Source organism: Eubacterium ramulus ATCC 29099 (genome assembly GCF_000469345.1).
GTDB classification, from domain to species: Bacteria; Bacillota; Clostridia; order Lachnospirales; family Lachnospiraceae; genus Eubacterium_I; species Eubacterium_I ramulus.
The window spans coordinates 57,303-103,697 of the sequence record NZ_KI271108.1 but is presented as its reverse complement, the minus strand read 5'-3'; the positions used below and the strand labels follow the sequence as shown (position 1 = coordinate 103,697).

37 protein-coding genes are annotated in these 46,395 nt (G+C 44.6%); 7 read left to right on the top strand and 30 right to left on the bottom strand.

Annotated elements, in window-relative coordinates:
• Positions 1 to 41: 41 nt before the first annotated feature.
• The 5 genes from aspS to HMPREF0373_RS05140 all read right to left on the bottom strand — a co-directional run bounded on the left by aspS (position 42) and on the right by HMPREF0373_RS05140 (position 8,075).
• Complete coding sequence (gene aspS / locus HMPREF0373_RS05160; RefSeq protein WP_021738571.1) at positions 42 to 1,847, bottom strand: aspartate--tRNA ligase; 1,806 nt, start codon at positions 1,845 to 1,847, stop codon at positions 42 to 44.
• 79 nt (positions 1,848 to 1,926) lie between these two features.
• A complete protein-coding gene (gene hisS, locus HMPREF0373_RS05155; RefSeq protein ID WP_021738570.1) occupies positions 1,927 to 3,174 on the bottom strand; it encodes a histidine--tRNA ligase in 1,248 nt (415 codons plus the stop codon).
• Between the two features lie 169 nt (positions 3,175 to 3,343).
• Complete coding sequence (gene hemZ / locus HMPREF0373_RS05150) at positions 3,344 to 5,041, bottom strand: coproporphyrinogen dehydrogenase HemZ (protein ID WP_021738568.1); 1,698 nt, start codon at positions 5,039 to 5,041, stop codon at positions 3,344 to 3,346.
• Between the two features lie 60 nt (positions 5,042 to 5,101).
• Entirely contained in the window at positions 5,102 to 5,734 is a 633-nt protein-coding gene (locus HMPREF0373_RS05145; protein WP_022036188.1) for an MBL fold metallo-hydrolase, read from the bottom strand.
• 25 nt (positions 5,735 to 5,759) lie between these two features.
• Positions 5,760 to 8,075: a RelA/SpoT family protein gene (locus tag HMPREF0373_RS05140; protein WP_044963074.1), complete on the bottom strand. Its 2,316-nt coding sequence runs from the start codon at positions 8,073 to 8,075 to the stop codon at positions 5,760 to 5,762.
• A 311-nt stretch (positions 8,076 to 8,386) separates the two neighbouring features.
• Here HMPREF0373_RS05140 and HMPREF0373_RS05135 point away from each other — a divergent pair, with 311 nt between their 5' ends.
• A complete protein-coding gene (locus HMPREF0373_RS05135) occupies positions 8,387 to 8,908 on the top strand; it encodes a peptidylprolyl isomerase (RefSeq protein WP_021738565.1) in 522 nt (173 codons plus the stop codon).
• A gap of 138 nt (positions 8,909 to 9,046) precedes the next feature.
• On the opposite strand, the gene HMPREF0373_RS05130 is transcribed toward HMPREF0373_RS05135, so the two are convergent.
• From HMPREF0373_RS05130 to HMPREF0373_RS05090, 9 genes are all read right to left on the bottom strand, one after another.
• Positions 9,047 to 9,619: a phosphatase PAP2 family protein gene (locus tag HMPREF0373_RS05130; RefSeq protein WP_021738564.1), complete on the bottom strand. Its 573-nt coding sequence runs from the start codon at positions 9,617 to 9,619 to the stop codon at positions 9,047 to 9,049.
• Positions 9,620 to 9,747: 128 nt separating this feature from the next.
• Complete coding sequence (gene glgB / locus HMPREF0373_RS05125) at positions 9,748 to 11,649, bottom strand: 1,4-alpha-glucan branching protein GlgB (protein ID WP_044962993.1); 1,902 nt, start codon at positions 11,647 to 11,649, stop codon at positions 9,748 to 9,750.
• 39 nt (positions 11,650 to 11,688) lie between these two features.
• Positions 11,689 to 14,508, bottom strand: a complete 2,820-nt coding sequence (locus HMPREF0373_RS05120; protein ID WP_021738562.1) for a hypothetical protein — start codon at positions 14,506 to 14,508, stop codon at positions 11,689 to 11,691.
• A gap of 42 nt (positions 14,509 to 14,550) precedes the next feature.
• Entirely contained in the window at positions 14,551 to 15,921 is a 1,371-nt protein-coding gene (locus tag HMPREF0373_RS05115) for an AI-2E family transporter (protein WP_021738561.1), read from the bottom strand.
• A gap of 274 nt (positions 15,922 to 16,195) precedes the next feature.
• Positions 16,196 to 18,481 carry a hydratase gene (locus tag HMPREF0373_RS05110; protein ID WP_021738559.1) on the bottom strand — a complete coding sequence of 762 codons (2,286 nt, stop codon included), beginning with the start codon at positions 18,479 to 18,481 and terminating at the stop codon, positions 16,196 to 16,198.
• Positions 18,482 to 18,634: 153 nt separating this feature from the next.
• Positions 18,635 to 20,662: a sensor histidine kinase gene (locus tag HMPREF0373_RS15980; protein ID WP_021738558.1), complete on the bottom strand. Its 2,028-nt coding sequence runs from the start codon at positions 20,660 to 20,662 to the stop codon at positions 18,635 to 18,637.
• A 3-nt stretch (positions 20,663 to 20,665) separates the two neighbouring features.
• Complete coding sequence (locus HMPREF0373_RS05100) at positions 20,666 to 21,364, bottom strand: response regulator transcription factor (protein ID WP_022036193.1); 699 nt, start codon at positions 21,362 to 21,364, stop codon at positions 20,666 to 20,668.
• A gap of 11 nt (positions 21,365 to 21,375) precedes the next feature.
• Entirely contained in the window at positions 21,376 to 22,311 is a 936-nt protein-coding gene (locus HMPREF0373_RS15975) for a hypothetical protein (protein ID WP_021738556.1), read from the bottom strand.
• A gap of 41 nt (positions 22,312 to 22,352) precedes the next feature.
• A complete protein-coding gene (locus HMPREF0373_RS05090; protein WP_021738555.1) occupies positions 22,353 to 23,492 on the bottom strand; it encodes a DUF362 domain-containing protein in 1,140 nt (379 codons plus the stop codon).
• Positions 23,493 to 23,825: 333 nt separating this feature from the next.
• Between HMPREF0373_RS05090 and HMPREF0373_RS05085 the strand changes: the two genes are divergently transcribed.
• Positions 23,826 to 25,100 (top strand): 2-hydroxyacyl-CoA dehydratase family protein, encoded by a 1,275-nt coding sequence (locus HMPREF0373_RS05085; protein ID WP_021738554.1) that lies wholly within the window; start codon positions 23,826 to 23,828, stop codon positions 25,098 to 25,100.
• Complete coding sequence (locus tag HMPREF0373_RS05080; RefSeq protein WP_021738553.1) at positions 25,100 to 26,962, top strand: acyl-CoA dehydratase activase; 1,863 nt, start codon at positions 25,100 to 25,102, stop codon at positions 26,960 to 26,962. The genes HMPREF0373_RS05085 and HMPREF0373_RS05080 overlap by 1 nt, the downstream gene beginning before the upstream one ends.
• 212 nt (positions 26,963 to 27,174) lie before the next feature.
• Here the strand turns inward: HMPREF0373_RS05080 and HMPREF0373_RS05075 are convergent, their stop codons facing one another.
• The 5 genes from HMPREF0373_RS05075 to HMPREF0373_RS05055 all read right to left on the bottom strand — a co-directional run bounded on the left by HMPREF0373_RS05075 (position 27,175) and on the right by HMPREF0373_RS05055 (position 30,580).
• Positions 27,175 to 27,489 carry a type II toxin-antitoxin system RelE/ParE family toxin gene (locus HMPREF0373_RS05075; RefSeq protein WP_021738552.1) on the bottom strand — a complete coding sequence of 105 codons (315 nt, stop codon included), beginning with the start codon at positions 27,487 to 27,489 and terminating at the stop codon, positions 27,175 to 27,177.
• Entirely contained in the window at positions 27,479 to 27,772 is a 294-nt protein-coding gene (locus HMPREF0373_RS05070; RefSeq protein ID WP_021738551.1) for a type II toxin-antitoxin system RelB/DinJ family antitoxin, read from the bottom strand. The genes HMPREF0373_RS05075 and HMPREF0373_RS05070 overlap by 11 nt, the downstream gene beginning before the upstream one ends.
• 204 nt (positions 27,773 to 27,976) lie before the next feature.
• A complete protein-coding gene (locus HMPREF0373_RS17140) occupies positions 27,977 to 28,816 on the bottom strand; it encodes an HNH endonuclease (protein WP_021738550.1) in 840 nt (279 codons plus the stop codon).
• A gap of 24 nt (positions 28,817 to 28,840) precedes the next feature.
• Positions 28,841 to 29,305, bottom strand: coding sequence for an arsenate reductase/protein-tyrosine-phosphatase family protein (locus tag HMPREF0373_RS05060; RefSeq protein ID WP_021738549.1), 465 nt, complete (start codon positions 29,303 to 29,305; stop codon positions 28,841 to 28,843).
• Positions 29,306 to 29,497: 192 nt separating this feature from the next.
• Positions 29,498 to 30,580, bottom strand: coding sequence for an L-threonylcarbamoyladenylate synthase (locus HMPREF0373_RS05055; RefSeq protein ID WP_021738548.1), 1,083 nt, complete (start codon positions 30,578 to 30,580; stop codon positions 29,498 to 29,500).
• Between the two features lie 134 nt (positions 30,581 to 30,714).
• On the opposite strand from HMPREF0373_RS05055, the gene HMPREF0373_RS05050 reads away from it, so the two are divergent.
• The 3 genes from HMPREF0373_RS05050 to HMPREF0373_RS05040 are packed head-to-tail and all read left to right on the top strand — an operon-like array spanning position 30,715 to position 34,302.
• Positions 30,715 to 31,764: an aldose epimerase family protein gene (locus tag HMPREF0373_RS05050; RefSeq protein WP_021738547.1), complete on the top strand. Its 1,050-nt coding sequence runs from the start codon at positions 30,715 to 30,717 to the stop codon at positions 31,762 to 31,764.
• A gap of 13 nt (positions 31,765 to 31,777) precedes the next feature.
• Positions 31,778 to 33,715 carry a BMP family ABC transporter substrate-binding protein gene (locus tag HMPREF0373_RS05045; protein ID WP_022036195.1) on the top strand — a complete coding sequence of 646 codons (1,938 nt, stop codon included), beginning with the start codon at positions 31,778 to 31,780 and terminating at the stop codon, positions 33,713 to 33,715.
• Positions 33,712 to 34,302, top strand: a complete 591-nt coding sequence (locus tag HMPREF0373_RS05040; RefSeq protein ID WP_021738545.1) for a metallophosphoesterase family protein — start codon at positions 33,712 to 33,714, stop codon at positions 34,300 to 34,302. Before HMPREF0373_RS05045 ends, HMPREF0373_RS05040 begins: the two co-directional genes overlap by 4 nt.
• A gap of 88 nt (positions 34,303 to 34,390) precedes the next feature.
• Here the strand turns inward: HMPREF0373_RS05040 and HMPREF0373_RS05035 are convergent, their stop codons facing one another.
• The 4 genes from HMPREF0373_RS05035 to HMPREF0373_RS05020 form a co-directional block, all read right to left on the bottom strand.
• Complete coding sequence (locus HMPREF0373_RS05035; protein ID WP_021738544.1) at positions 34,391 to 35,080, bottom strand: N-acetylmuramoyl-L-alanine amidase family protein; 690 nt, start codon at positions 35,078 to 35,080, stop codon at positions 34,391 to 34,393.
• A 104-nt stretch (positions 35,081 to 35,184) separates the two neighbouring features.
• Positions 35,185 to 36,951, bottom strand: a complete 1,767-nt coding sequence (locus HMPREF0373_RS05030) for a glycosyl hydrolase family 18 protein (protein ID WP_021738543.1) — start codon at positions 36,949 to 36,951, stop codon at positions 35,185 to 35,187.
• A gap of 440 nt (positions 36,952 to 37,391) precedes the next feature.
• Positions 37,392 to 37,610, bottom strand: a complete 219-nt coding sequence (locus HMPREF0373_RS05025; protein ID WP_021738541.1) for a hypothetical protein — start codon at positions 37,608 to 37,610, stop codon at positions 37,392 to 37,394.
• A gap of 65 nt (positions 37,611 to 37,675) precedes the next feature.
• Positions 37,676 to 37,858 (bottom strand): hypothetical protein, encoded by a 183-nt coding sequence (locus HMPREF0373_RS05020; RefSeq protein ID WP_021738540.1) that lies wholly within the window; start codon positions 37,856 to 37,858, stop codon positions 37,676 to 37,678.
• Positions 37,859 to 38,476: 618 nt separating this feature from the next.
• On the opposite strand from HMPREF0373_RS05020, the gene HMPREF0373_RS05015 reads away from it, so the two are divergent.
• Positions 38,477 to 39,247: an adaptor protein MecA gene (locus HMPREF0373_RS05015; RefSeq protein ID WP_021738538.1), complete on the top strand. Its 771-nt coding sequence runs from the start codon at positions 38,477 to 38,479 to the stop codon at positions 39,245 to 39,247.
• 120 nt (positions 39,248 to 39,367) lie between these two features.
• Here the strand turns inward: HMPREF0373_RS05015 and HMPREF0373_RS05010 are convergent, their stop codons facing one another.
• The 7 genes from HMPREF0373_RS05010 to HMPREF0373_RS04980 all read right to left on the bottom strand — a co-directional run.
• Complete coding sequence (locus HMPREF0373_RS05010) at positions 39,368 to 39,574, bottom strand: DUF1858 domain-containing protein (RefSeq protein WP_021738537.1); 207 nt, start codon at positions 39,572 to 39,574, stop codon at positions 39,368 to 39,370.
• Between the two features lie 68 nt (positions 39,575 to 39,642).
• On the bottom strand, positions 39,643 to 40,638 hold the full coding sequence (gene moaA / locus HMPREF0373_RS05005; protein WP_242831187.1) for a GTP 3',8-cyclase MoaA: 996 nt from the start codon (positions 40,636 to 40,638) through the stop codon (positions 39,643 to 39,645).
• 53 nt (positions 40,639 to 40,691) lie between these two features.
• Positions 40,692 to 42,128, bottom strand: coding sequence for a hypothetical protein (locus HMPREF0373_RS05000; protein WP_021738535.1), 1,437 nt, complete (start codon positions 42,126 to 42,128; stop codon positions 40,692 to 40,694).
• 105 nt (positions 42,129 to 42,233) lie between these two features.
• Positions 42,234 to 42,911 (bottom strand): RluA family pseudouridine synthase, encoded by a 678-nt coding sequence (locus HMPREF0373_RS04995; protein ID WP_044963055.1) that lies wholly within the window; start codon positions 42,909 to 42,911, stop codon positions 42,234 to 42,236.
• 93 nt (positions 42,912 to 43,004) lie between these two features.
• Positions 43,005 to 43,694 (bottom strand): response regulator transcription factor, encoded by a 690-nt coding sequence (locus tag HMPREF0373_RS04990; RefSeq protein WP_021738533.1) that lies wholly within the window; start codon positions 43,692 to 43,694, stop codon positions 43,005 to 43,007.
• Entirely contained in the window at positions 43,687 to 45,192 is a 1,506-nt protein-coding gene (locus HMPREF0373_RS04985) for a sensor histidine kinase (RefSeq protein ID WP_021738532.1), read from the bottom strand. The genes HMPREF0373_RS04990 and HMPREF0373_RS04985 overlap by 8 nt, the downstream gene beginning before the upstream one ends.
• A gap of 261 nt (positions 45,193 to 45,453) precedes the next feature.
• Positions 45,454 to 46,395, bottom strand: a 942-nt coding sequence (locus tag HMPREF0373_RS04980) for a CAP domain-containing protein (RefSeq protein ID WP_021738531.1), incomplete at its 5' end; no start/stop codon positions are given.

The following is a 46,395-nucleotide window of genomic DNA, read 5'->3' as shown; positions in this document are numbered from 1 at the left end:
ATTGTTCCGTACTTCGTACTCCCACAATTCTATCTTTATAATTATTCCTCTTCGGTTGTCTCTTCCGGAAGGTTGATGGCAAGTCCAAGTTCTTCTAACTGTTTCTCATCTACAGTGCCCGGTGCCTCTGTCATCAGACAGGAAGCATCTTTTACCTTCGGAAATGCAATGACATCACGGATGGAATCTGCATGTACCATATGCATTACCATACGGTCTAAACCGTAAGCCAGCCCTGCGTGTGGCGGTACACCATACTTGAATGCAGAAAGCAGGAAACCGAACTGATCCCATGCACGCTCTTTTGTAAATCCAAGTACCTCAAACATTTTCTCCTGAATATCATCCTGATGGATACGGACAGAACCACCGCCAAGCTCAGTACCATTTAACACGATATCGTATGCTTTTGCACGGACAGCGCCCGGTTCAGAATCAATCTTATCCCAATCCTCTTCCATTGGCATAGTAAACGGATGATGCATTGCCATATAGCGATTCTCTTCGTCAGACCACTCAAGTAACGGGAACTCTGTTACCCAAAGGAAATTATATTGATTCGGATCAAGCAGGTTCAGCTCTTTTGCCATATGAAGTCTCAATGCACCAAGAACTGCCCATACGACTTTATTTTTATCTGCAGCAAATAACAGCAGATCACCCGGTTTTCCTTCCATAGCTTCTACTAATGCTGCCAGTTCTTCCTCTGTCATGAATTTTGCAAAAGAAGATTTGTATGTGCCATCTTCATTTACGCACAGGTAAGCCAGACCCTTTGCTCCATATGTTTTTGCCAGATCAACCAGTTTGTCGATCTGTTTACGTCCCATGGACGCTTTGCCCGGAACAGCGATACCTCGTACGCTGCCGCCGTTCTCCAATGCACCGGTAAATACACCGAATCCACAGTCTTTTACAACCTCAGATACATCGTGTAATTCCATGCCGAAACGGGTATCCGGTTTGTCGGAACCGTAACGGTTCATCGCATCCTGCCATGTCATACGCGGAAGCGGGATCTGCACATCCACACCGATTGCCTCTTTGAATACATATTTTAACAGACGCTCATTTACGTCTAATACATCATCTACATCTACGAAAGATAACTCCATATCCGCCTGTGTAAACTCCGGTTGACGGTCAGCACGTAAGTCCTCATCACGGAAACATTTGGTAATCTGGAAATAACGGTCATATCCGGAGCACATCAGCAGCTGTTTGAACAGCTGTGGAGACTGCGGAAGTGCATAAAAGCTTCCCGGATGTACACGGCTCGGTACCAGGTAATCTCTTGCTCCCTCTGGAGTAGATTTTGTCAGAACCGGTGTCTCAATCTCGATAAATCCTTCTTTTGCCATAAAATCACGCATCAGATAAGCCACTTTGCTTCTGAGCATCAGGTTACGCTGTAAATCCGGACGACGCAGATCCAGGTAACGGTATTTCAGACGGATCTCATCTTTTGTCTGGGAATTCTCCTCGATATGGAACGGCGGTGTATCGGACTCAGAAAGGATACGAAGACTCTCTGCGATCACTTCAATATCACCGGTTTTTAAGTTTTCATTTACTGCTGCAGAACGTTTCTGGATCTTACCAACAACTGCGATAACATACTCACTTCTGAGTGTCTCTGCTTTTGCAAATCCGTCGCTTCCTACACTGTTTTCATCAAATACGATCTGAAGCAGACCGGAACGGTCTCTCAAATCAATAAAGATCAGGCTGCCCAGATTTCTTCTTCTCTGTACCCATCCCATAACGGTAACGGTACTTCCGATATCTGCGCTGGATACCTCTGTACATCTATGGGATCTTTTCAATCCACGCATGGACTCTGCCATAATTTATTCCTCCTGTAATCACTCATGCACGATGCATTTCTGTTTTTCAAAAATCTGCATCTTACATCAGTTTCATTTCTTATTTAAAAAATTCTACAAAATCCTCATAACCTTCTTTTGAAAGCTGCTCTTTCTGGAATTTTTTATTTTTATTCATGCGGACAACCAGTACCTGCTCGCCGTTTGCACGGGCCTGCTGTGCCTGTCCGATCACTTCGCTGAGTTTGTCTCCCGGATATCCTTTTTCAATCAGATATGCCGTCTTCTTCGGCTGCTCCGGAATCTGAAATCCGTTTTCCATCAGAAGCAGAATAATACGCTCAAATCCGATGGAAAATCCGCAGGCCGGAACATCTTTTCCGGTGAAGTTTCCAACCATCTTGTCGTAACGTCCGCCGCCGCCGCAGCTTCCGCCAAACTCCGGAATCGCAATTTCAAAAATAGTTCCTGTATAGTAAGACATGCCTCGTACCAGAGTCGGGTCAAATACCAGTTCAAAGGATGCTGTTTTTGTCGCATTTACTGCAGATGCGATTTCTTTCATGTTCTGAACGATCTCTGCATCCAGATAGTCACCTAAAGTATCTGCCAGATAGCTGATGCCATCCTCTGCCTGCTCCACACCGGTGAACAGAGACAGATATTTGTCGATTGCTTCCTGTGCGTAGCCTTCTTTTGCAAGTTCCTCTGCAACGCCTTCCAGACCAATCTTGTCCATCTTGTCCAGAATGATAAATACGGTATCGAACTCTTCCTCTGCAAATCCGCTGTAAGCCGCCATTGCTTTTAAGATACGACGCTCGTTGATACGGATTTCAAAATTTTTGAATCCAAGTTTGCCAAGTGTGGTAGTCGTAGCAAGAATCAGCTCGATCTCTGCCAGGTTGGACGGCTCGCCAAGAATATCAATATCGCACTGCATAAACTGACGATAACGACCTCTCTGCGGACGGTCTGCACGCCATACATTTCCCATCTGAAGTGCCTTAAACGGGGACGGCAGATCATTTGCATGGTTCGCATAGTAACGGCAAAGCGGTACGGTCAGATCATATCTCATACCGAAATCAACCAGATCTGCCTCACTCTGTGCTGTCTCTAATTTCAGTTTCTCACCACGTTTCAATACTTTGAAAATCAGTTTCTCATTTTCTCCGCCCTGCTTATTGCTCAGGTTTGCAATGTCTTCCATACACGGAGTCTCAATCGGAGTAAATCCGAATGCACGATACGTCTCCTTGATTACGCTCTGCACATAATCACGGATCTGCATCTCATCCGGCATAATATCTTTCATACCGTTTACCGGTTTTTTCTTTAAAGCCACTGTATATCCTCCATTCCATACAGATTGCTCTGTATTTTATATTACCTTATAAAACAGATTCCGATATCTGCTTTCGTATCCATTGCCAGACACAGACGTCTTTTCCAGTTTCTGTGTTCACATACATAGTTTATTATACGTTTGTGTGTTTGATATAGCAAGTGTTTTATCAGAGCTGACCACAGTTTTTCAGCAATTCCCGCTTCCGCTCTACCATCTCATCCACACGATCCAGGTAATTTATAATATCTTTTACATTTCCCACACGCTCGATACGCTTGCCATCTTCAAAAACAACTTTTGTGGTGGCACCTGCGCCAAGTGCCATAATGGTCTGTTTCTCTTCCATGATCAGAATGTTGTACACACCGGCTTTTCCCGGTTTTGCGTAGCCGACATTTTCAAAATTACCTGCCATGTTTTTCTGACGATACAGATAATATGGCTCCAGTCCCATCTCGTGGCAGCACCCAGCGGTCAGATCAATAGTCTGCGCAGTATTTTCAATGTGCAGGTTCTCATACTGCTCTTTCTGCATCCGCAGTCTGGCCGCACGTTTGATGGCCAGAGAATGAACTGTGATATTATCCGGATCCAGTTCTTCCAGCTGTCGCATCGTCTCACGCACATCCTCGATGGTTTCCTCCGGAAGTCCCACGATCAGATCCATATTGATATTGTCAAAACCAACCTCCCGTGCAAGTTTGAAACTGTCGATGGTCTGCTGCACCGTATGCTGGCGGCCGATGAGACGTAATGTTTCTTCTTTCATCGTCTGAGGATTGATAGAAATTCTGGAAATATTGTGTCTGTGGATGACTTCCAGTTTTTCTCTTGTGATACTGTCCGGTCTGCCGGCTTCTACCGTAAATTCCAGAAGCTGCGTCTGTTTCCGCGCTTTTTCCATTTTATTGTCGGCATCTGTTAAAGCATTTTCAGTTCCAGCTCCATCCATAGGATTCTGCGCTTCATCTATCACATCTATTTCATTCACATGTTCATCTGCATAGATCATTCTGCCCTGCTCATCCGCAATGTCAAAATAGCTTCCGATCATAGTCAGCAGGCGGTCCATCTGCTCTGCGGAAAGTGTTGTCGGTGTACCTCCGCCGATATAAACAGAATTCAATACTTTATGCTTGCATACCTCTGCCGTGAAGGCAATTTCTTTTTCCAGTGCATCCAGATATTCATCCATGCGGTTCGCCCATTTTGCCAGCGGATAGGAGGTAAAAGAGCAATACAGACAGGTGCTCGGACAAAACGGAATGCCCACATACAGACTGTATCCGTTCTCATAATCAATACGGCTCAGCAGTTCCAGCTCCCGCTTTGCAACTGACAGACTCAGATCGATCTTTTCATCAGAAGCAAGATATGTTTCCTTCATATAAGAACGAATCTCATCTTCGCTTTTTCCCTCCTCCAGAAGTTCCATCGGAATCTTCGTCGGGCGGATACCGGTCAGAGTTCCCCACGGAAGTGTCTTTCCTGCATACACAGTCAGCAGGTAATACAATTGCTGCTTTAACTCGTTTTTCGTCTTTTTCCGATCTTCAAAATCAACCTGAACACTACCGTCCAGTGCTATTTTTTCTTTCATTGCACGATTCTCATGATCCTGTGCAACGGTTTCTTCTTTTGCTACATCATCCTCTTCCTGAGTTTCTTTCTGATTATGTTCAAAAAACTTAAAATCAATCATGTGGTTTTTCCGGTCATAATTCACCACAAGATGAAATACACTTTCCGGAAACTCCTCCCGCGGCATGGCTTTTACAAGCACATCATGCTGTGGATAAAATGCTTTTACCAGAGAATGAATATCATATTCAAAATTTGGTTCATTTAATTGTACTGTGATCATCTTTATACCCTTTCGTGATAAAAGGAATTTTCATAATTATGAAAATTCCTTTTAAAATCATTATGCTAAGTACATATTATACTGTTTCTCGTATCCAATCGTAGTACGTGCCTCATGTCCCGGAAGGACAGCCGTATCATTTGGAAGTAAAAACAGTTTTTCTTTCACGGAACGCACCAGTTCCGACATGCTGCCACCTTTGAAATCCGTTCTGCCGACGGAGCCGCAAAACAGCGTATCTCCGCTTGCCAGCACTTTGTTTCCATCAAAATAATAGCAACATCCACCCTCGGTATGCCCCGGTGTAGAAATCACTTTGATCTTAAATCCTGCCAGATCAAGTACATCACCGTCTTTTGCATACACATCAGCATCATATGTCTCCGGGTTGCCAAACATTGCAGATACATTTTTCTGAATGTCGTGCATGGTAGCTTCTTCTTTCTCGCTTGCATACACCGGAACGCCAAAGGCATCTGCCACCATCCGTGCATGATGTGCGTGATCATAATGTCCATGTGTCAGCAATACTGCCTGCAGTTTCAACCCGCGCTCTTTGATGCGGCGGATCAGGTCTGCACCGTCTCCACCCGGATCAATGATCACCATCTCTTTTGTATCTGCGTTTACGATAAAGTAACAGTTTGTTCCGATATCGCCAACATTATATTCTTCAATTCTTAAATCTGCCATATACACTCCTATTTCATTGTATTTATCAGCCTGTGGTACGTTCAATCTCAAATACACTTTCAATCTGGCGCAGCTTTTCGCTCAGCATACTCAGCTCATCTTTTCCTTTGGTATAGAAGGAAACCACGATCGTTGCAATTCCTTTCTTACTGGTCCGTGAATTGATCGAATCAATATCAATGCCACGCTCCGTAAACACTTTTGAAATATCTACCAACAAGCCGGTACGATTGTTTCCAAAAATTTTAAGTTCTGCAAGGTAACGGCCATGTCCGCCGTTTTCTTCGTCTGATGCTCCCTGTTGCCACTCTGCCTCAATGAGACGCTGCCTGTCAAAATCCGGCAGCTGCATGATATTAACACAGTCTGTTCTGTGAATGGACACACCACGGCCTCTGGTCACGAATCCGACGATCTCGTCTCCCGGAACCGGACTGCAGCATTTGGAAAAATGTACTGCCACATCCGTCAGACCTTTGACAATAATACCACTCTTCTTGTGGGTTGTCCGCTCGACTTCCGCATGTTTCTCTTTCTGCTCGGAAGCATTTTCCACTACCTGTGCATCGGTCAGTTGTTGTGCATGCTCCTTACGGTACTCTTCCATCATACGGTTTATGATCTGTGATTCCGTCAGACCACCATGTCCCACAGCAGCCAGCACAGATTCCCAGTCACGGAAACCATATTTCCGCTGTACCTTTGCCTGATAATCCGGCTTATTGATATCACCAAAATTAATGCCTTTCGTTTTACAGTAATTCGTTAATAACTCCTTGCCCTTGATGATATTTTCTTCTTTAAACTGATTACGGAACCACTGATTGATCTTATTCTTCGCCTGGGTACTTTTTACCAGATTTAACCAGTCACGGCTCGGGCCCTTGGAATTTGCCGACGTCAAAATCTCGATCCGGTCACCGTTGCGGATATTATAATCTATGGTTACCAGCCGTCCGTTTACCTTGGCTCCGATCATCTTATTGCCCACGGCCGAATGGATCCCATAGGCAAAATCAATCGGTGTGGAGCCTTTCGGAAGACTCTTAACATCACCGCTTGGCGTAAAACAGAATACACTGTCAGAAAACAGATCCAGATCACTCTTTAACAGGCTCATAAACTCCCGGTTATCGGACATGTCACGCTGCCATTCAAGGATCTGGCGCAGCCAGCTTAACTTTTCTTCCTCACCGTTGATGCTGTTTCCGTTATTTGCTTCTTTGTATTTCCAATGAGCAGCAATACCGTATTCAGAAGTACGATGCATCTCTTCTGTACGGATCTGAATCTCAAATGGCTGACCGGTTGGTCCGATCAGCGTCGTATGCAGAGACTGATACATATTTGGCTTCGGCATTGCGATATAATCTTTGAAACGTCCCGGAATCGGTTTGTATTTCTCATGGATCACACCCAGTGCTGCATAACAGTCCTTGACATCATCCACAATAATACGGATTGCAAACAGATCATAGATCTGATCCAGGGTTTTGTTCTGGTTTACCATTTTCTTGTAAATACTGAAAAAATGTTTTGCCCTTCCCATAACCGTAGCCTTGATACCCGCATCCTTCAGACAGGCCTCCACATCATTCATCAGTCTGTGGACATACGCATCTCTGGCAGATTTCCGGACAGCAATTTTTTCTACCAGATCATAATACGCTTCCGGCTCCAGATACTTTAACGACAGATCCTCCAGCTCGATCTTGATCTTGGAAATACCGAGCCGCTGTGCGATCGGTGCATAGATATCCATGGTCTCACGGGCTTTTTCCTTCTGTTTCTCCGGCTTCATATATTTCAGCGTACGCATATTGTGCAGACGGTCTGCCAGCTTGATAATAATGACACGGATATCCTTTGCCATGGCAAGGAACATTTTTCGCAGATTTTCTGCCTGCACTTCAATCTTATCCGCATCATAGGCAATCTGTCCCAGCTTTGTCACACCATCCACCAACAATGCCACTTCCGGGCCAAATTCTTCTTTGATCTCCTCATCAGTCATGACCGTATCTTCCACTACGTCATGAAGCAGTCCCGCCACGATTGTTTCCTTATCCATCTCAAGCTCCGCCAAAATAATGGCCACATATAATGGATGGATAATATACGGTTCTCCGGATTTACGCACCTGCGTCTTATGTGCTTCCGCAGCAATCTGATATGCCTTTTCCACCATGGAAATATCTGCTGACGGATGATATTTCTGTATAATCTCAATCAGATCCCGATGCAATTCCTCCGGACTGACAAAATCCCTGATTGGAACGATCGCTGAGTCCAGAACGGCTGCCGGCTCAATTGACTGAAGCGCAGCTTCATCAATCTGCATTTTCGTCCGCGGTATGTTATTGTTTTCTGAAATTATCTTTTTTTCTTTTGTTTCCATCTCGATCCCACCTATTCCAACATTATAATGAAATTTATTATAAATTGCAACGCTTTCCAAATGCAGATGCTGCTTGTTACCGCCATCAACGCCATACCGACGGTAACTTAATTGTTACTTTTTAGAGTATCACACGATTTTACAAAAAAATAGCCATTTTTTTGAATTTTCTTGAAAACAAACTACTTTTCAGATACAATGCTTAGTAGAAACGCCAATTTACTATAATTTTTGGCAATGATAAGGAGGCAATTATGGCACAGAATCCAATCGTAACAATTGAAATGGAAAACGGCGATATCATCAAAGCAGAGCTTTATCCGGAAATCGCCCCAAATACAGTAAATAATTTCATCTCTCTGGTAAACAAAGGATTTTATGACGGTGTGATCTTCCACCGTGTCATCAGAGGTTTCATGATCCAGGGCGGAGATCCGGAAGGAACCGGTATCGGCGGACCGGGATACAGCATCCACGGCGAATTCTCCAACAATGGTTTCACAAACAACCTGAAACATACACCGGGTGTTCTTTCCATGGCACGTACTATGATGCCAAACTCCGCCGGAAGCCAGTTCTTCATCATGCATGCAGCTGCTCCGCATCTTGATGGCGAATATGCAGGCTTCGGTAAGGTCATCGAAGGTATGGAAAATGTAAATAAGATCGCAGAAGTTCGCTGCGATTACAGTGACCGCCCAATGGCTCAGCAGAAAATGGCAAAAGTAACCGTTGAGACATTTGGTGTAGATTATCCGGAACCGGAAAAATGCTAATTTGTTTGCATGGCTAAAACTTTAAAATAATGAAAGCGTCCCATTTTATTTTTTCTTGTCAGCTAGCAATCGCTTGCCAAGAAAAAATAAAATGGGACGCATTTACGTTACAATGCAAAAATTTTTACGCCATGCCTCTTAACGTCGCCGTGCCCGCGCCTTATATTTCTTCTCGCCGAAGATCCAGAACAGGATCAGTGCGATCAGTGTTCCGATCACCATGCCCACAATGACATCGCTCGGATAATGCACGCCCACATAGAGTCTGGACAGCGAAATTGCAAAAGCCAGAACCAATGCCGGCACACCGATTCCACGCGGACAGCTTTTATAGATCACAACTGCCGATGCAAAAGAAGCAGATGCATGACCGGAAGGGAATGACCAGTCCGGCTGTGCTGCGATCAGGCACTGCAATCCTGCTACCACTTCATAAGGACGGACCCGTGCCACATAATTCTTCAGCAGGAAGTTCGTCACGCAGAGGGAACCCAATAATGCCAGCAGAGAAAGGAGTCCCGCACGTCTGGTCTTTTTGGGAAACAGCAGAACAATGGATAACACGATCCATACGATTCCCGTGTTGCCAAGATTCGTGATGGCGATCACAATCGGATTCAGTGCTTCCATACGCAGATGTTCCTGAATAAAAAGCAGAATCTGCCCATCCCATATATGTAATTGTTGAATAACGGTATCCAGCGTTATCATTGCTCTCTTTCCTTTCCAGATTGTTTTATCAATAAAAAACGTGTGCTATCACACACTTCACCGTAATTTTCCAGTAAAGAAAGTCCCACTGTACAAAAGCAGGTATCAGTGGGACTCCATAATATTTATCAGAATTTAAAGATTGCCACTCCGTATGGTGGGAGTTCGTATGCGAAGGAATACGGTCTTCCGTCACATTCTGATTTTTCAGACTGATAAACAGTCGGACGTTCTGTGCCCTCGCCACCGAATTTTGCATCATCGCTGTTCAGCAATAACGTATATTTTTTCTTTTTCGGTACACCCACACGATAATCCGGACGTGCCATCGGTGTAAAATTGCATACAAACAACAGGTTGTTTCTGCCGGATTTTCCGTGACGAACAAAACTGAAAATACTGCGATATCCGTCATTCGGATTGATCCATTCAAATCCGTCCGGCTGATCATCCAGTTCATACATTGCCGGATATTTTTTATAAATAGTCAGCAGTTCTTTTACAAATGCCTGTAAATGGCTGTGATTTTCATCGTTTAAAAGTTCCCAGTCAAGTTCCCGTTTTTCGCTCCACTCCCGGAGCTGTCCGAAGTCCTGACCCATGAACAGCAGCTTTTTGCCCGGATGTCCCATCATAAACGCATATCCTGCCATCAGATTGCGGTATTTGTCAATGCCAAGTCCCGGCATTTTATTCAACATGGAACATTTCAGATGAACAACCTCATCGTGAGAAAGTACGAGAATGTATTTCTCACTATAATTGTAACTCATGGCAAATGTCATCTTATTATGATTGTCTTTGCGGAAATATGGATCCAGTTTCATGTAATCCAGAAAATCATGCATCCATCCCATGTTCCATTTATAAGTGAAATCCAGTCCGCCGTCCTCGGCTTTTCCGGTTACCATCGGCCATGCGGTGGATTCCTCTGCGATCATAACTGCTCCCGGATTTCTGCCGCAGACCAGTGTATTCAGATGGCGGAAAAATTCAATCGCTTCCAGGTTTTTATTTTCACCGTATTGATTTGGAACCCATTGTCCGGCTTCTTTACCATAATCCAGATACAGCATGGAAGCAACCGCATCCACACGAAGACCATCAATATGATACTTCTCTACCCACAGTAATGCAGAGTTCAGAAGGAAATTCTTGACCTCAGTCTTACCATAGTCAAAAATCTTGGTTCCCCAGTCCGGATGCTCACCTTTTCTCGGATCCGCGTACTCATAGAGGCAAGTTCCGTCAAACTCAGCCAGTCCGTGGGCATCCCGCGGAAAATGCGCCGGAACCCAGTCCAGGATAACACCGATCTTATGTCTGTGCAGGTAATTGATCATATATGCAAAATCCTCCGGTGTTCCGTAGCGGGACGTCGGTGCAAAATATCCTGTTACCTGATATCCCCAGGAACCGTCAAACGGATACTCGGAAATTCCCATCATTTCTACATGGGTGTAACCCATTTCCTTTACATATTTTGTCAGTTCTACTGCCAGTTCACGGTATGTATAAAAGCCGGTGTCTTCCTCATAGCCTGCATGACGTTTCCAGGAACCCGGATGCACTTCATAAATGGACATTGGCTGACGGTACACCTCGTCATCCTTATGTGCCGCACGTGCTTCCATCCATTTTTCATCGGACCATTTCAGCTTACTGATATCTGCGACTTTTGATGCAGTGCCCGGACGCAGTTCCGCATAGTTTGCATAAGGATCTGCCTTATAAAGTTTTCTGCCATCCTGGGTTTCAATGAGATATTTGTACATATCACCAATCTTTACATTGCTGATAAACAGTTCATAAATTCCATTTGGCTCCAGACGTTTCATTTCATGAGAGGTCTCATTCCAGTCATTGAAAGAACCAATGACCCATACACGTTTTGCATTTGGTGCCCATACCGCAAAGTTGACACCCTGCCATCTGCCCTTTTTACATGGATGCGCCCCCAGTTTCATATACATGTCATAATGTACACCTGCGCCGAACAGATACATATCATACTCAGAAATGTTCCCCATAGTGTTTTCCTCCTTAAAAACCACTCACTTTTATTGCGATTATTCAAAATCTTTTTCATGAAGAATCAGATAATCATTCTCATTATATTTCTTTGAGAAAATAGAACCAAACGCCTTCTTGATTCCGCCGCCTTCTGCATTTTCAATCGCCTCATCCACAATATCCTTGACCTCGGCCAGTGTGGTTGCACGCTCCAGTTTTTGGATATTGTTGATACGATTGTATAAAGCGAGTACCCCCATCTGGTCAATGGTGCACTCCATCTCTTTTGCATAAGATTTTCCGAATTCTACCAGTTCATCGATCGTAAAAATAGGGATGTCCACTTTCTCGGTAAATTTCTTTGCAAAACCAAAATCCAGCTGCATTGCCTTGCGGATTCCAGCTCTCGTATCCTCCAGAAGGATCACCATACCTCTTGTATTCTGTTCCATCAACTGAGACATACGGAGTGCGGTCTCACGGTTCAGTTCTCCTGCTTTATCAATGATCAGATAACCACCGTCGATCTGCGGAATCAGTGCCGCAAAATCTTTTCCATTCAATGATGATGCACTGATCTTACCAATCTTGGCATCTTCATTTCCAACTTCTTTCTCAATAGCTTTGATCAGGCTGGTGGCAAATACGGTCTTACCGCTGCCTTCCTCACCCTGGATCAGAATGTTGCCTGTCAAAGATGTAACCGAATTACCAAGTCTGGATTTTGTTCCCAGTAAAATCTGGCTGATCTGATCTTCCATACCCGGAACCGGAAGGAAATAAGAGAACAGTTCTTTCTGTTCTTCCGTCAGCTCATATGCTTTCTGCTCTTCTTTCAGATCATCCGGCAGTTTGATCTCCGGCAAAACACCGGTATCCTGTGAAACCGCTGCTGCTTCGCCTACCGGTACTTCCACATTGGCATTCTCCACAAACATTTGTGTCGCCTGTGCCAGCATTTTCTCCAGTTCTTCATCCGGCGCAGATTCTACCACATGCAGTTCATCCTCATCTGCTTGATCCTCCATGGATACAGATACTGTTTCTGACGCAGCTTCTGTGTCTGTAGTTTCTGCATCTCCTGCTTCTGTATGTCCAGACTCATCCGGAGTTTCTGCACTCACTCTGTTCTGATATGCAGAAAGGTCGGGCATTTCCCTTGTAACACCGGAAATATCAGCTGATGCAGCTGCTGCAATATCCTCTTCTACTACAGAATCAGATGTATCTGTAGATACCGTATCATCGGCTGTATCATCCGCTTCACTGTTTTCCTGTGCCATTTCTCTTGCAAAATCAGAATCAGCTTCCTCAACAACGGAAGTCTCTGCCTGATCAGCGTTGTTTTCTGCGGATGTAGATTTCATAACTGCATCAACATCAGAATCTGTGGATTCTGCTTTTGCTGTTGCCGTTTCATCTTCAGACGATATATCATCCGATGCTTCAACGTTTTCTGTCTCTTCAGGAGCTGCTGCGCTCTCATTTTCTGCCGCTTCTTCATCGGCTGCCTTCATCGCATCACCAGAAGCAAGTTTTGCAGCTACGGTATCTTCCGGAACCGGAAGATCTTCTCCCGGTGTCGCAGACAGAATCGGGATCAGTGTCTTCAGACGCTCCATGATCTGACCGGCTTCCAACAATGCATTTTCTTTGGACATTTCCAGCTTCTTCTGATCTGCTGCTGCCATGGCAGCTTCCGCCGCACGCTTTGTCTTCTTCCACTCTTCCAGTACTTCCTCAATACTTGCCTGTGCAGAAGCGACTTCCTCGGCATCTGCCTTTTCACCGGCATGTTTGATTTCTTTTATCTCACTTTGTGTATCATCTGCATTTTCTCTTACTTCTTCTTTTGCAATATCCTGCTTTTGAGTCTCCTGCTCTTCTTTTTCCGATTCTTCCTGTTCCTTCATTAAAGCATGGAAATCTTTTTTCAGGGAACGGTCTACCTGGGCGTTGATTTTTTCCTGATCAAAAGCATGCTCTGCCTCTTCTTCATGCTCGCCATTCAGATATGGAATATCACTGACAATCTTTTTGATATTTTCCATCGTATCGGCAACGGTTTCTTTTTCTGTAGCATTCATGATCTGACGCATGCTTTTCGCCAGTTCTTCCTGCAGCTTGGAAGTATTAAATTTACTTGCCGTTACAGTTGTCTCCGATGCTTCTTCGGATGCGCACTCCGCTGTCTTTACCATCTCTTTGATGACATTTTTCCGCTCTGTACTCTGCGGCAGACTGATCTCCACCATGCCTTTTTTCTCACGGAACTGCTTGTATTTATCCTCCTGTGCCGGAGTCAACGGCTGATACAGACGCTTCAGATCCAGTGCTTTCTCCACGTATTCACCATCGCCGAACCAAAGGATCAGTTCATCGCAGGTTTCCACACACTTGTCCCGCAGTTCTGCCTGTCCGTACAGAACTGCCAACTCATAAGCCCATTTTTCTGTATATTCATGTTCTTTGAGTTCTTCCAGGATTGCAATACGGTCTGTCAGTGGCTGATCTTTCAGACAGCTAATCTCATAAGCCAGCACATAACGCATATTATCTTTCGGTGCAATCTCAAGGAATTCGTTGTAATATTCCTCTGCCTCATCCACATGTTTTGCCTTAATGGCTACCTCTGCCAGCTGGCACACGATATTTCTGCCAATCGGAGAATGATCATATGCCTGCAGCAATACTTCACGGCATGCATCGTATTTGCCTGTTTTTTCATAAATCTCGCCAACCATGCACAGCGTTGTGCTGCTGCGGACCTTTTTCCAATTGATGGTATCTGCCATCTCCGCTGCTGTTAGATAATCTCCTGCTGCGAACAGATTCTGAATCTGCTCCAGTTTCAGTTTATACTCATACTTATCCACCGTTATTCACCTCATGTCTGTATTTTATTGATTTTTCAGATGTTATTTTTTCTTTTTAAAATTGATATGCTTTGTTTTTGACTCTTTTTCTTCTGCTTTTTCTGCAAATTCTTTCTCTGGATCTTTCATCTTCACCTGATTAGTCACGGTATCCACCGTATCAAGCTCGATATATTCCTTCGTCTGCTCCGGCAGCTGCCGTTTTCTCAGCACATGTTCTACCACTCGTTTTATGATATAGTACAGTACCGCAAAAATCGGTACACCAAACAGCATTCCTATTACACCGAAACTTCCGCCGAAAAGCAGAATTGCAAAAATAACCCAGAACGGTGACAGTCCCGTCGTGTTGCCAAGGATTTTCGGTCCGATGACATTTCCGTCCACCTGCTGCAAAATGATAATGTAGATAATGAAGTAAATTCCCTTCATCGGATCTACCAGAAAAATCAGGATTGCACTTGGAATAGCTCCGATATACGGTCCGAAAAACGGAATGACATTTGTCACACCGACAATTACACTGACAAGTGCCACATACGGCATCCGCAAAATTGCCAGACTTGCAAAGCAGATACACCCGATGATCAGGGAATCAATGATCTTTCCGATAAAAAATCCACCAAACACCTCGTCTGCTTTCCGGACAACTTCCATCACTACGTTGCCGTAACGTGGACGGAAAATTGCATAAATGATTTTCTTTAACTGCCCGATAAATTTTTCCTTTGTCATCAGGACATATACGGAAACGATAAATCCAATGATCACATTAAATATAGCTTTCACCACGTTATAGACACCGGTCGTAATACTCGCAATAAAATCAGACTGCTGCAGTACACTCTTGCGCAGCCATTCCTCCAGATATTTGGACGCATCTGCGATAAATGTATCCAGCGGACCGGCCAGTGGGCTGTCCTGTTTTAAGAAGCGGTCTACCCACTCGGTCAGGTTCTGCACTTTTTCATTCATGCTCAGGACAATATCCTCGATACATACGATCAGCTGCGGTATGATCAGCCAGATCAGCACTACAATGATTGTCAGAAATACCGCCATGGCAAACGCTACCGATGCAGCTCGTATTTTCTGACACTGCTTATGTGTCAGTTCTTCTGACTTCTGTCTGCTTTTTTTATATAAAAAACGTTCAAACCATTTCATGATCGGATTGAGCAGATATGCCACGATCAATCCCACAATAATAGCCTGAAGACTTTGAAAAATCTCCTGAAAACCGGAAAATAACCCGTCAAATCTCAATACCACAAAAAAGATTGCGATACACACCATTACCACCAGAATGGCCGTCAGACCAATTGCCAGGTAAGGGCGGATATCCAGATTTACTTTCTTTTTCTCCGGTTGTTTCTGAGTTGCAGTATATTCTTTTTTTGTCTCTTCCTGCATGCTAAAACTGCCTTTCTAAAAATCCGGGAATCCGGTTGCAGACTCCACTGAAAATATGAAATAAGTATACCATACTTTTTCTGTACATAACAGAATTGTTCACAAAAAAATCAAAAGAATCCCGTTTCCAGGATTCTTTTTGACTTTATTCATCAGATATTTTTCAAGTCGAACGCACGTGAGACTTGGTGCGTGAATCTGGTCAGCGAAAGCTGACATATTCTTCTCAGAATCACTGTACTCTACACTTTCGTTTCTTTTCTGTTTGAGGATCTTAATCTCTGTAATAATTGATCAGGCAGCCTTTCAGAATAATGGTTCTCTCATCGTCTGTCAGATCACCCATTTTCAGTGTGAACGATTTTAACCCGCCGTCTTTTACCACGTATGCCTCGATATCTGTCAGCTTGTCCTCAATGGCTTTGCGTACATTCGGGACAAACAGATAATCACCGTTTGCAAATGGCAGGTCTCCTTCCGGAATCAGGAATGGAAGCATACCCCAGTTGATCAGGTTGGAACGGTAACGTTTTGTTGCATATTCATTTGCAATATTCGCCCATCCGCCTAATACTTTCTGACAGGAAGCAGCCTGCTCTCTGGCGGAACCGTCACCCGGTTTTACTGCAAAAATCGTACTTCCGATACCAAAGTTTTCACGGTTCAGATCCGGATATTTTGTCTTGATTGTCTCGATCACCGGTGCAAGTTCCGGTAATGCTTCCGTCGGTTTTTCACCGTTGACTCTTGCTTTCTCTGCCTTCTGTACTTCTTTCGCACGGCCGACATATTCCGGATCCTTTCTGGACAGGGCAAACTCAGCCAGTGCCAGCGGATTGGAACGGTAGGAAGAAGTCTCGCCGGACGGAATCAGCTCATCTGTTGTAGTAACCGGATCGTGGATCTCAGATACTACTTTCAGTACCAGGTTGTCTGTCAGTGCACTCATTGCCGGCCAGTCTTTGATGTTCGGTCCGAATTTCAGTTCCTGATCCGGATCAGCTACACCCTTGCTGTCAAATACACGGTTTTCATAAATTGATTTATCAAAGAAATATTTCGGTCCTGTATATTCTACATCCAGATCCGTTGCCGGTGTCAGATATCCTTTGTTTGCAGCGGTTGCAGCGATGGAACGTGCATCCATCAGTGCTACGGAAGCGATCTGACCGTTCTGCAGTTTGGAGCCTTCCCGGTTCGGGAAGTTTCTCGTTGTATGACGGATACTGAATCCATTGTTGTTCGGTGTATCACCAGCTCCGAAGCATGGTCCACAGAATGCAGTTTTCATGATCGCACCGGTCTCCATGATCTTCGCTGCTGCACCATTTTTTACCAGTTCCATATAAACAGGCATACTTGCCGGATATACACTTAAGGTAAACTCATCCGGTCCGATACTCTTGCCATTCAGAATGTCTGCTGCTGCACAGATGTTTTCAAATCCACCGCCGGCACATCCTGCGATAATACCCTGATCTACATACAGTTTTCCATTGCGGATCTTGTCACGCAGTTTATATTCTACGGCTCCGTCCAGACTTACCAACGCGTTCTTCTCAACCTCTGCCAGAACGTCTTCCAGGTTTGCATTTACTTCTTCAATCGTATATGTATTGCTCGGATGAAATGGCATAGCGATCATTGGTTTGATTTCGCTTAAGTTCACTTCTACACAGCCATCATAATAAGCAACTTTCTCTGGTTTCAGTTCTGCATAATCTGCAGATCTGCCATGGATATCATAAAATTCTCTGATTTTGTCATCCGTTACCCAGATGGAGGACAGGCAGGTGGTCTCTGTGGTCATAACGTCCACGCCGATACGGAAATCAGCACTCAAAGATGCCACACCAGGTCCGACAAACTCCATAACTTTATTATTCACATAACCGTTTTTAAATACGGCACCGATAATTGCCAGAGCCACATCCTGCGGTCCGACACCTTTCATCGGCTCACCGGTCAGATAGATCGCTACCACACCCGGCATTTTGATGTCATATGTTTTGCAGAGCAGCTGTTTTACCAGCTCCGGTCCACCCTCGCCCATTGCCATGGTACCCAGTGCACCATATCTTGTATGAGAATCAGAACCAAGAATCATTTTTCCGCCGCCTGCCAGCATTTCACGGGCAAACTGATGGATGACTGCCTGATGAGGCGGTACATAAATTCCACCATATCGCTTTGCACAGCTCAGACCAAACATATGGTCATCCTCGTTGATGGTTCCACCAACAGCGCATAAACTGTTGTGACAGTTTGTCAGTACATACGGAACCGGAAATTTCTCCAGACCTGATGCACGGGCAGTCTGAATGATACCGACAAAAGTAATGTCATGGGAAGTCAGCTTATCAAATTTAATCTGCAGCTGTTCCATATTTCCGGAAGTATTATGTGCTTTCAAAATACGATATGCCATTGTACCCGTTGCAGCTTCTGCAGCGGTCACTGTTTTTCCTGTTTTTGCCGCAAGACATGCAGCAGCCTCCTGATTATCTTCGATAATCTCCGTTCCATTGAGCAGATATACACCATTCTCATGTAATTTCATGGTTCTGTGCCCTCCTTAGAAAATTCTTTTTTACACTCTCTGTTGTTCTGTCAGTGATTTTGACAATAATTCTTCTCTATTATAATAAGGTGCCTCATAAAAAGCAAGGTTTTTCACTTCAGTCAATTAAAGTTGTAAATCGTACCATTAATGTTATTCCTTACAGCGGAACGTAAGCTTCACCCGGAAGAGATCATCCTCCAGATCAATCTCAAATTTGCCGCCCATAAGTTCCGTCAGCATTTTTGAGATGGAAAGTCCCAGACCGCTTCCTTCGGTACTGCGGGATTCATCTCCCCGCACAAACCGCTCCGCCAGCGTATCTGCATCCACATTCAGCAGTTTTTCAGAAATATTTTTCATGGTAAAGGTTGCCTCATAGCCATCCTTAGCCACCTCCGCATACACCCGTGTGTCCGGCATCGCATACTTTGCTGTATTATTATACAAATTTCCGATGACACGCCACAGCTGTCTTCCATCTGCATAGATCATCACCGCTTCCTTTGGGAATTTACTGATGACATTCAGCCCTTTCTGCTCCAGTTTTTCATTAAATTCACCACCGGTCTGACGCACCAGTTCCACCAGATCAATGTCATCCATCTGCAGTGTAATATTTCCGGAAGAAATACGGGACACATCCAACAGATCTTCCATTAACTGTTTTAAGCGCATCGCTTTCGATTCCAATACTTCTATATAGGATTCCGCACTTGGATTATCGATTTTTTCCCGGCGCAGCAGACCTATATAATTAATGATGGATGTAAGCGGTGTCTTGATATCATGGGAAATATTCGTGATCATATTCGCTTTCATCCGCTCATCCCGTACGCTTTCACCGATGGCATTGGCCAGACCCTCGCCAATATGATTGATGCCTTCCGCCAACTGATATTCATCGCCCTGATACTCACTCAGATTCAGCTTATAATCAAATTTTCCCTGGGTGATCTGTTCAATACCTTCCAGGATCTTCCTTCGCTGTATCACACGTTGTGAAAAATAGATCAGCGTGAACACCAGGAAGATTGCCAGCAGAATGTATGCCCAGATGTACCCACAGTGAAAAGCCAGATAGGCTATGGCGACATTTGACAGTACAATCCCCCAGATTACCAGAGTCATCCGGTTGCCCAGATAACGGTTATGCATAGTGTCTTTCAGATTGACCAGCAGCCAGTGCAGGTAACTGTTTTCAAAAAATGTATCTGCTTTTACCCGACGCACCAGACTCAGGTACATGCCCATAAAACAGCAATCCGCTAATACGGCAAAGGTTCCTACTATAACCATACGGCTCATAACACCATAACTCTGGCTGTGCACCCGCATGCCAAGTGCCGTCAGGCAGATACTGAACACAAACAACAGCGCAATGGGAATCTCCGTCCGGATCTTGTCAAAATTCGTCAGATGCACTTCCTTATCTTCACTCCGTTTTGCCGCAGCTACTGTCATATAACACAGTCCGATCAGCCACACCACAATACCGACTGCTGCCAGCACAAGACTCCGCTGCGCCCAGGGATACAATTTATCAAACTCCCGCTTTGCCACAGCCAGATCATCCTCCTGTGGGAATTTCACATCCACCGCTACGATCAGACTGAAGTCGCCTTTCTGCAGTTCATTATACTGTGCCATGTTCTGATAATAGTTATTTTCCATTCCGCCAATGTTTGTCTCAAAGCGGAACGTTTTGTTGTTATAACTCAGATACCGTCCGTATTTTACCGCCTGATCATAGGCATCTTCCTGCGTTTTGGTTTCTTTCATATTTGTCACATATGTATTATCCCTAAGATCACCCAGCCAGTAATATACATTGGTATTATTCTGGTCATATTTGTTGTTGTAAACTTTGTAATCCGCAATTTTTTCCGGTGATGCGTTCACGGTCTCCGGACGGTTCTCATCAAATACTCCGTCCGTTTCAAACGCTTCCCGCAGATTCAGATAATCCAGCAGCTGCATCATCTGTTTCGAAAACGTCCGCTCAAAATAACCGGATTCCACGAAAGAAGAATTTTGCAGATCCCCCATATTCAGCATATTCTGATTGACACAGGTACTGAACAACACGATACTGACTGAGGCCACCACCGCCGCAATCATCTGCAGACCGATCACAATGGCTTTTGCCAGTGATGAATAGCGCTTTCTGTTCTGTTCCATCGATTACCTCGGTTCTATTTTTTCAATCTTGTATCCAACTCCCCAGACCACTTTCAGATACTGCGGCTCCTTTGGATTAATCTCTATTTTTTCTCTGATGTGGCGGATATGTACCGCTACTGTATTGTCCGCTCCGATGGCTTCTTCATTCCATATATTTTCGTAAATCTGATTAATAGAAAATACCTTGCCCTGATTTTTCACCAGAAGCAGTAAAATGTTATATTCAATCGGAGTCAGACGGACTGCCTCTCCATCCACACTGACGGACTTCAGATCGTCATTGATCGCCAGTCCGCCGCTCTGAAATACTTTGCTGGACTCTGCCGCGTTGCCCAGCTTTGTATAACGGCGCATCTGGGAATTGACCCTTGCCACCAGTTCCAGCGGATTAAATGGCTTTGAGACATAATCATCCGCTCCTACATTCAATCCGAGAATCTTGTCTGAATCTGCTGTCTTTGCTGACAGCACGATGATTGGCATATTGCTCTCTTCCCGGATTTTTAAGATTGCACGGATTCCGTCCAGACGCGGCATCATTACATCGATGATGACAAGCTGTATCTCTTCCTTGCGAAGTACCTCCAGAGCCTGCACACCATCATACGCCTTAATCACATGATATCCTTCCTGCTGGAGATAAATCTCAATGGAATCTACAATTGCTGTATCATCATCACACACTAATATATTGTTCAACAAAATCTCTCCTACTCCTTTCCAAAGATCAGATCTTTCAACAGCGAACCTGCATCCCGTTTTTCCTTTTTCCGGGCTGTATTCTGTGCCTGCTCTGCCGCAAATTCATCTGCCAGAACCGCCTGACGGATGGATTCTTCATCCGGAAATTCCGGATTTGGATGCACGCTCTCTCCTCCGGAACCATCCGCTGCATCTGCTGTCTGCTCCTGACCATCCGCTTTTGCGTTCTGACTTTCCCTCCATTTAAAATAAGCTGCATTTGTATTGATCTTAATATCCGGTTTTTCCGCCGGTGCCGGTTCGCACAGTATATCCTCCGGTTTCTTTGTTCCGGAATTTTCAAAATACTGCTCATTCACTTTGATTTCCGGACTGGAAGGCGGTGTGTAGATCATGTTTTTTGCATACTGTACTCCGGTTTCCCGCTCAGCATCCAAATCCCTTTTTTTTCGTGCCCGCTCTTTATTGATATCATCAATAATGGACAGGTATTTCTTTGTGTCCGTCAGATCCGCCAGTTGCCCCTGTAATTCGTTTTCATGTGCCTGCAGCTTGTCCTTCTGTTCCCGCAGATCTTTCCGGAACTGCAAAAACAAATCATTCATGGAATCGTTGGTATGATCCATCAGTTCCCGGATCGCACCGATCATATCTGCCGTATAAATGACAGATGCAGCATACACATCCTCCGCGTTTGCATTGGCCGCCTCAATAATTTCATCCCCTTTTTTACGAAAAGCCCGCTCCGCATTGCTTCTGCTCTGCCGTGTCTGCTCATACTGATCCATCATATCGTAAATCCCCTGATTCAGCCGATCCAACAGATTCAAAAACTGCTTGCGGTCTATGATTACTTTATCCGGGTGTCCATTGTATGTTTCACTTTTTGAAAATGCCACATGGATTTCTTTTAATACCCGCTCTACTTTATCTTGTGGGCTCATAGTTTCCTGTCCTCATTCCTTCTTCTTTTCTACTTGAATTTTTATACTTCGATCAGTTCATACTGGTCAGTACCAAGACCAATCTTGACCGCATGCTCGATGCAGCTTCTCCAGTTTGTATCCGGATGTGTAAAATAGAAATGATCGTGTCCGTGTCCGCAGTCACATTCTCCGTGCTCATGTTTATGCTGCTCTATATTTTCAGCCAGCACACTGTTTGACAATACCGGCTGCTGATTACACAGATCCGCGCAAGCCATGTCCAGAGCTACCGGATCAAAAGATGCCAACATACCAACGTTCGGAATGATCGGGCGGTCATTTTCTGGATGACAGTCACAGTTCGGTGACACATCACAAATCAGTGAAATATGGAAACACGGACGATCCTTGCAGATTGCCAGCGTGTACTCTGCCATTTTGCAGTTTAAGATATCATTGGACTCGGAAAGCCCCGGTGTCACTGCATCTTTCGGACAGACACCAACACATCTGCCGCAGCCCACACATTTATCATGATTGATCTGTGCTTTGCGTTCGTCAATGGTAATGGCATCGTGGGCACATACTCTCGTACACATACCGCAGCCCACACAGAGTCTTTTGTTCACATATGGCTTGCCTGCACTGTGCTGCTCCATTTTTCCTGCCCGGGATCCGCCGCCCATACCGATATTTTTGATGGCACCGCCGAAACCGGTTGACTCATGTCCTTTGAAATGGGTCAGGGAGATCAGGATATCCGCATCCATCAGCGCACGGCCGATCTTTGCCTCTTTGACATACTCGCCCTCCACCGGAACAAGTACCTCATCGGTACCTTTTAGTCCGTCCGCGATGATAACCGGGCAGCCGGTAGCATACGGAGTAAATCCATTCATATATGCAGTCTCCAGATGATCTACCGCATTTTTACGGCTTCCTACATACAGTGTATTACAATCTGTCAGAAACGCTTTTCCACCCTGTTCTTTTACGATATCTGCAATGACTTTTGCATAATTCGGGCGCAGAAATGCCAGGTTTCCATATTCTCCAAAATGAATTTTGATTGCTGCATAATGATCCTGAAAATCAATGTTTTCGATACCAGCAGTCTTTACCAGCCGTGCCAGCTTCTGCATCAGATTTTCTGTAAAACTTGTTTTAAATGATGTGAAATATACTTTTGATTTTTCCATTGTTCTAACTCCTCGCTTAATAGATGCACTTAGCAATCCGTATAATCAATATTTTTTGGGAAGTGACATCCACTTTCAGTTTACCATAATCGCTCTTTTCTTTACAGTTAAAATTTTCTTAACTCCATCCCCATTTGACGTTATCTTCAAGTCGAACGCATGTGAGACCTGGTGCGTAATTCTGGCCAGCGTAAGCTGACATATTCATCTCAGAATCACTGCACCGCTACACCTCAGAAGTATTTCTCGCCAAAAAAGATGTTTTCCTGTATAATGCTATGGAAATCATTTTCAATATTGTTTTAATATGAAACAGAAAGAGAACCCAAATTTATGGAAATCATTCGTACTTATGGAAATATCATAAAAAAATATGCTCCGGATCATCCACTGGCCGCTTTTCGCATGATCAAAGCCGGTCTGGCACTGGAGCAATTTCGCAGCCGGAACCTTGCTGATAAGAAATTGCCAGGTGCTTACCAGTATCTGAACACCTATGCCGTAGGGGAAGTACTGGAAGCGCTGAAACATCCGGAGACTTCCGTCTGGGCAAATATTTTTGCCCCGGTGGAGCTGCTGCAATGCTTTGGTCTGCACAGCCTGTCCATCGAATGTCTGTCTTCATTTCTGTCCGGATTTACCATTGAGGACTATTTCCTTGACTATGCGGAAAATGAAGGACTGGCCTCCACACTGTGCTCTTATCACAAAAATTTCATTGGTGCCATCGACAGCGGCATTATCCCGCCGGCGGCCTTTGCGGTCACCACGTCAACCATCTGTGACGGAAACGTCAACACGTTCCGACATCTGTCTGAAAAGCATCATGTACCGTCTTTTCTGCTGGATATCCCACAATGTGATACACCGAATGCGGCAGCATACGTTACCGGGCAATTAAAAGAACTGGTCTCCATGCTGGAGGATACCTTCCACAAAAAATTCCAACCGGAAGAACTGACCGCTGTACTGCAGCGGGAAAATGAATCGAAAGCCTGCTATGAACGGTTTTTAAAGCACATGCAGACCCACCATTATCCGTCCACACTGACACTGCAGATGTATATGCTGTTTGCCTCCCACATGAATATCGGAACACCGGAAATCCTGCATTTTTATCAGCAGATGGAAGCTGAAGCGGCCGCTGCTCCGGAATTTCACGGAACTAATATTCTCTGGGTGCATCTGCTGCCTTACTATCAGGAAACATTACGGAAATACTTCAATCTGTCGGATAATTACCAGATTCAGGCCATTGAGATGAACCTGGATTACCGCACACCACTGAACACGGAACATCCACTGGATGCACTGGCGGAAAAAATGGTTCAAAATATCTACAACGGACCATATGAACGCAAAGCAAAACTGGTATCTGAACTGGCACAGGATCTGCATTCTGACGGTGTCATCAATTTCTGTCACTGGGGCTGCAAGCAGTCCTCCGGCGGAGTCATGCTGTTGAAAGAAGAACTGGACCGGCAAAATATTCCGCTCCTGGTTCTGGACGGCGATGGCATGGATCGCCGCAACAGCCACGACGGTCAGATCCGCACCCGCTTTGAGGCATTTCTCGAAGTACTTCGACAAAGAAAGGAGGAAGCATAATGCTGGCTTATTTTTGCAAATATGTTCCGGAAGAATTATTTCAGGCTTTCGGTACGAACATCACCTGCATGGAACCTCATGTCACAACTTTCACCCAGGCAGATGCCCTGATGCATCCGAATATGTGCTCTTTTTCCAAAGCGGTTCTGGAAGAATTTGAAAAACAGGATTATGACGGAATGATCTTCACCTCCTGTTGTGACAGTTCCCGCCGCCTTTATGATATTCTCCGTCACCTGTTTCCGGACAAATTTTTCTTCTGCCTGGATCTGCCCCGCAAGATCAATGACTTTGCCGTCACGCTTTACACCCGGCAGCTGGAAAAGCTTATTGACGCTTACACTGCTTTTTCCGGGAAAACATTTTCTGAAGAGAAACTTCTGGAAATCTGCAGGAAACGTGCCACAGAGCAGAAACGTACAAATGTTTCTCGGGATTTCGATGCATCCACCTGGCAATCAGCAGCTATTGTTGATCACTCACCAGCCCCAACAATTTCAACGAATGACTCGTCCACATCTTCACAGGATGGCAAACTCCACATCGCCCTGGCCGGTGCCCGCCCCGGATCCGAGATCCGGCAGCTGATCGCAGATCATCAGGCTAAAGTCATTCTGGATCTGACCTGCACCGGCATTCAGCGCAACTATGACCTGCATGCAGCACAAATCCTCCCCGCCTACGCACATGCCCTGCTGGATCAGCTTCCCTGCATGCGCATGGCTGCAGCCTCCAACCGGCAGAGGATTCTGGAAGCTTATGAAAAACGCATAGACGGCATTATCTATCACACCGTCAAATTCTGTGATATCTACGCCTATGAATATACAAAACTGCACGAGACCTCCGATCTGCCGATTCTGAAAATAGAAACTGATGCCACCGCTCAATGCGCCGGTCAGATTCTGACCCGTCTGGAAGCATTTTTAGAATCCCTTCGTGTAAAAAAAGGAGAAAACATGTTATTTAGAAACAAACGACAGTCGCCGGAAAGCAAAGGCATTCCCCGGCAGACAGCTGATAACAGTTCAAATAATAAAACTGCAGCCGCAGACCATCCCGCAGCAGCTTCCGCTTCTGCACCGGTCTATGTCATGGGCATTGACAGCGGCTCCACGTCCACCAATGCAGTGATTTTAAACCAGAACAGGGAACTGATCGCATCTGCCGTCATCCGCACCGGTGCCAAAAGCGGCGAAAGTGCACAGCGCATTTTGAAAGAGATTTTAGAAAAAGCCGGACTGCAACGCTCTGACCTGATAAAAATTGTGTCCACCGGTTACGGCCGTGTCAGCATTCCTTTTGCCGATGAAAACGTAACCGAGATCAGCTGTCACGGAAAGGGAGCTCATTATCTGAATCCGCAGATCCGCACCATTCTCGATATCGGAGGACAGGACAGTAAAGCCATCCATCTGAATGAAAAAGGAGATGTCACCGATTTTGTCATGAACGACAAATGTGCAGCCGGAACCGGTCGTTTTCTGGAAATGATGGCACGCACACTGGAAGTTGATATTGAAGATCTTGGAGTGCTGTCTCTGAAGTCCACAGAAAACATCGAAATCAGCAGTATGTGCTCCGTATTTGCAGAATCCGAAGTCATTTCCCTGATCGCGCAGAACAAGGAGACATCAGATATCGCGCACGGCATCCATATGGCTATTGCCGCAAAAGCGATTTCCCTGATGCGCCGCGTCGGACTGGAACCGGGTTATATGATGACCGGTGGTGTCGCCAAGAATCCGGGTGTGGTCAAAGTGCTGGAAGAACAGCTGAAAGCACCGCTTTATATCTCCGGTGAACCGGAGATCGTCGGGGCGCTGGGTGCGGCACTGTATGGTCTGGAACGTGTGCTTTGATTTTCTAGCTTCTTTTGTGGCTAAGTTGTAGATTTTGAAAAAGAGAGCAGGCTGTTTTGTCTCAGTCGCTAGCAATCGCTCCTTGAGAAAAAACAGCCTGCTCTCTTCTATTTACGTTTTATATTTATACTTTTACATGGCAGTTTTTAAAAAATACAATATAGCGTACAGCAAAATAATTAGCTCTTTTCATTTATGCCCTATAACATCAACTACATCATACGATTTTCATAGTCTTGTAATTCGTGGAAAATATTATCAATAAATACAATGTCTTCCTCTATTCGATATAACATAAAATACCGATGTGACAAAAAATTAATACGCCTATACCCAAACATTTGTAAACGTGGATTTTCACATAATTTAAGACTTTCTGCCACTTGTACCAAACTCTTTTTTGTTGCTTCAAAATCATTCAGAACACTTTGTGCTGCCTGAACGTTTTTCTTTTCAAAAAGCAGGTACTGGATAAACCGATCAAAATCCTTTTCTGCATCTGATGTAACAACAACTTTATAACCCATACCGATTCCTCATTTCTGCAATCACATCATCCGCATCACGATAATCACCCTGGTTTGCATGCATACGTGAAGTCTCAAGTTTATCCATAAATTCACTTTCAGAAAGAGTCCTATACGGATTAATCGTTTTTTTCTTTATCTCAAAGGGGAATCCGTCATTTGCTATTGCCTGCACCAAAAATATTCTAATCGCAGTTGTAGTGTCCATTCCAAGATCTTTAAACAACATATCTGCTTTTGATTTTATTTCGTCATCAACTCTTACCTGTATTGTACTTGCCATTCTATCTGCTCCTTTCCAACTTTTCTTAATTATATATCTATATAATATACACTTCAATACATTTGTATTGATTTTGCATTTCTTTCTCAGTTATTTAGATATTCAAAAATCTATATATTTTCAAAATAAACACAACCCGAAAGTCCGCAAACTTTCGAGTTGTGTTTTCTGATATGATAACAATTCATACTTGCTTTAAAATATTTAATTTACCCCATCTGAATCAAATTTATCTGACTTTCCCCAATTGCAATGTTCACATAACGTGCGTAAATTAAACTCTACCGTTTTCCCACCCTTTGCTATTGGTTTAATATGATCAACATGCAGTTTTACTCCATCCGCTGCTGATCTTCCACACAGTACACAACGGAAGCCGTCTCTTTTTAAAATATCATACCGCAAAGAGTCAGACATAGTTCTTCGCTGATATTCTTTACTTTCTCGAATTTTTTTACTTTCTATCGCTTTTTGAAAAGCCTTTTCTAATTCATAGGAAAAAAATCTCTTATTCTGTGTATACGAATTCTGCCCTTTAGGACTCGTGTACAACTTATAACAAATAATCTCTATATTCTGAGGCGGATTTTTTTCAATTAAATTACATAGTTCCAGCTCCACTTCATGATATCTTTTCCATGAAAGTTTTAATTTTTTTACATATTCTTCATCTGCAAATCCGTGTATATTTTGTAACTCACTATCATATGATTTTTTTAAAGTAGCATTTTCCAAGAGATATGCTTTTTTTTGTCTGAGTTCGCTCATATTCAACTCAACCATTTGTTGGAAATATGCATCCAAATCAAATTTATCAAACATCTGTTTTGTGTTTAAAGTTTTTGAATATACAATTTTAGATGATACATTATTAAATTTGTATTCCTTATTCAGTCTCGTTATATCGGAATACCGTTTACTTGTCTCTACCACTTTAGGCTCATACTGCTTATTTTGAATTCTTCCTATGCAAAAAGCAATTATACAAATAGCAACTATACATAAACCTATTGAAATTACAATGATAAAATCATTCTCTCCCATTACATTCCCATTTCTATATCAACTTTATGACTTTATCGTGTCATATTCGTCATTCAACACTTCCGCCAGCTTATGAATCGTGTTGGATAATGTCTCATAACAAATCCCGTAAGTCACAAGTTCCGCCCCATACGGATCCAAGATCTCCAGCTCATCGCCGGTCAGATCTGTCAGCACTTCCACATTCTGTGCACCTTCCATCTCCAGCACTTTTTCTTTCGCTGCCTGATCAAATGTCAGTATCAGCGTTGTATCCCCAAAATCGTTCTGTTCCAGCTGGCTGGACATATAATTTTCCAATGCAATGCCGTTGCTGATCATCACGGCCTCTGCCTTCTGATTCAGCGGCTCTGGGAATAATACCACAAAGCCCCGCGCCAATATCTCCACCGGGAATTTCAGATGTTCCCGCTGCAGGAGCGCAGCAGCCATCGGTTCCCGACAGATTGCACGTTTCCCCACAAAAATTATCTTCTCGATCCTATCCAAACTTCCACCTCTTGTAAAGCGGACATTCGCAATCCGCTTTCGCTACTTGCTCATGAACGCAGTCGCTTTGCGACCTGTCAGTGGGAGCTTTTAACTCCCACTGACATAAGCATCCCCCTTACCCACCGCTTAGTGCTCTACGCACTTGAAGTAGGGGAATGCTTATTCTGCGTTCAGACTATAAATTGCTCTCTATACTTCAATCACCTGATGTCCGGCTGCCTTCAGCAGACGGTTCATGATCGCATGTCCGATCCGCGGTGTTGCAAAACTTTCTGAGAAAATGACATTGACATCCATCTCGTCAAAATCACGCAGGATTGCATACAGATGCTGTGCGATACTGTCCTCATCCTGACGGCTTCCAATGCTCTCGATCACATCACCGATATACTGTGCCCGGCTTTCATCCGTACAGATGATACCGACCTTTTCACCTTTTTCCCGGTGTTCTATAGTCAGCTCGTTAATACGCATCACAACAGCCTCTGCCTCACCGGAGACAATGATCAGATTTGCTTTCGGTGCATAATGACGATACTTCATCCCCGGAGCCTTCGGATGTACATTCGGATCCGTACTTACAAATCCCGGATCGTCCTTTACTGCACCGATCACCTCCGCCAACATATCTTTTGTAATATAACCCGGACGCAGGATCATCGGAATTTCTTCACTCAGATCGATGATCGTAGACTCAATGCCGATACCTACGGCTCCGCCATCCAGGATCATCGGAATCTTGCCGTTGAGATCCTCATAGACATGTTCCGCCAGTGTCGGGCTTGGTCTGCCGGATGTATTCGCGCTCGGTGCAGCGATATAACCGCCACTTTCACGGATCAACGCCAGTGCAGTCGGATGGGATGGCATACGGACAGCCACCGTATCCAGTCCACCGGTGGTCTCATATGGCACCGCTTCGCTTTTCCGGAAGATCATGGTCAGCGGTCCCGGCCAAAATGCATCTGCCAGTGCCTTTGCCTGCGGCGGAATATCCGCAGTGATCTTATCCAACGCCTCAAATTCAGCAATATGTACAATCAATGGATTGTCAGACGGACGCCCTTTTGCTGCATAAATTCTTTTCGCCCCTTCCGGCAGTAATGCGTCTGCTCCCAGTCCATATACCGTTTCTGTCGGGAAACCAACCAGCCCGCCTGTACGGATAATTTCAGCGGCTTCCCGTATAATAGTCATATCCGGATGCTGTGCATCCACTTTTTTTACCTGTGTCAGAATTTTATTTTCCTGATGATCATTTAATGTACTCATAGGTAACAGTATACCACAAAAGATTTTACTTGTCAGCACCTGTCACCTGCGAGTATACTCTAGGTATGCTCGTACACAAATGAGAAGTGTAACGCGCGTCTGAATTAATTTAAAGAAAGAATGAGGGTTTTGAAATGGCTATTACAAAAAGTTCTTTTGGAATCACAAGTGACGGCGAAGAAGCGTTTCTTTATCGTCTGGAAAACACATCCGGTGCTTATGTGACCATTACCAGCTTCGGTTGCCGCATTGTCAGCATCTGCGTACCGGACAGAGAGGGCGAATTACGTGATGTCTGCCTTGGCTATGACACACTTGCAGAATATGAAAAGGACACCGCAAGCTTTGGTGCCGTAGTAGGAAGACATGCAAACCGCATTGAAAAAGGTGTCTTTATTTTAAATGATAAAACTTATCACCTTGCCGTCAACAATGGACCAAACCATCTGCATGGTGGTATCCGTGGTTTCCATTATTACAACTGGGAATCCGCACAGTCCGGCAATTCTGTTCGTTTTACCCGTGTCTCACCGGACGGTGAAGAAGGTTATCCGGGGACACTGACCATGAGCGTCACTTATTCCTGGAGTGAAGATAATGAACTTTCCATTTCCTACGAAGCATCCAGTGACCAGGATACCGTATTCAACACAACCAACCATTCCTATTTTAATTTAAATGGTGAAGCATCCGGTTCTGTGTTGGAACATCTTCTGATGATCAATGCAGATTCATTCACTGAGACGGACGAGAATGATCTCACCACCGGCGTGATCACCGATGTAACCGGTACACCATTTGATTTCCGAACACCAAAACCGATCGGGCAGGATATCTTTGCCGCGCATCCGCAGCTAAAATATTCCAAAACATACGATCACAACTTTGTATTAAACGGCAGTGGTTTAAAAGAGGCTGCCACTTTATATGCAGAGGAATCCGGCATCCGTCTGACCTGCTTTACGGATCAGCCTGGGGTACAGTTGTATGTACCGGCGCAGTCTCCTGCTGCGCATGGTAAAAACGGCATTGCTTACCCGGCTTACGGAAGTGCATGCCTGGAGACACAGCATTTTCCGAATGCAACCAGCCACCCGAATTTCCCTTCTGTTATTTTGAAAGCAGGGGATACCTTTAAATCAAAAACATTATTTCATTTTTCCGTAACATCTTCCAAACGATAAGGAGTGATTTTTGATGTCAATGGAACATTATCGTGCTGCCCAAAAGGCAGGAAAAAAAGACTTGCAAACACGAACTTCACAGAAACTTCCTGTTGAAATGCCTGCTCTGGATACTATTCTGGAACATGTAGACATCAGTGGTGAAGTCCCTCTCGGACTGGTAGATATTCCTACAGAACTCATTGTCGGTACAAAGACCTGTGGGCGCGCTTCTTCTTTTGCGCCCAACTTTATGCCGATCCTTGGAGAAAGCACAGAGTTTGCGGCTAAATGGTCTTCCCTGTGTGATGCACACTTAAAGGAAGGTATCCGTGATCCTATCGTGGCATACGAATACATGAATCATTATTATATCCAGGAGGGCAACAAGCGTGTCAGTGTCCTGAAATATTTTGATGCCATCAGCATTCCGGGCTATGTGACCCGCATCATTCCTGCCCGTGAGGATACACCGGAAAGCCGTATTTACTACGAATTTCTTGATTTTTACAATGCCACAAATATCAACTACTTGTTTTTCAGCAAGGAAGGCTCCTATGCACATCTTGCCTTTCACCTTGGCCACCGCCGATATGAACGCTGGAGCATGGATGACCGGATTCTGTTCCGCTCCTGCTACAACCGCTTTGCTGACGCTTTCAAGGAACTTGGCGGTGACAAGCTGAACATGACTACCGGCGACGCACTGCTCATCTATCTGGATCTGTTCGATTACAGCCAGCTGGTGGATGAGACACCTTCCGCGATCAAGGAAAACCTGCGGAAAATGTGGGCGGAATTTGAGCTGAAAAATGCCCAGGAAAAACCTTCCGTCAAATTTGATCCGGCACCGGAACAAAAGAAGAATATCCTGACCAAATTTCTGACAGCCTCTGAAGAAGAAGATGTCACACACATTGCCTTTATCAACAAGAAAACACCGGAGACCTCCAGCTGGACATATGCCCATGAACTTGGACGACTCTATTTGAAAGATGCGTTCCATGGCCGTGTACGCACGAAAGCCTACGACAATATTTCTGATACAGAAGATGCTGTGGCAGCTATCGAACAGGCCATTGCAGACGGAAATGAAATGATTTTCACCACCTCACCGGAATTTTTAAGTGCCAGCCTGCGGGTAGCAGTTAACCATCCGGAAATCAAGATCCTAAACTGTTCCCTGAATGCCTCCCACAAATATATCCGTACTTATTATGGACGAATGTATGAGGCAAAATTTCTCATCGGCGTTCTGGCCGGTGTGATGACAGACACGAACAAAATCGGTTATATTGCAGATTACCCGATCTTCGGCATGACAGCCAATATCAACGCTTTTGCCCTGGGTGTCAAAATGGTCAATCCAAAAGCAAAAATTTATCTGGAATGGTCCACGCTCAAGGAAAATGAACATATTGATCTCACCGCAAAGTTATATTCCCTGGGTGCAACGTATATCTCCCATCAGGATATGATCATTCCACGAAAAATCTCCCGCCAGTTCGGACTGTTCCGGGTCAATGGTGAAACACCGGTAAACCTGGCATTTCCTGCATGGAACTGGGGAAAATATTATGAACGTATCATCCGTAATGTGCAGAACGGTATCTGGAATACAGAAGAAAAATCCGATGCAAACAAAGCACTTCACTACTGGTGGGGCATGTCCGCAGATGTCATTGATGTAATCTGGTCTTCCGCAGTCCCTGACGAAACCCGCCATCTGCTGGATACATTGCGCAATGCCATCCGGAATTACGATTTCAACCCATTTGATGGAATCCTTCATGCACAACAGGGACTGATTTCAAAGGATGCCAATCACACACTGACTCCACGGGAAATCATTTCCATTGACTGGCTGCTGGATAACATCATTGGCCGGATTCCGACTGCCAACGAGCTGCGGGAAGATGCACAGAATGTGGTACGTCAGGAAGGCATTCGCAAGGAGGAACCTACGACATGAGAATTTTAGCTGTTTCAGACACAGAATCCACAGCACTTTGGGATCACTATAACAGTAATAAGATTACCAATACCGATCTCATCCTCTCCTGCGGGGATTTGAATCCGCAATACCTGTCCTTTCTTGTCAGCTGCACGAATCTCCCGCTGCTGTATGTGCACGGCAACCATGACGAGAAATATGATCAGACACCACCGGAAGGATGCATCTGCATTGATGATAAAATATATGTACACGAGGGCATCCGCATCCTCGGACTGGGTGGATGCATGCCCTACAAACCGGGAAAATATATGTATACAGAGAAAGAAATGAAACGACGCCTGTTACATATCAAACATCAGCTGATTTTCTACCGGGGCTTTGATATCCTGCTGACCCATGCGCCTGCACAGGGATTGGGAGACGGCGATGATCATGCTCATCAGGGATATCAGACATTTCTGGGTCTGCTGGACAAGTATCAGCCCAAATATATGGTACATGGACATATGCATCTGCAGTATGATCATTCCCTGCAGCGCACTATGCAGTACAATAACACCCAGATCATCAATGCGTATGAGAAACACTCCTGGGAATATTAGTGTTTCTGATAAAAAGTTAATATCTTAATACGAAAATGAAGAGTTCTGTCAGGCCGCCAGACGTTCACTGCCCCTGACAGAACTTTTATTAATGCTCCACCAGATACGCGCAGATCCCCTTCTGCAAGGCTTCCACCAGTTTTTCCTGGTATGCGGCACTTATCAGCAGACTTTCTTCTTCCGGGTTTGAGAGGAATCCGCATTCCACGATCACCGTCGGTGCGGAAGTATTTTTCAGAATATAATAATCGGAGTTTGCTTTTGCCACTCGATGATTCTGTGGATCCACATTGCCGATCAGACTCTTTTGCAATAGTTCCGCAAGCATTTTTCCTTCTTTCGATCCTTCGTAATAAAACACCTGCGCTCCTTTTACAGAACTGTCTGTGTAGCTATTCTGATGGATACTGATCACTGCATCCGGCTGTTCGGAATTCATCTTTGCTACACGCTGCTTCATGTCCGATATTTTTTCATTTGTTGCATTCGCATCTGCCAGATTCCGATCATCGGTCCGGGTCATGATGACCCGGATATTCTGCCTCTCAAGGTGCTTCTTCAACTTCAGAGCGATCGTCAGATTGACTTCTTTTTCCTTTGTTCCCGCGACACCGATCTTCCCCGGATCGTTTCCGCCATGTCCGCTGTCTATACATACCGTATATTCTGCCCGTTCCGCCTTCTTTGTCATAACTGCGAACTGTGCCGACCCGGACATACGGATTCCCGCAATCACCAGCACGGTCAATAAAATTCCTATGCTAATCTTTCTTTTCAAAAAAACCCCGAATACCTGTAATCTTACTTACAATGTATTCGGGGAATCTTTCATCTATACGTATCTTCGCAAACAGGCTTCCTGTCAAATACACACTAGAATTCTTACTGCTGCATTGCTTCCGCGATCGTATCCCAAATGGTATTTTTTTCATATCCAAGCTTCCAGAAGGATGCGCCTGCCAGATGATTCTCTTTCATCACATTCAGTTTTTCTCCGATGGATTTCTGATCCTCCACCCAGATTTTGTAGGTTTTTCCATCATACTGATACTCTGCGTAATACTGTCCACAGTCTTCCAGCCATTCCAGATTGACACCGTTTGCTGCCACGCGGCTGTCCACTTCGCTCATACTTACCGCTTCACTGCTGATCGAATAACCTCTTAATGCATCTTCCTCACTGATTTCCGCATCCGTACCTTCAGCCACCGGTGTCAGCTCCCAGACTCTGGTGTAGAACGGCACGCCAAGAATCACCTGCTCTGCCGGAACTTCCTCCAGCGTATCCTTGATTCCCTGCTCTACAAATCCGATGGATGCCACGGAACCTTCCTCTGATCCGTTATAATGCTCGTCATATGCCATCACAACGATATAATCTGCAAACACAGCCTGTTCTTCCCTGTCATAATAGGCGTTATAAGCTGCCGGTACATAATTGTCCACAGACAGCACCAGATCATTATTTTCACACTTGATGGACAGTTCGCGGATAAACTCCAGATATCCGTCCGCTGCCTCTGCCGGAAGCAGTTCAAAGTCCAGATTGATGCCATCCAGATCGTATTTTATTGCCTCTGCCACCAGATTATTGACCAGATTATCTCTGCTGGATGTCAGACTGAACACACTGGTATCGTCCACATCCTGGTTTTCCAGATTGCTGACCAGTCCCCAGACTTCTATCCCCTGCTGATGACAGTAATTTACATAATCCTGGCTGCACAGAGACATAATACCGCCATTGTTGTCATTCAGATAAAACCAGGTCGGTGAGATCACATTCACACCCTTGGTCTTGCCAAGCACCGCTGCTACATTTGCATTCGCGGCCTGCGTCGTTACCTGATGCCATGCCATATTGATCCGTGATTCACGACTGATATGGGAAAATACCGGCTCCGTAAAATTATGATCATACAGCACATCCTGTTCTCCGCCTATGGTCTTGGATTTTACATAACCGATAAATCCGTCCTGGCTGCATACCTTACTCCAGGAGCCGGCAGTATCCAGTACAGTCACCAGATCGCCTTTCTTCACTTCTGTCAGGATAGGACTCTTCACGCCGCCCTTCTGCCGGATCTGAGTCTTTTTCTTAATGCTCTGGTATGTCACATCATCCCAATGATCCGAGATCACAACACGATTCGGATCCTCATAGGATTCATAATGGATATCCGTATATTTTTGTACAAAGCTCATGGACAGATACATCTCACCGTCCCGTAGCAAAGCGATCACGTGATCTGCTGTCTGCGCCGTCTTTCCCAGCAGATAGGACGCTGTATCCGGTGTCACATTGATAAGTCCTTCCGGCGTAACATAACGCAGCACCTGCTCTGTCGCATCCCAGTAAAACCGTTTGTTCAGATATTTGTGTACAATCCGGTAATCCATATACACTTCATCATTCTGCAGGATTGCTTTCTGCTCCATCTTTTCATTGTCGAAAACGACAAACATTTCGTCCTCCTGCTCCAGTTTGTAATACTTGCTGTAATCTGTAACTTCCTTGGAAGCCGAATATTTTTTCAAAAAAGTGGTCAGTCCGATGATCGCGATCACCACAATGATCAGCAGCGCCACTGCCATCACCAGAATTGCTTTCTGTCTTTTCCTATTGTGCGCCTGTCTCTGCGAAGCCATTGCTTCCTCCTTTTCTTCTGCATATATTACCAGATTTCCTCCGAAAAAGTTTCGGAATATGTCTGCCTGTTACAAAGTCTTTGCAATCAGTATACATGAAAAAAAAAGGCGATGCAACCTTTCTGAGCCAGACTTATTCAAGTCGAACGCTCGTGAGACTTGGTGCGTGATTCTGGTCAGCATAAACTGACATATTCATCTCAGAATCACTGCACATCCTCGCGGAGCGTTTATCTCAGTCGGAGATTGAACTCCCACTGAGAATGATTTGCTATTACTCTCCACTTGCAAAAGTGGGAGTGTCAACTCAGACTGAGATAAATGCTTTAGATTTCCCTCCACGGGTTCGATATAGCACCCAAAAAATCCACTGTTTTATGGTAACATGCGCCTTTTTTCCTGTTTTGCAGGGTTTTCCGGTATTTGAGAAATCCTGCTTTTTATTTTTTTGTAATTTTGTCAAATCTCACTTGGGACAGTGCACCCTGCCGGAACACATAATCCCTCATATAATTCGTGTCTTCCCGGACACACATGACCTCTGACACTTCCACAGAACTGCTTGGAAACCCCTCCAGCCAGATAGAAATGCCTTGTTGTTCATAATTTTGGAGTTCGATCAGAAGAGTCTGTCCGGAATCTGCATATCTTTGCTGCATAAAAATACCTCTTCTCTGACCTGTGCGGAAGTAAGTCGTGATATACAAATCCGCCAATTATTCTTTCACTTGATTTTACCGGTCTTGCTGTGTGTGAATGCACTGTCCTGCCCCTGGAACGCCACCGGCTCTGATACTGTCTTCGTCTTTATCTTTCCTTTTACCTCCGTATTTTTTAGTACCTGCAAAACCTGCAGGATTTTTTCTTCCACCGGCTTTTGCTCTGCATGCAGCTCAGTGCCGTACATTCCCCCTTTCCTCGATTGTCAGTTCTGTGATTTTCACATATACTAACAAAAACTGTTCTGAAAGAGTCCTCCGATACAGACAGCGTTTTTTTCCTGCAGATATCAGGCTGTATGGTCAGATAATCCAACGAAAACTATGATATTCCTGCCTGTAATCTGCCCATAACAAAAACAGCAAAAATCTGCCTCTCAAACTATTTTCTACACAAATTCTGGAAAAACTTAGAAAGGTGTATCACCTTAGATCGATCAACGGGAAAATCCCTCTGCAGCAGCTGCATCTTTTAATGTACAGAATTGTACGATGCATGGACTTTAAGAAAATCTGCTGCACTATGTGGTCTCTCTGTCCGTATACACGGATAACTCATGTAATATATATACCACATGTATATCAAAAATTCAACTGTTTTCGTCGTTTTTATATATTTTTATATCTTTGGATACATTATGATGAAGGGAGCACCTTTTTTTATGAGCAAACGTAGCAGCGTAAACATTTGCCTTCTTGAACCAAGATAAATCTGGCAGTAATTTCATAGATTGTTTATGAATGGATGCTTGACGAAAAACACAAGATTATATATACTTTTCTAACAGGTAAAAGGAAGTGATAGCATGAAAATTGAAAAAATGAACGATCATCAGATTCGCTGCACACTTACCAGCGAAGATCTGGCTACACGCAATATAAAATTAAGTGAACTCGCCTATGGCTCAGAAAAGACCCGCGCTTTATTCCGGGATATGATGCAGCAGGCTGCCATGGATTTTGGATTTGAGGCAGAGGATATTCCATTAATGGTAGAAGCCATTCCGCTTTCCTCTGAAAAAATTGTTGTCATCATCACAAAAGTAGAATCTCCGGATGAATTGGATACACGATTCTCAAACTTTACGCAATTTGAGACCGAGGAAGATGAATCAGATGACGGTCTTCCGCTTGATCTGGATGCCGATTCCATTGATACATCCGATGTTGATGACACTGCAACGCAGTTTCTGCAGCTTCTGCAGCGTCTGAGACAGGAACAGAATGCTTCCAAAACAGAAGAAAAAGAAACGACAGAAACAGACAGAGAACTGCCATCCAATCTGATCCGCATGTTCACCTGTGCTGATCTCGATGCCATTATTCTGGCTGCTGAGGCACTGCATGGTTTTTATCAGGGCAAAAATACATTATACAAAGATCCTCAGGAACACACCTATCATCTGATCGTACATCAGAGTCAGCATACGATTTCTGAGTTTAACCGTGTAATCAACCTGATCTGTTCCTATCTGAAACCACAGAAATATACGGCAGGACTTCAAGCTTTTTATGAGGAACATTTCCAGAAGATCATCCGTGGAAATGCTTTACAGCAGCTTGGCAAGATTACTTGATAATATTGTAAATCGACAGGACCTACAGGAAATTGACAGCAATTTTCTGTATACAAACAAAAAGAATGGCTCTTATCAGAACCATTCTTTTTTTTAAATTATTTCAAGCCGAACGCAGCCTTATGCTACAACATCATTGAGGCGGTCTACTAATTCCTGCGGCTCAATGCCATGCACCATAGCAGCCTGCTCGATTGTCTCCATCTGGGAAGACGGGCAGCCCAGGCAATGCATACCAATACCGAATAATACTTCTGCAATGCTGTCGATATGCTCCTGATCACGTAATAATTCACCGATCATGGTGTCTTTGGTAATCTGTGCCATTCTATTGTACCTCCTTATTTTTTACTAAGCGTAGTATAATACGTTTCTGTAAAATATGCAATGATTATTTACCCTCCGATCTGTGACATCTTCCGGGTATCCGCATCTGCCGGTCCGATTCCCGGCAAATGCAGTCCATCTTCTGTAAAATGATGTTCCTTTGGTTTTCGCTCAATCACCTTTGTAACAGCCTCCGCAATCTCCTCATCGGAACAACCACCCCGCAGCATAGCTCTCAGGTCCAGTCCTTCCCCGGAATACAGGCACAATTTCAAAAATCCTTCTGATGTCAGCCGGATTCGATTGCATGTATTGCAAAATTTCTCATGAATTGCTCCGATCACACCGATTTCCCCTGCAAAACCAGGTGCACTGTAATATACAGCCGGACCATTTCCCAGCGATTTTTCCAGACGATAGGCATCCGGATATGCTTCAAAAAATTGCCGCAGAATCTCATCCGACGGAACTGATTTATAGGTCTTTCCATATCCGATAGGCATCATCTCAATAAAACGTACTGCAATCTGTTTCCTCTTCGCCCAGGAAAAGAATTCTGACAATTCATCCGTATTTTCCCCTTCGATTGGAACACAGTTTAGTTTTAACGGAATTCCGCTTTTGTATGCATCCTGAATTCCGGCAAGCACCATCTCACAAGCATCTTTTCCGGTCAGATGCTCATACCGTGCCCTCTGAAATGTGTCCAGACTGACATTCACCGCATCCACGCCTGCTTCCAGAAGCTTCGGCAGCATGGACTGCAGTAAAATCCCATTGGTTGTCAGCGTCACCATCTCAATGCCCGGTATTTCCTTAATCTCACGAATCAGATCCGTGCATTCGTGCCGCACCAACGGCTCCCCACCGGTAATCTTTACCTTTGTAATCCCCCGCTGCGCCAGAATCTGCACAATCCGTGTAATTTCCTCGTAACGTAAAATCTTGTCGTGTCCGACAAATGAAATATCCTCCGGCATGCAATATCTGCATCTCAGATTACAGCGGTCCGTAATGGATATTCTGATATAGTCAATATTTCTATTGTAATGATCCGTAATCATACATCCTCTCCTTTCCACTGAATCCATATCTTCAGTCATCAGTTGTCCTGCGTTCAGAACAACAGTTCCACCTGCATCCCAGCCACGTTCTTATATACAGAAGGATTTGCACTTTCTTTTCCACAGTACACACGGAATGGCGTTGTACCCCTGATTGGTACAAACCGTCTTTCTGCATCCTCCCACAGACTGGTATCACCAGGTTCCGCTCCTGTCTGCGTCCGCTGATCCTGTTCATAAGCCAGGATAAAACGATACGCCGAAAGTTCGTCCGCTGAAAGCACAATTTTTTCCTTGTAATTGTCATTGGTAAAAATCTGAAACAACACCGATCCGTTTTCAATCTCCTCACGGTCCGGAATCTGCGGCAAAAACTCCAGCAGGTTCAATAACAGCCATCCATGTGCCGTTACCTTGCGCTGTCCGCCCCGGCCGTTGTTCATATTATGATTATAATAACAATATTCTTCCTCAGATGCAACATCACCGTATGCAGATTGGAGTTCTGTAAAGCTGTAATACCAGGTTGCCAGTTCCTGACCCTGTCGTCGGATCCGGATGTAAAAATCACTATCCTTTACCGTTGTCTGCGGCACACGTTTTTCACACCGGGAAACTATCGGCTCCAATTCGCCAGCCACGATACCTGCAAAATCTTCTGAAACCGTAGTTCCATCATAATATCCGATCCTTTTATATGTTTCATCCAGCAAAAACAGCCATATCGCATCCGTTACGTTTCCGATGGTTTCTCCCGCATGATCCACTGCACGCAGCTGATCCATATATTCCGGCGCACACTCTGCCTGCTCCTCCCAGAAGGATCGCGTCAGCCGGATTGCCGGAGCCTTTTGATGAGTTCCGTCTGCATACTTCAATTCCATCCAGTATATGGTCCCTGCCTCCGCTCTATTTAATTCAAAAAAACTGCCCAGTGAAAAATAGCGGTTACAACGCAGTCCGGTTCCACGCACCCAGAATCCCTGCTCCTGACTTCCTGCCACCAGCATACGGATTCCTTTCGAAAAATAGTCTTTGTTTTTGTCATCCAGTCCCTGCTGTCCAAACATAATTGTGGGATGCGGATAGTATTTCACTGGTATACCGTTTTTATAGAAAGAAATAAAAGCCTCACGTGGCTCCCGTCCCTCTGACATCCCCTCTCTCAGTTTCGGGAAATAATACCTTTTTGACTTCAGTTCTGTCACGATTGATTCGAACCCATCTACACTTTTCAGACGAATTTCCTCGGTATCTGTCACACATGCAGCATCCAGATAGTTCTGCAGCGGGAAACCACGCCCTTCCTCAATATCCTTGCTTTCCGCATCTTCATGATTATCATAAACAGAAAAACGGCAGCACTTATTTTTTTCCTGTCGCTCCAGTTCCTCGCAGGTATACAACACATTCCGTCCGGCTGCACTTCCGCTGATAAATAAGCCTGCCTGATCTGTCTCCTGTAAAATCGTAACACTTTTGATCTCCATTTTTCATACCCCTATGACACATATTCTTTACATGTTTTGTATTTTTTATCATACAATAAAGCACTGGTAAAATGCAAGTCTTACGACCATATTTCATATTACTTTTCACGCCATCTGCGTAAACACGTTTCCCTTGGGCCGGATCGTAAATTCCATCTCTTTTCCCGTCACCGGATGTATAAAAGCAATCCGGCAGGAACACAGCGCCACCGGACAGTATCTGCCAGCAACTGCTTCTCTTCCGTATTTTGTATCGCCCATCAACGGATATCCCGCATGTGCAAACTGTACCCGGATCTGATGATGCCGCCCGGTGTGAAGCCAGATATGCACCAGCGCTTTCTGCTGCTCCTCATCCGTCTGCTCCACCTGATAACGCAATTTTGCGTCCTTTGCCTGTGGTGTCCCCGGCTCTACCACCTGTGAAGTGTTTGTACGTCCGTTCCGCAGCAGCCAGTCACAGAGTTCTCCTTCTGACGGCTGCGGAATGCCTTCTGTCACTGCCAGATATTCTTTTTCCATACTTCGGCTGCTCACCTGACCTGACAGCTTCGCTGCAGCCTGCTTTGTCTTGGCAAACACCATCACACCTTCCACCGGCTGGTCCAGACGGTGGATCAGACCGATATAAGGCTCCTCTTTCTTTTTCGCCCGATAATTCTTCAGCAGACTCACCATATCTGCCTGTCCGGCCCGGGCAGTCTGAACCGCCACACCGGCCTCCTTGCGGCAGACAATGACTGCGTCATCCTCAAAAATAATTTCCGGTTGTTTTACTCTCATCTTCCATGTATTCCTATCTTTTTTCTGATAAACAGAACGGACAGTATCTACCCCTGTTTTTGTAAATCTGTCCGTCCCAATATACATTATTCTTTACAATTTGAATCTGTATCCAACACCCCAGATTGTCTCAATATACTGTGGTTTTGCAGTGTTGAACTCAATTTTTTCACGGATCTTCTTGATATGGACAGTAACGGTTGCAATATCACCGATGGATTCCATATCCCAGATTTTGGAAAACAGTTCATCTTTGGTAAATACATGGTTCGGATTCTCTGCCAGAAATGTCAGCAGGTCAAACTCTTTCGTAGTAAACTGTTTTTCTTCTTCGTTGACCCATACACGACGGGCAGTTTTATCAATACGGATGCCACGGATCTCAATGATATCATTTTTCTGTGCCGTACTGCCGATCAGGCGTTCATACCGTGCCAGATGTGCTTTTACCCGGGCAACCAGTTCACTCGGTGAAAATGGCTTTGTGATATAATCATCCGCACCAAGTCCGAGTCCGCGGATTTTATCAATATCATCTTTTTTCGCAGAAACCATCAGCACCGGTGTGTTTTTTTTCTCACGTATTTTTCGACAGATTTCAAATCCGTCTGTCCCCGGCAGCATGAGATCCAGGATAAACATATCAAAATCTTCGTTCAGCGCCCGCTCCATACCGCTGGTTCCGTCATTCTCTATCTCCACATCAAAGCCGCTCAGCTCCAGATAATCTTTCTCCAGATCTGCGATTGCCTCTTCATCTTCTACTATTAAAATCTTACTCATTTGGTACCTCCTGATATTTTCGAATGACAAAGTACATAGTTGTACCTGTCTTTTCTTTACTTGTCGCCCAGATTTTTCCACCGTGGTCCTCAATAATCTTCTTTACGATAGACAGACCGATACCGCTGCCTCCGGTGGAAGAATTTCTCGAAGAATCCGTCCGGTAAAAACGGTCAAAAATATACGGCAGATCACGGGCTGAAATGCCTTTTCCATTATCCTCGATTTCAACCTGGATAAAATCACCTACATCTTTGATCCGGACATTGATCTGTCCCTTCTGCTTGTCCATATATTTGATCGCATTTGTCACGATGTTGTTAACCACACGCATCAGCTGCTCCGGATCTGCAATGATCACAATATTCTCATCCGCATAATTAAAATAAGTCAGACCAATACCCCTGGTCTCCAGATCCAGGCCAATTTCCTCGATACAGTCATTGAAATAATCTGACACATTGATCTTCTTGAAATTGTATGGGATACGGTTTGTATCAATTTTCGAATACAGCGTCAGTTCGTTCAACAGACGATCCATCTCATTTGCTTTATTATAAATCGTGCGGATGTAACGCTCCTGTTTCTCCGGTGTATCTGCCACACCATCCAGAATACCTTCGGAATATCCTTTCACCGCTGTGATCGGAGTCTTCAGGTCATGGGCGATATTACTGATCAATGCACGGTTTTCCTTCTCAGCTGCCATCTTCTCTTCCGTCGATTCCTTCAGCCGCTTACGCATATCCTCAAAATTCCGGCACAGATCTCCCATCTCATCCGGTTCATCATAATCAATGGTAAAATCCAGATTTCCTTCTTTGATATTTTTTGTGGCAACCTGAAGCTTTTTAATCGGAACCATCGTTCCCCGATAAATCCAGATTGTCATCACCCCGGCAGTCAATGCAAGGATCAGAAGTACCGACAAACCAATGTCTATCATCAGTTTCTTAATCTCCGGCTGTATACTCTCTGATGATGTAATGATATAGACACTGCATTGATCTCCCCTGCTGCTTTCAAAGTCAACCTGTTTTAGCAGCGACTGCGCATCATTGTCCACATAATATGCCGCACCTGTGCTGCTGTCACCCTCGCCATAGGAAGGGAGCTGTTCTTCCCACTGCTCGTCACTGATGCTTGAATCTCCATGATATCCATTGTAAACCAGAATTCCGTTCTTGCAAAAAATCAGATAAGAGCTCTTCTCCTGCAGTTTTGTATTAACTTCTGACAGATAACTGACAGATTCCAGTTTTTCCGGATCTGCTTTTGCCTGTTTGCAGATCTCATCATATTCCGTTTTCGTATAGCGGCTCATCAGCTGCAGGGAATTCGACAATACCCCCTGGGTATCCGATGCCTCCAGACCATAATTTTTCTGAATCGCCTTTGTCTGTATCCGGTATAATCCGAGAATTGCCGCTCCGGCCAATGCGATCGGCAAAATGATAATAATGCAAAATGCAACCATCAAACGTGTTTTCAGTTTCATCGTATTCTCCACCTCTGCAGTCTTTCATGAATATCTATTACGTACTCTATTTTCATTCATATAGCACTGCTCATTACTTTTTTCATTATAACACGGATATTCGATGATTTACATTCTGCAATCGTAAACTTTTTATAAAATGACTTGTAAAGGGCAGCCTTCACGTATCATACTGATACAAAAGGCTGCCCTTTCTACTGTCTATGTAAGATCTGTTCTATACTGTCTGCTGCATGTATTGTTCTCAGAATCACAGACTGATTAACCAAGTACTACCGGGTTATAAACTGCATTGTAATAAAGCATAAAAAATCCACAATAATCATCTACGCTGAAGCTGTCACCCTCATATTCCATACCAGAAAATACCTGACCATATGTGTTACCATATGCACTTTTCTGATTTACGGCAAATCCGGTAATCGTATAACTGTCATCAATAATATTCAGATAATGTCCTACATTCGCATAATTGCCCTGATCGAAGTCCGCTTTTTCCTGTGTATACCATCCGTCAAACGGATCCCAGAAGGAAGGTCCCCATGCAAGGTTCTCTCCAACGTTAAAGACTCCGATATGATCCATCGCATATGCAGATGCATTGGTATCATACTCTGCAATTGCCATCAGGCTATTTGATATTTTTAGTTCCTGAAGACCATGAGCCTTTCTCAGCTCATTGCACTCTAAGATTCCGTAAAGCGCCTGTCTCATATTCTCCAGAGATGTCGCATCATCTGCTGCTCCTATGACCGTATACTGATCATAAGCATAACCACAGTTAAACAGGCCGCTAATCGTCGGATTGATCAGTTCCAGAAATCCCACACTGCCTTTTCCAATCTGTTCATCTATACAGAAAGCCTCTCCATCCAGAACGAGATAAGTACTTCCCAGATATTTCACGCCACCGTCGTAGCCAAAGTTGACCTTGCCGCCCCAGATACACCAGTTTCCTGAACTGTTAGCTGCGATTCCGTTAAAATCAAAGTCTACTTTGCCACCACGGATGCAGAACCAGCCTGCATCATTGCACTCAACACTGTTACAGTTGAAATCAACCTGACCGTTGACGATTCTCCACCAGCCATACTCATTCGGTGCAATTCCGGTATACGAATAGTCCACCTGACCATTCCGCACATACCACCAGCCATATTCACTGTCTACCACGCCGGTACAGCCAAAATCTACTGCTCCGTT

Coding starts and splice junctions, on each gene's coding strand:
- aspS (WP_021738571.1), bottom strand. CDS start 1,847: ATGGCAGAGTCCATGCGTGGATTGAAAAGATCCCATAGATGTACAGAG.
- hemZ (WP_021738568.1), bottom strand. CDS start 5,041: ATGATCACAGTACAATTAAATGAACCAAATTTTGAATATGATATTCAT.
- HMPREF0373_RS05145 (WP_022036188.1), bottom strand. CDS start 5,734: ATGGCAGATTTAAGAATTGAAGAATATAATGTTGGCGATATCGGAACA.
- HMPREF0373_RS05140 (WP_044963074.1), bottom strand. CDS start 8,075: ATGCAGATTGATGAAGCTGCGCTTCAGTCAATTGAGCCGGCAGCCGTT.
- HMPREF0373_RS05135 (WP_021738565.1), top strand. CDS start 8,387: ATGGCACAGAATCCAATCGTAACAATTGAAATGGAAAACGGCGATATC.
- HMPREF0373_RS05130 (WP_021738564.1), bottom strand. CDS start 9,619: ATGATAACGCTGGATACCGTTATTCAACAATTACATATATGGGATGGG.
- glgB (WP_044962993.1), bottom strand. CDS start 11,649: ATGGGGAACATTTCTGAGTATGATATGTATCTGTTCGGCGCAGGTGTA.
- HMPREF0373_RS05115 (WP_021738561.1), bottom strand. CDS start 15,921: ATGCAGGAAGAGACAAAAAAAGAATATACTGCAACTCAGAAACAACCG.
- HMPREF0373_RS05110 (WP_021738559.1), bottom strand. CDS start 18,481: ATGAAATTACATGAGAATGGTGTATATCTGCTCAATGGAACGGAGATT.
- HMPREF0373_RS15980 (WP_021738558.1), bottom strand. CDS start 20,662: ATGGAACAGAACAGAAAGCGCTATTCATCACTGGCAAAAGCCATTGTG.
- HMPREF0373_RS15975 (WP_021738556.1), bottom strand. CDS start 22,311: ATGAGCCCACAAGATAAAGTAGAGCGGGTATTAAAAGAAATCCATGTG.
- HMPREF0373_RS05090 (WP_021738555.1), bottom strand. CDS start 23,492: ATGGAAAAATCAAAAGTATATTTCACATCATTTAAAACAAGTTTTACA.
- HMPREF0373_RS05085 (WP_021738554.1), top strand. CDS start 23,826: ATGGAAATCATTCGTACTTATGGAAATATCATAAAAAAATATGCTCCG.
- HMPREF0373_RS05080 (WP_021738553.1), top strand. CDS start 25,100: ATGCTGGCTTATTTTTGCAAATATGTTCCGGAAGAATTATTTCAGGCT.
- HMPREF0373_RS05075 (WP_021738552.1), bottom strand. CDS start 27,489: ATGGGTTATAAAGTTGTTGTTACATCAGATGCAGAAAAGGATTTTGAT.
- HMPREF0373_RS05070 (WP_021738551.1), bottom strand. CDS start 27,772: ATGGCAAGTACAATACAGGTAAGAGTTGATGACGAAATAAAATCAAAA.
- HMPREF0373_RS17140 (WP_021738550.1), bottom strand. CDS start 28,816: ATGGGAGAGAATGATTTTATCATTGTAATTTCAATAGGTTTATGTATA.
- HMPREF0373_RS05055 (WP_021738548.1), bottom strand. CDS start 30,580: ATGAGTACATTAAATGATCATCAGGAAAATAAAATTCTGACACAGGTA.
- HMPREF0373_RS05050 (WP_021738547.1), top strand. CDS start 30,715: ATGGCTATTACAAAAAGTTCTTTTGGAATCACAAGTGACGGCGAAGAA.
- HMPREF0373_RS05045 (WP_022036195.1), top strand. CDS start 31,778: ATGTCAATGGAACATTATCGTGCTGCCCAAAAGGCAGGAAAAAAAGAC.
- HMPREF0373_RS05040 (WP_021738545.1), top strand. CDS start 33,712: ATGAGAATTTTAGCTGTTTCAGACACAGAATCCACAGCACTTTGGGAT.
- HMPREF0373_RS05030 (WP_021738543.1), bottom strand. CDS start 36,951: ATGGCTTCGCAGAGACAGGCGCACAATAGGAAAAGACAGAAAGCAATT.
- HMPREF0373_RS05025 (WP_021738541.1), bottom strand. CDS start 37,610: ATGCAGCAAAGATATGCAGATTCCGGACAGACTCTTCTGATCGAACTC.
- HMPREF0373_RS05020 (WP_021738540.1), bottom strand. CDS start 37,858: ATGTACGGCACTGAGCTGCATGCAGAGCAAAAGCCGGTGGAAGAAAAA.
- HMPREF0373_RS05015 (WP_021738538.1), top strand. CDS start 38,477: ATGAAAATTGAAAAAATGAACGATCATCAGATTCGCTGCACACTTACC.
- HMPREF0373_RS05010 (WP_021738537.1), bottom strand. CDS start 39,574: ATGGCACAGATTACCAAAGACACCATGATCGGTGAATTATTACGTGAT.
- moaA (WP_242831187.1), bottom strand. CDS start 40,638: ATGATTACGGATCATTACAATAGAAATATTGACTATATCAGAATATCC.
- HMPREF0373_RS05000 (WP_021738535.1), bottom strand. CDS start 42,128: ATGGAGATCAAAAGTGTTACGATTTTACAGGAGACAGATCAGGCAGGC.
- HMPREF0373_RS04995 (WP_044963055.1), bottom strand. CDS start 42,911: ATGAGAGTAAAACAACCGGAAATTATTTTTGAGGATGACGCAGTCATT.
- HMPREF0373_RS04990 (WP_021738533.1), bottom strand. CDS start 43,694: ATGAGTAAGATTTTAATAGTAGAAGATGAAGAGGCAATCGCAGATCTG.
- HMPREF0373_RS04985 (WP_021738532.1), bottom strand. CDS start 45,192: ATGAAACTGAAAACACGTTTGATGGTTGCATTTTGCATTATTATCATT.